Source organism: Paenibacillus pasadenensis DSM 19293 (genome assembly GCF_000422485.1).
Lineage (GTDB): Bacteria > Bacillota > Bacilli > Paenibacillales > Paenibacillaceae > Paenibacillus_O > Paenibacillus_O pasadenensis.
Genome location: NZ_AULW01000015.1, coordinates 227,207 through 283,708 on the forward strand (window position 1 = coordinate 227,207; position 56,502 = coordinate 283,708).

Below are 56,502 nucleotides of genomic sequence, written 5' to 3' on the forward strand. Positions count from 1 at the left end.
TCAGAATCTTTGACGTTTCCTTGAAGTCGACCTTGCCGTCCTCCGACTCCTCCGGCCGCTGGTCGGCATTCATCTCGACGACGTAAGCGATCCTCCCGTCCTTGCCCGTTTTTGGCGGGAGGCCATGGGCGATCGGAGTCTGCTGCAAGGAATAGGAGGCCGGATCGTTCGAGATCGCATGGAGCAGATCGTACTGAATTCCATATGTAATGCCGCTAGCCCTCAGGAATTGCTCGAGCTCGGCGGCCGTGCAGGCAAAATCGTCGTCGCAGCGGATGAACTGCAGCAGCGCCGTCATCTGATCGGGAGCCACGTTTACGCTTAGCCGCTGCTGCAAGCCTAGCTGTTCCTTCATCGTTCCGACCTCCTTCTAGGAGTTCTGCATCAATTGTTCCTTTTGCTTGGACAACGCGCCTCTCAGCCGAAGGATCGCCTTGGAGTGCAGCTGCGAGATTCGGGAGGGCGAGAGCGACATGACCTCGGCGATCTCGCTCAGCGACAATTCTTCGTAATAGAAGAGGGAGACGACGATCCGCTCCTTCTCCGTCAGCTTCTCGATGCCTTTCACCAGCGATTCCTTCAAGTAGAACTCATGGACCTTATGGTCCGGATTTTTGGCCTTTTCGTCGACGAGCAGCGACATGCGAGTCTCGCTCTCTTCCTCTCGGATCGGATCCTCGAGCGAGCAGACGGTCGTGACGGCGATTTCCTGCAGCATGACCGTGAATTCCTTTTCCGACACCTGCAAATAAGAGCTGATCTCGAAGTCGCTCACCGAACGCAGGTATTGCTGCTCCAAGTGCTGGTAGGCTTCCTCGATCCGCTTCGCTTTCTCGCGCACCGATCTCGGCACCCAGTCTCCCTGCCGCAGGCCGTCGATGATCGCTCCGCGAATTCTCCAGGATGCGTAGGTCTCGAACTGCAGGCCGCGCTTGTAATCGAATTTATCGATCGCGTCGATGAGACCCATGACTCCGTTGCTCGCCAAATCATCCTTCGATACGTTTTTGGGAAGGCCGATCGCCATCCGGTTCGTGACATAGTCCACAAGCGGCAAATATTGCTCGATCAGCGCCTTTTTCGCGTCCAGATCCTGCTCCTCTTTCCACTTTTCCCACATTGGCATGTTGGATAAATGAGGCGCCTTGGGCTCAGTCATCGTCCTCAAGCCTCCTTAAGCTTTCGCCATCCAGTTCCTCGTCGGTCCGACCGGACCTTGCCTGGCTTCGTCGGCCCGGGTTGCAGCCGAGCTTCATTTGTCTTCCGAATTCCACTGCCGCACCGCCTGCAGCAGCTCCTGCTCGCTCGGCTCCTCCCGCGTCGCGCGCAGCTGGGGAGGGGACAGCGGCTGGAAGGCCGCCGCGTCCCGGGCTGGGGCGGGCGCTCCGCGATCCTCGCGGGCCCGCTCTCCCTCAGGCGCCCTCCACCCCTCGCGCAGCAGCTCTTCCAAATCCTCGCTGCCCGCAGCCTCGAGGTCCAACGCCGACCCGGCCGCTGGCGTCCCCGCTTCCGCGGCCGCAGCGGACGCCGGGTCCGGCAGCGTGAACGTGAGCAGGAACCGCAGCGCGTAAGCGAGCAGCCAGAATGCCGCCGCCGCGGCGAGAGCGCGCGTCCCGCCAACTTCCCAAGGATTGCGGCCGGCATTGAGCAGAAGCGTCAGCAGCGCGCCTCCTGCGGCGATCCAGCCGTTGATGCGCCATGAACCTACCATCTTCGCTACAGCTCCTTTGTGCCATTCTGGGCGGAACGGATCGTAAGGATGCCCGTTTCCGAATCCAGCTCGATGGTGCGTCCGTAATTTCCGCCGGTATCCTCGGCCACGACCGGAATGCCGATGCGCGAGAGCAGCAGCGCGCAGCTTTCCACGTTTCTCGGGCCGATGCGCAGCGAGTCGCTCTGCGCGAGAGAGGCGAACATCTGGGCTCCGCCCGCCATCTTTGCGTTCATCCGCTCCACTCTCGCCCCCGCCTTTTCCAGCTCCTCGATCAGCAGAGGAACAGCCGTGTCGGCATACTTGGCGCGATTGAACGGAAACTCGCGGGCGATGGAGGAGTCCGGCAGCATGACATGGGCCATGCCACCGATCTTCCGTACGGCATCGTACAGCGTCAGTCCGACGCAGGAGCCGAGACCGGTCGTCCGGATGCATTCCCCGCGCACAGCGACGCCCAGATCGGCCATGGCGACCTTGACGATCGGCTGCTGGATCATGGCACGTCCACTCCGAGCGAACGGAACAGCGTCGGGAACGAATCGGGGTCCGGAATCAGGAAAAACTGGCCCTCGATCTCCTCCCCGTCGCCCTGGAAGCGCGTCTCGACCAGCAGCGCCGCATCGCCCATCTCTCCGTATTGCATGAGCCCGTAAGCGAGCACGGCGCCAGCCATGTCGAGGGCCACGGCTGGCACGCTCGGCGATAAGGCGAGGCGCGTCAGATCGGCGAGAGAGGACAAGTAGGAGCCGGCCAGGATGTTGCCGATCTCGCTCAAGGCGGACAGCTCCATTTCCGAGTACTCCAGATCCTCCTCGACTTCCATCGCCGCCAGCCTTCGCAGCAAGCGCTTGGCGGCGACCGGGTTCATGATGTAGAACAGATTGCCCGGAGCATCGCCGTCCACCCTCAGGAACACGGCCACGACAAGCTGTTCGGCTCCGCCCGCGCGTTCGGCGACTTCCTCGAACGGCACGAGGCTCACCTTGGGCACCGCCATGTCGACCGGACGATTCAGCAGCGTGGACAGCGCGGTCGCCGCATGGCCGGAGCCGATATTGCCGACTTCCTTCAGCACGTCGAGCTCGAATTCGGCAAGCTTGCCGTATGACCTCACGCCGATCAAGCCTCCATCTGTTCCAGCTGCACAAGCTCCGATTTATTGAGCACCTCGGACAGGTTGAGCATGACGAGCAGCCGTCCGCCGTCGGTCTTGGCGACTCCGCGCAAATACTTGGCCTGGATGCCGCCGACGACTTCCGGCGGCAGCTCGATCTGGTCGCTGCTGATATCCGTCACATCGTTCGCTCGGTCGACGATGAAGCCGACCTCCATCTCGCCGGAGCTCACGACGATGATCCGGGTCGCTTCCGTCTGCTCCGTCTCCGCCAGTCCGAATCGGCCGCGCAGGTCGATGACCGGCACGACGACGCCGCGCAGATTGACGACGCCCTTGACGAACGCCGGCGTTTTCGGCACGCGCGTAATCGGCATGAGCCGCTCGACCGTCTTCACCTTGTCGACCTCGATGCCGTACTCCTCTTCTCCGAGCGAAAACACGATCACCTTGATGTCTTCAGCCATAATTCCCATCCTCCTTCGCTTATTTGAAAAGCGCGTTCGGGTCGATGATCAGGGCAACCTGGCCGTCTCCCAATATCGTCGCGCCGGATACCGCAGGCGTCTGTCCAAGGTAAGCTCCCATCGACTTGAGCACAATGTCGCTCTGCCCGATGAAGTCGTCGACGATGACGGCGGCCCACTTGTCGCCCTTGCGGATGACGATGTACTCGCTCTCCTCCTCGTCATCCTCGCGATAGTCGGGAGCGCCCAGCACGCGGCTGAGGGAAACGACCGGAATGACTGCATTGCGGTAGGAGAGCATCCGATTGCCGTGAACGGTCAGGATCGCTTCCCGCTTCACGATGCCGGTCTCGACGATCGACGTGAGCGGCACGGCGTACTTCTCGGAGCCGAGCTTGACGAGCATCGCCGTAATGATCGACAGCGTGAGCGGCAGCTGGATGCTGAATTTGGAGCCGACGCCCGCCTTGCTCTCGACGGAGACGTTGCCTCCGAGCGAAAGGATCTTCGAGCGGACGACGTCGAGCCCGACGCCGCGGCCTGAAATGTCCGAAATCTGGTCGGCCGTGCTGAAGCCCGGCGCGAAGATGAGGTTGTTCATCTCGTCGACGGTCAGCCTGGCGGCCTCCTCGGGCGAGAGCACTCCGTTCTCCACCGCTTTGGCCTTCACCTTGTCCGAGTTGATGCCGCGGCCGTCCTCCTCCACCTCGATGAACACATGGTTGCCGCTATGATAGGCGCGCAGCCAGATCGTGCCCGTCTCCGGCTTGCCGGCCTGCAGGCGGCCTTCCGTCGTCTCGAGGCCGTGATCGAGAGAGTTGCGGAGCAGATGCACGAGCGGGTCGCCGATCTCGTCGATGACGGTGCGGTCGAGCTCGGTGTCCGCTCCGGTCACGATCAGCTCGACCTTCTTGTCGAGCGAGCGGGCGAGGTCGCGGATCATCCGCGGGAAGCGGTTGAACACGGTATCCACCGGCACCATCCTCAGCTTGAGGACGATGTTCTGCAGGTCTCCGCTGATGCGGGACAGATGCTCGACCGTCTCCGTCAGCTCTCCCCGTCCGATCTCCGACGACAGCTGCTCGAGCCGCGAGCGGTCGATGAGCAGCTCGCTGAACAGGTTCATCAGCGCGTCCAGCCGCTCGATGTCGACGCGAATCGTGCGGGAAGCGGCGGGAGCTCCGCCAGCCGGCTTGCGAGCTTCCCCGGCTGCGGACGGCTCGGCCGGCTTGGCGGCAGGCGCGCTCGGCGCCGCTGCGCCGGCAGCCGGCTTGGCGGCAGGCTCCGGGCGCGCCAAGCGCTCGAGCGTGCCGGCATCCAGCTCCTCGGCGCGAGCGGCCGCGACCTCGGAGATGCCGCCGACGGCTTCCTCCAGTCCCTTGGCGTCATGCTCCGTGACGAAGATGACGGTGAACGAACGGTCGAACTGCTCCTGCTCGAGCTCGGTGACGGAAGGAATCGACTTGACGACTTCTCCTTTTTCCTCCAGCAGGTTGAACACCATGTAGGCTCTCGCCGCCTTGAGCACGCAGCTCTCTTCGAGCGAGACGTCGATGCGCAGAGCCTTGAGGCCGCTGTCCATCGACTGCTTCAGCACGGACAGCTGGAATTCGTCGATCGCCGCCGAAGGACCGGCCGGCGCTGCGACCGCGGCCGCCGCCGTCTCGGTCCGGGTCAAGTAGCTGCCGTCGACGATCGACTTCAGCGCGCCGACGATGCTTCCGACGTCCGCCTTGCCCTGGCCTCCGGCCGTAATGTCGGCGACCATGCTCTCCAGCGCGTCCAGTCCCTTGAACAGCACGTCGAAGATGAACGCGTCCATCGCCAGCTTTCCATTGCGGACCAGATCGAGCACGTTTTCCATCTCGTGGGTGAGCGAGGCGAGATCCTCGAATCCCATCGTGGCGGACATCCCCTTGAGCGTATGCGCCGATCGGAAAATGACCTGGACGATGCTCAGATCGTTCGGATCGCCTTCGAGCTTCAGCAAATTCTCGTTGAGGGCTTGCAGATGATCCTGGGATTCATCGATAAACATGGAAAGATAAGCGTTCATATCCATAATCGAGTCCACACCTCCTGTAAGTTGACCGTTCGGTTAGCCGAGGCAGCGGACGGAAAGCTCCTTGGCGATCGACGAGAGCGGAAGCACCGTGACGCAGCTTCCATTCTCGACGCAGCTGCGAGGCATGCCGTAGACGACGCAGCTTTCCTCGGATTCGGCGATCGTGCTGGCGGCCCCGCTTTCCTTCAGCTCCAGCATGCCCTTGGCCCCGTCGCTCCCCATGCCGGTCAGGATGACGCCGTGCCGCTTGAGGCCGCCATGCGGCACGAGCGAGCGGTACAGCACGTCGACCGAGGGGCGATGCCCGCTTACCGGCTCGTCCTGCGACAGCCGGATGAAATACCCTCGCTCATCCCGGTCGAGACGCATATGATTGCCTCCGGGAGCCAGATACACATGGCCCGTCATGACCGGCTGGCCGTCCACGGCTTCATGTACGGTCAGCGGCCCGGCTCCGTCGAGCCGCTTTGCGAGCGAGGCGGTGAAGCGCGGCGGCATATGCTGCACGATCAGCACCGGAGCCGGCAAGTCCTCCGGCAATCCGGCGATCAGCTCCTGCAGCGCGCGCGGTCCGCCTGTCGACGTGCCCACGGCGATCAGATGCTCGAAATTGCGGCTGCCTGCCGCCGCTCCGGCCGTGGCGGCGGGACGGAGCGGCTTGGAAGCGGCGGGGCGTCCAGCCTTCGGCTCGGCCCCCGCTTCCGGCCGCGGCCGAGCCGAAGGTAATCCGGCCGGCTTTTCAGGCTTGGCGGTCGGCAGCTTCGGCGCCGCCGAAGGCGATCCAGCCGTTCGGCCTGCCGGCTTGGCCGCAGCGGCCGGCAGCTCCGTTCCGCCTTTGCCGGCACCGGCCGCCGGAACCGAAGAGCGGCGATCCGGCTGGCGAGGCTTCGCCGTCTTCGCCCGCTCTGCGGCCAGCGCCGCCTCTTCGTGCTGACGCCTGATCCGCTCGCGGATGAGGACGGCCGTGTGGAGCTTTTCCCTCAGCAGCCGGCCGATCGTTGAGATCTCGCCCGGCGGAGAGCTTGCCGCCGGCTTGCGGATGAAGTCAAACGCGCCTTGCTGCAGCGCGGCGATCGTCAGCGAGGTGTGCTCCTCGCTGATTCCGGAGAACATGATGACCGGCAGCGGATTCGAGGCCATGATCGCCTCCAGCGCGTCGATTCCGTTCATCTCCGGCATTTCCAAGTCCAGCGTCATGGCATCCGGGTCGAGGCGGGAAGCCGCCTCGATCGCTTCGACGCCGTTGCGGGCCATGCCCGCCACCTCGAACGCCGGATCCTCCTCGATCAGATCCTTGATGACGGCTCTCATGAAGGCCGAATCGTCTACGACGAGCACTCGATATGGGGACATCCGCCGATCTCTCCTTGTCATGAAGTCAAAGGTTGCGTTTGCGATTGAACCATTGATGAAAGAAGCCTTTGACTGTGCGGGAGGCATCTCCGCGAGGAAGATCCAGGTAGCCTCTGGCCGCCGCCAGCACGTCGCGCGACGCCTTGCAGTCCGGGTACGCGAGCGTGAACGGCGTCTGCCGCCGGACCGCCTTGCCGACATGCGGATCATCCGCGACGCTGCCTAAGAATGGAAGGCGGATGTCCAGGAAGCGCTGCGCCGCGAGATCCATCTTTTCGGCGGTCTGGCGTCCTTCCCGTTCGTCCGCCGCCCGGTTCACGAGCAGCCGGAAGCTTGCGTCCGGCCGGCTGTGCGACACCATCTTGACGAGCGCATAGGCGTCGGTGATCGAGGTCGGCTCCGGCGTCGTGACGACGATGCTCTCGTGGGAGGCGCCGATGAAGCGCTCCGCTTCCTTGCTGAGTCCCGCCCCGGTATCGAACAGGATGAAGTCGTACTCTCCCTGCAGCCGCTCGATCTCCCGATCCGCCTGCTGCAGCTGCTCCTCGCTGAGATGGAGCAGCTCGCGGAATCCGGAGCCGCCGGCGATGAAGTGGATCCCTCCCGGACCGAGCTGGATGATGTCCCGAATCGGCCGCTCGCCCCGGAAGAGATGATAGAGCGAATACGGAGCCGACACCCCCATCAGCACGTCGAGATTGGCCATGCCGATGTCGGCGTCGAACACGAGCACCTTTTGGCCGAGCTTCTGCAGCGACAGCGCGAAGTTCAGGCTGAAGTTCGACTTGCCGACGCCTCCCTTCCCGCTTGCTACCGTCAAGATGCGCGTCGACCTCGGCGGCTCTGCCGCCGAGGAGGCGTGCTGCCGTCGGATCAGATCGCGAAGCGCCTGCGCCTGATCAGACATCCGCCCCGTCTCCGATCAGCAAGGCGGCGTAGCGGCGGCTGCTGAAGCGCTCGAGATCGTCCGGCACCGTCTGGCCCGAGGCGATGTAGAGCGGCTGGAGCCGATGCGACAGCGACAGGTTCAGCAAAGCTCCGTACACTCGCGTCTCGTCAAGCTTCGTGAAGATCGCTTTCGTTACGCCGTGCTCGATGAACGGAAGCGCCACCGATTCCATATCCGCTGTCCTTGCCGTAAGGCTGAGCACGAGGCAAGTCTCGCTCGCCGATCCCGTCCGCAGCATGCTGCTCACCTCGTTGATCTGCAGCTCGCTGCGGTAATTGCGTCCCGCCGTGTCCATCAGCACGATATCCTTGTCCGCCAGCTGCTGGAACGCCCGCGCCGCCTCGGCCGGCGAAAAGACGACCTCGAGCGGAACGCCGAGGATGTCGGCGTACGTGCGCAGCTGGTCGACCGCCGCGATCCGGTACGTGTCGGCCGTGATCAGGCCGACCGACCGCTGGCGCTGCAGCGTCTCGCATGCGGCCAGCTTGGCGATCGTCGTCGTTTTGCCGACGCCGGTCGGTCCGACGAAATGGATCGTCCTCGCCTGGTCGAGGATGTCTCCCCCGACTTCGAACGGCGACAGCCATCGCTCGATTACAGCTCGAGCCGCTTCCCGCAGCGCCTCGGGCTGCAGGGACAACGACTCGAAGTCCGGCTCCGTCCGCAGCTCCTCGAGAAGCCTGTCGCGCCATTCGGCAGCGACCTCCTGCCGCTCCAGCCGCTCCATGAGCTGGCGCAGCGGCTCGCTGCGGCCGTCCGCTTCCTGCTGGAGGCCGAGCTGGCGGATCCACGTCTTGAGGCCGCGAACCTCCTGCAGCAGCTCGTCCTGCAATGCGTCCGCCGACGGACGACCGTCCGTCGGCATCCGATCCCGCCGAGGCGGAGGCGATGGCGCCTCCGGCAGAGGTTCCGGCGGCGGCTCCGGACGACGCCAGCTCTCCGCAGGAGGCTCCGCCGGACGTCCAAGCGTTGTCGCGGGCTCTGCCTGGGCTTCTTCCGCCATCCCCAGCCCGCTCGGCGAAGCCGCAAGGGCTGCAGCCGGCCTCGCCGCCGGCTGGCGCGCCGGAGCAGGCTTCGGAACGGGCTTCGTCTCCGCTGCCGCGATGACTTCCATGCGGCGCTTGCCGAACAGGCCGAGCACGCCTCCGGTCTTGATTTCCTTGGTGCTGAGAATGACCGCATCGCTGCCGAGATCGCCGCGGATGAGCGGCAGCGCCTCCGGCACGGATGCGACGACATATCGCTTTACCTTCACAAGCTCACCGTCCCTACGCTCTGGACTTCAACCGACGGCTCAAGCTCGCTGTAGGACAGCACCGGCACGTCGCCCATCACCCGCTCGATCAATTGCCGCAAATACATGCGGATCGTAGGCGACGCCAGCACGACCGGCTGATGGCCGGACTGGATCTGGCGGGAAACCTGCTCGCTGATGCGGCTGCAGATCTGCTGGGAAGCGACCGGATCCATCGCCAGATAGCTGCCCTGCTCCGTCTGCTGCACCGATTCGGCGATGCGCTTCTCGAGCGCCGGGCTGACCGTGATGACCTTCATCGAACCGCCGCCCGCGCTGAACTGCTGCGTGATCTGGCGCGAAAGCGCCTGTCTCGCGTATTCGGTCAGGATGTCGGGGTCCTTGGTGTACAGGCCGTGATCGGCCAGCGTCTCGAAGATCGTCACCAGATCGCGGATCGAGATCTTTTCCTTCAGCAGCTTGGCCAGCACCTTCTGGACGTCTCCGACCGTCATGATCGACGGGATGAGCTCGTCGACGAGCGCCGGATACGCCTCGCGCACATTGTCGACGAGCGCCTTGGCCTCCTGCCTGCCGAGCAGCTCATGCGCATGCCGCTTGATGATCTCGGTCAGATGCGTGGCGACGACCGACGGCGGATCGACAACCGTATAGCCGGACATCTCCGCCCGCTCCTTCGTCGCTTCGTCGATCCACAGCGCTGGAAGTCCGAACGCCGGCTCCGTCGTCTCGATGCCGATGATCGACTCGTCCTCGAAGCCCGGGCTCATCGCCAGATAGTGGTTCAGCAGCAGATCGCCGCGAGCGACCTGATTGCCCTTGAGCTTGATGACGTATTCGTTCGGGCGCAGCTGGATGTTGTCGCGGATCCGGATGACCGGCACGACGAGCCCGAGCTCAAGCGCGCATTGCCTGCGGATCATGATGATCCGGTCCAGCAGGTCGCCGCCTTGCTGCGTGTCGGCGAGCGGGATGAGCCCGTAGCCGAACTCGAATTCGATCGGATCGACCTGCAGCAGGCTGACGACGCTTTCCGGACTCCGCACCTCCTCGATCTGCTGTTCCTCGACGAGCTGCTCCTGCTCCTGCAGCTGCTTGCTCTGCGCCCCCTGCATCTTCCAGCCGAGGAAGGCGATCAGGATGGCGATCGGGAACGTGCGGACGACGCCGATCGGCGTAAACAGTCCGAGCAGCGCGATCGTGCCGGCGACGACGTACAGCAGATGCGGATAGCGCATCATCTGCAAGCTGAGATCGTGGGCCAGGTTGCCCTCGGATGCCGCTCTCGTCACGATCAGGCCTGCGGCCGTGGAGATGAGCAGCGCCGGGATCTGGCTGACGAGACCGTCGCCGATCGTCAGGATCGAATAGGTCTGCAGCGCTTCGCCGAAGCCCATGCCCTTGACGGTCATGCCGATGATGAAGCCGCCGAGCAGATTGATGATGAGGATGATGATCGAGGCAATCGCATCGCCCTTGACGAACTTGCTCGCGCCGTCCATCGATCCGTAGAAGTCCGCTTCCCGCTCGATCTTGGAGCGCCGCGCGCGCGCTTGCTGCTCGTTGATCAGACCGGCGTTCAGATCGGCGTCGATGCTCATCTGCTTGCCGGGCATCGCGTCGAGAGTGAACCTTGCGGCGACCTCGGCGACGCGTTCGGAGCCTTTCGTGATGACGATGAACTGGACGACGACGAGGATGAGGAAGACGACGAAGCCGATGGCGACCTGACCGCCGGCGACCCAGTTCCCGAAGGTCATGACCACTTCGCCCGCATGGGCATGCACGAGAATGTTGCGCGTGGTCGATACGTTCAGGGCAAGCCTGAACAGCGTCGTAATCAGCAGCAGCGCCGGAAAGATCGAGAAGTCCAGCGCCTCTTTCGTGTTCATCGCTATTAAGAGAATGATGAGCGCGACCGATATGTTGATTACGAGCAGGACGTCCATCAGGAAAGTAGGCACAGGGATGACCATCATCATGACGATGCCGATAACCCCCACCAAAACTGCCAGGTCCCTCAGTTTCATGACGAATGCCTCCGGTTCACTCAAGTTAAGATGATTTGCTGCGGCCCTTCAGCTTGTATACATAGGCCAGAACTTCGGCGACCGCTTGGAACAGGTCCGCGGGGATCGTATCCCCGATCTCGGCCCGGTCGTACAGCGCTCTCGCCAGCGGCCGGTTCTCCATGGTCATGACCCCGTTCTCCTTGGCGATTTCCTTGATCCTCAGAGCGACGTAATCCATTCCCTTCGCGAGAATGACCGGAGCCTCCATCTTCCCGCCCTCGTACTTGATCGCGATCGCGAAGTGCGTCGGGTTGGTGATGACGACATCGGCTTTCGGCACTTCCTGCATCATCCGCTGCAGCGCCATCCGGCGCTGGCGTTCCTTGATCTTGCCTTTGATGAGCGGATTGCCTTCCGTCTTGACATATTCGTCCTTGATGTCCTGCTTGGACATCCGCAAGCTCTTCTCATGCTCGTAGCGCTGATAAAAATAATCGAGCACGCCGATGACGATGAGCAGCGCGCCGAACTGCAGGCCCAGCTTGAGCACGAGCCCCGCGGTGAAACGGAAGATCTGCTCCACCGGCACATGCGCGAGCAGCAGGATCCGGTCCCATTCTCCCCAGATCGCCGAGAAGACGAGGAAGCCGACGACCGTAAGCTTGAGGATGCTCTTGAGAAACTCGACCAGCGATCGGGCTGAGAAGATGTTCTTGAGCCCTTTGATCGGATCGAGCTTCTTGAAGTCCGGCTTGAGCGGCTCGCCCGTGAACAGGAATCCGATCTGCGCGTAGTTGACGATCAGGCCGGCGATGAACACGAGCAGCAGGATCGGCGCGATCAGGATAAGGATCTGGACCATGACGTCATAGAACAGCGACATCGTGTTGCCGTCGGACAGCGTCATCTGCAGCCAGTCGTTGAACAGGCTGCCGAACAGCCGGTAGATCCTTTCTTTATAGAAGCCGCCCAGCATATAGAAGCTTCCGAAAACGAACAGGATGATGAAGGCTCCGCCAAGCTCCTGCGTCTTGGCTACCTGCCCTTTGTTCCGAGCCTCCTGCTTTTTCTTCGGCGTGGCGTCTTCCGTCTTCTCCCCGTTGAACAGCTGGAGATCGACCCGGAAGCGCAGCCTGCGGTCCATAAGCTCCCTCCTTCCGGCGATCATGGCGTTCCGCCCTGGATGTCTCCGAACAGCTCGCCGAGAAAATCGAAGACGATGGAGAAGATGTGGCCGAACAGCACGCCGAGCGAAGGCATGAGCAGCACGAGCAGCAGCACGCCGAGCAGGATCTTGAGCGGCGCTCCGATGACGAACACATTGTACTGAGGAGCCGTCTTCGCCAGAAATCCGAGCCCGACGTCGGTCAGGAACATCGCGACGATGATCGGAGCGGCGATCTGCAGCGCCAGCAGGAACGATTGGGAGAATCCTTTGATCAGAAACTCGCTGATCGTCCCGTCCGCGATGAACGCGTACAGATGCAGGTCGAGCGGCATCCAGCGATAGCTGTTCATCAGCGCCTGCAGCAAATGCAGATGGCCGTTCATCGTCAGGAACAGCAGCAGCAGCACCATGTACTTGAAGTTGCCGGTAATCGGAGCCGAGATGCCCGTCAGCGGATCGACGACGTTCGCCATCGCGAATCCGACCTGCAGGTCGATGAACGCTCCCGCTGTCTGGACGAGCGTGAAGAATAGGTAGACGATGAAGCCGAGCAGAAGTCCGACGAGAATTTCCTGCAGGACGGTCAGCACGTAGACGGCATTCGGCACCGCTTGCTGTCCCGTGCCGTACGTCAGGTAGACCAGGTAGGAGACAAAGCCGCCGAGCCCGATCTTGATTCTCGCCGGCACGGTGCGGGAGGCGAAGACGGGTGCGACGACAAAAAAAGAAGTGATTCGACAAAAAATCAACAGAAAGACGGGAAACCCCTGGATGAATGCGTCCATCTCTCGCCTACCCGATGTAATGGTGCAAGTTGTTCAGCAGATTGTACGTGAAGTCGACCAGCGTGCTGAGAATCCAAGGTCCGAACAGCAGCAGCGCTGCGAACACCGCCACGATCTTCGGCACGAAGGCCAGCGTCTGCTCCTGGATCTGCGTCGTCGCCTGGAAGATGCTGATGACGAGGCCGACGACGAGGCCGAGGATGAGCATCGGCGCGCTGGCTTTCAAGACGACGAGCACGGCTTGTCCGGCCAAGCCGATGATAAAGTCCGAATTCATGCCTGATCCCCTCCCGCTGGACTCATGAAGTCCCGAAACTGAGCAGCAGCGACTTCACGATCAGATACCAGCCGTCGACGAGCACGAACAAGAGGATCTTGAACGGAAGCGAGATCATGACGGGAGGCAGCATCATCATGCCCATCGCCATCAGCGTGCTGGAGACGACCATATCGATGATCAGAAACGGGATGAAGATCATGAAGCCCATCTGGAACGCCGTCTTCAGCTCGCTGATGGCGTAGGCCGGCACAAGCACCGTGATCGGGATGTCCTCGTACGTTTCCGGCTTCTCCGCTTGGGAGTAGTCCAGGAACAGCAGCAGATCCTTTTCTCTCGTATGCTGGAACATGAACTTCTTCATCGGGACCGACGCCTCTTGCAGCGCTTCGGTCTGCGTCAGCTCGCCTTTCAGGTAGGGCTGCAGCGCCGTTTCGTTCACCTGCGACAGCGTCGGCGACATGATGAACAGCGTCAGGAACAACGCCAGTCCGATCAGCACCTGGTTGGGCGGCATCTGCTGCGTTCCGAGCGAGGTACGCACGAACCCGAGCACGATGACGATGCGCGTGAAGCTCGTCATCAGAATCAGGAACGACGGGGCCAGCGTCAGGACCGTGATCATCAGCAGCAGCGAGATCGCGCTCGATCCTCCCGATTCCCCTCCGCCGATGCTGATATCGATGCCCGGCAAAGGCTCCGCATAAGCGGCCGCCGCCGCAGAGGCCGATAGGGCAAGCATGGCGGGCAGCGCCAGCATCCATTTCCTTTTCATTCTTCTCTCAACCGTTCCCTGTCCGTGGTTTCCTGCAGCAGCCGCTCCATTTGCTCCTGCTTCTTGGACTGCTGCTCCAGCTTTTGTTGAAGCATCCGTTCAAACCGTTTTGCCTCGTCGGCCCGATCCGGCATTTGCCCGTCCTTCCGGACGGCCTTGCGCTCCTGCACGGCCTTCAGCCAATCCCCGATCGGACTTTTTCCCATTCCTTGCTCGACGAGCTTCCCTTTCAGCTCCGCCACCTGCTCCGGATCGGCAATGACATCCAGAACCGCTACGTCGTCCCCGACGCCGAGCACGTAGATCTTGCCCCCGGCCTCGACCAGCTGCATCGACTTGTTCGGGGCGAGCGTCAGACCGCCGAGCGACTGCAGCGTGCGAGCGCCGTTCCAGAGCTGATTGCGTCTGGACAGGAAACGGATGAGCAGCATGATCAGGCCGATGACGAGCGCCAGCGCGACGATCATCCAGATCAAACTGCCCGTCATGCTTCCGGCCGTGAACTGAGGCGCGCCGTCGAGCTCGGCGGCGGGAGAAGGGAATAGCAGGCTTCCCGGGTCGGGCGAAGCGCTTGCCGCCCCGGCTGCAGCAGGAGCGGTTTGCAGGAAAGCGATGATTCCGACGCTCACGATCAGCCCAGCGTTTTCTTGATCGCCTCGATGACCCGATCGGCTTGGAAAGGCTTCACGATGAAGTCTTTGGCGCCGGCCTGGATCGCATCGATGACCATCGCCTGCTGTCCCATCGCCGAGCACATGATGACCTTGACGTTGGCATCCATCTTTTTGATTTCCTTAAGCGCGGCAATGCCGTCCATCTCGGGCATCGTGATGTCCATCGTGATGAGATCCGGCTTGAGCTCCTTGTACTTTTCGATCGCCTGCGAGCCGTCCTGCGCCTCTCCTACGACCTCGTAGCCGTTTTTGGTCAGGATATCGCGAATCATCATTCGCATGAAGGCTGCATCATCCACGATAAGAATACGGTTTGCCATTGTCATTTCCTCCCAGGATGTAAGTTACTGTATTTTCGCGATGCGGTCCCACTGGCTGACGATATCCGTCACGCGGACGCCGAAATTCTCGTCGATGACAACGACTTCGCCTTTTGCGATCAGCTTGTTGTTGACCAGGATGTCGACCGGCTCGCCGGCGAGCTTGTCCAGCTCGATGATCGAGCCTTGGGACAGCTCAAGGATGTCCTTGATCTGCTTTTGGGTGCGTCCGAGCTCGACCGTCACCTTGAGCGGGATGTCGAGCAGCAGGCCGAGGTTCGTCTCGTCCGGATTGGCGAAGCCTCCAGGCTGGAAGCCGCCGAACTGGACCGGCTGCACGCTCACGTTCCGTCCGGCTGGCGTGCCGAGCGTCTGCGGTGCTGCCGCTGCGGCCGGCATCATCGGATCGGGGTACGGAGCCGAGTACGCCTGCTGCGGGACCGCCGCCTGTGGCGGCGCGGCTGGCGCAGCCTGCTGCTGCGGCTCCGCGGCCGGCGAAGGCGCTGGCGTCGGGGCCGGCGCAGGAGCCGGCGCTGCGGCTGGCGCCGCTTCCTGAGAGCTGGATCCGCCCATCAGCGAGTCGACCATCTGCTTGGCGAAATTGACCGGCAGCAGCTGCATGATCGTCGAGTCGATGAGATCGCCGATCATGAGGCGGAAGCTGATCTTGATGAACACGTCGTCCGGAGGCAGCTGCTGCATTCCCCCGCCCTGCTCCACGTCCAGGATGTCGATGCCTGGCGGCGAGATGTTCACCATGCGGTTGAAGATCGTCGACATCGAGGTCGCGGACGAGCCCATCATCTGGTTCATCGCTTCCTGCACGGCGCTGATGTGGATGTCGTTCAGCTCCTGCTGCCCGACGATGCCTTCGCCTCCGAGCATCAGATCGGCGATGACGCCGGCGTCCTTCGTCTTGATGACGAGGGAGTTGATGCCCTCGAAGCCTTCCACATAGCTGACCGACACGGCGACATGCGGCTTAGGAAACGCGTCGCCGAGCTCCGAGCGGCGGATCAGCGCGACTTGCGGAGTCGTAATGTCGACCTTGCGGCCGAGCAGCGTAGACAGCGCCGTAGCGGCGCTTCCGAAGGTGATGTTGCCGATCTCGCCGAGCGCGTCCTGCTCGATGCCGCTCAGGTAATCCTCGATCCGGTCGCTGCCGCTGGACGGCGCCGCTTCGGCTTCGCCGGAGCTCTGCCGGAGCAGCGCGTCGATTTCTTCCTGGGACAGGTAATCCTTACTCGTCATAATCTTCTTCCGCTCCTTCACGTACGATCTCCTCGACCTGGACCGCGAGCCGGTCGCGGACCGACCCCGGGCTGCCGATGAACTTCAGCTTCTCTCCAACTTTGATATGCAGCCCTTCGCCGGCCGTTTTGTTGAGGGAGATCACGTCTCCGACAGCCAGGCTCATGAACTCGCTGACCGTGATCGAGGACTCGCCCAGCTCCGCGATGATCGGAAGCTTTGCTTTATGTACCCTCTGCTCCAGCATTTCGACTTCTTCCGGAGCTCTGGATTTCTTCTGCGAGACGAACCAGTGGTGCACGGACAGTCTCGGCATGATCGGCTCGATGACGACATGCGGGATGCACAGGTTGATCATGCCGGTCGTATCGCCGATTTTCGTGCTGAGCGAGATGAGAGCGATCGTCTCGTTGGGCGAGACGATCTGCATGAACTGCGGATTCGTCTCGAGCGAGTCCAGGCGAGGCGAAATATCGATGACCGTTTTCCACGCCTCCTGGAGGCTTTCGAACGCGCGGCTGAAAATTTTCTCCATGATCATCGTCTCGATTTCGGTGAGCGCTCCGATTTTGGACGGAGCGGTCCCGGCCCCGCCCAGCAGCCGGTCCACCATCGCGAACGCGACGTTCGGATGGACCTCGAGCACCATCCGGCCCTCGAGAGGCTCCGCTTCGAATATGTTCAGGATCGTCATTTTCGGGATCGACCGGATGAACTCGTCGTACGGCAGCTGCTCGACCTGCACGACGTTGATCTGCACGAACGTGCGTAGCTGCGCGGAGAAGTACGTCGTCAGGAAACGCGCGAAGTTTTCATGGATTCGCGTCAGGCTGCGGATGTGGTCCTTGGAAAACCGCACCGCGCGCTTGAAGTCGTACGAGCGGATCTTGCGCTGGCTCTCTTCCTTCTTGAGCTCTTCCGCATCCATCTCGCCGGATGAAAGAGCCGCCAGCAGCGCGTCAATTTCATTTTGGGACAGAACATCTACCACTCTCTCACCTCCTTGCCTGATGCTCCGGCCTCAAATATCCGTGAGAAGATAGTCGGTTATCGAAACCTTGACCAGCTTACCCTCCGGCAAAATCTTGTTTACTTCGTTGAGCAGCTTCGCTTCGAGCGCATCTTGTCCGGCGGAGCCTTGCAGGTCGGCTGCCGCCGTGTCCGCGAGGATGCGGTTGATGATCGGCTTGACCGCGATGTCCTTGATCTGGTCGAGCTCCTCTTTCGCCGCTTTTTTGTCCAGCTGGAAAGCGAAGCTGATGATGACGAGCTTGTCCTCGTCCTTCAGGTTCCGCTTGATGTCCTTCAGTTCGAGCGTGACGCCGAGCCGCTCTTCCGCGGACATCGGCTTCGCCGCCGCTGCGACGGCAGGCTTGCCCTCGCCTTCAGCCGTCTTCGGGTCGCCGAGGACCGAATTCCAGAGGAACACGGCCACGACGGCGATCAAAGATATGGCCAGCAAGGTCGTGATCAACCAGGGAAGCATTTTTTTCATCGCGGTTATTCCTCCGTCACTGCGCCCTTCACGGAAGCGGCCAGCAAGCCGATGGACCGTTGATACTCGACGATCCGGCCTGTCAGCACTTCGGCCGATTCCTGAATGACCATTTTTTTGCCGGTGGTCAGCGTAAGGAGCGTATCCGGCGTTTCTTCGATCAGCTCGATCAGCAGCGCGTTGATCATGAGGCGGCTGCCGTTCAGCCTCGTTACTTGGACCATGGGACTCCCTTCTCGACGAGCGGCCCCGCGGCATCGACTGCGGCGCCGGCGGAGAGGCCGGCGCCGCGGGAGCAAGGCCCGGAGCGTCATCGGTTAGCGCTTGAGATTGACCAGCTCCTGCAGAATCTCATCGGAAGTCGTAATGATGCGGGAGTTCGACTGGAAGCCGCGCTGAGCGACGATCATTTCCGTAAACTCGCTCGTCAGGTCCACGTTGGACATCTCCAGCTGCCCGGCCACGATCGTGCCGGTGCCGGTCTCGGCGTCGCCGGGCACGCCGATCGCCAGCTCCTCGACGTTGGAGTTCACGCTGGAGCGGTACAGGTTGGCGCCCATCTTCTCGAGTCCGTTCGGGTTCTGCACCTGCACGACGCCGATCGTCGCGATCTCGTCGCCGGTCGTGCCGTCGGCGTTGATGCCGACGATCGTGCCGTTCTTGCCGATCGAATACGCGTTCACTCCCGCCAGGGAGATCGGCTCGCCGTCGGAGCTGAGCACGAGCCCGCCGTCCGCCGTCACGAGCTGTCCCGCCGCGTCGACGGAGAAGTTGCCCGCGCGCGTCAGATAGAAGCCGTCTTCCATGCCGGCCGGACGAACGGCGAAAAATCCGTCGCCGTCGATGCGCAGGTCGGTCGGAACGTTCGTCGTCATCGCGCTGCCCGCCGTATGGAGCGTGTCGACCGAAGCGACCGTGACGCCGAGACCGATCTGCTGCGCGTTCTTGCCCCCGCGCACGCCGTCTTCCGCTTGGCTGGCCCCGGATACGGTCTGGCTGAGGATGTCCTGGAACATGACGCGCCCGGCTTTGAACCCGACCGTATTGACGTTGGCGATATTGTTGCCGATGACATCAAGCTTCGTCTGGAAGCCGCGCATGCCGGATACGCCGGAGTACATGGATCTAAGCATTTGAATAACCTCCTGAATAGGTGATGTTCTGGACCTCGTTGCATTCGTTCCGCATGTTCCCTTTGGACTGTCCGATCAAGCGTCGGCCGTATCGGCCTCCGGAGCCGTTCCGGATTCGTCCGGCTCGGCCGCCCCGCCGTCGACCTGCTTGACGGCGTCCAGCGGAATGCTCTGGCCGGCGGAGATGACATATTGCATGCCGTCCTTCAAGATGATCGACTCCACGATGCCGCTCTCCGTCGTCAGCCTGCCGGCCGCGTCATAGACATCCCATTGGACCGTTCGTCCGATGAGATCCGACGTCAGGCCGAGGTTCTGTCCCTGCAGGTTGAGCTGGCCGGAGATGTTGGACAGCTGCTCGACCGACGAGAACTGGGCGAGCTGGGCGATGTAGGTCGTATTGTCCGCCGGCTTGAGCGGATCCTGATATTTCAGCTGCGCGACGAGCAGCTGCAGGAAGGCGTCCTTGCCCATCGTCGAGTTGTCCATGCTCGTCGCCGAGGCGGAAGCATTCTTTTGGCTGATATAGGGATAGATCGCGTTTACTTGAGCCATGCCGTCCCTCCTTCGTTCGGCTTAAGCCGTCTCATTGACCGAGCGCCCGAATCCGAGCTCGCGGATCGCCGTCTGCGTGGCCGCGTCGGCTTCGCGCAGCGCCGCCGCTTCCTCCGTCGCGCGCCCGCCGCCGGTGAAGCTCTGTCCCCGTCCGCCGCCGCCTTGCTGCTGGCCGAAGGAGAGGCTCGTCTGCAGCTCGCCGCTTCCGACCTCCATCCGATCGACCTGGATTCCTTGGAGCTGCAGCGACTGGCGGAGCTGGGCGAGCTGGTTCTCGATCGCCTCGCGAGCCGCCGGCGAGTCGGCGAGGAAGAGAGCGGTCAGCTGGCCGTTGTGCAGATGAAGCTTGATGTCGACTTGGCCCAAATGCTCGGGGTTGAGCAAAATCCGCGCTTCGCTCGACTGTCCGCTTGCCGTGATATCGAGCTTTTGCAGCATGATGCCCGCCATCTCCTCGGCGAAGCGCCGCATCGCCACGACCGGCAGCGCGGCCGTCTGCGCAGCTCCCGGCTGCGGAGCCGGAGCGGCCGGTGCCGACAGCTGCGGTGCCGCCTCCGACGAAGCGGAGCCCGGCAGCGCTCCCGGCGCCGCGTCGATTGCCGCGGCCGGTGCCGCTTCCGCCGCTCGAGCCGCGGACGGCTTCGCCTCGAGAGCCGCCCTCACTTGGGCGGACGCGGCGTTCAGCCGCTCCAAGAAGGCGGCGGGAGCCGCTTTGACGGCGATCGCCGCCTGCCCGTCCGCGGCACCGCCTGCGCGGCCTCCGGCGGTGGAGCGCTCCGTGCCGGCGAGCAGCTCGCCGAGCTTGGCGAGCTGCCGGCTCACGAGCGCGGAGGCGTCGGACGCGCCAAGCTTGAGCGGCTTGCCGTCCTGCAGCGCTTGATGCAGGACGAGCAGCGATTCCAGCACGAGCGGCTTGCCTGCCGCCGCTCCTTGCAGCGAGTCCGGCGAAGCGGCCTGATCTGCGCCGACGGCGGCCGGTTGAGCTTGCGGAGCCGGCAGTCCGAGCAGCGCCAGCAGCGCTCCGAGCTCGGAAGCGGCTGCGTCCATCGCCTCGTCGGACAGCGCGGCGTCCGCGTCCTGCAGATCCGTCAGCAGGTCGAGCAGCTCGTCCAGCTGGCCGAGCAGCGTTCCTTCCGCCGATTCGCCGGATGCACCCGCCTTTTCGGCCTCCGCCGCTTCGGCTCCGTCTTCCTTCTCTGCGCCGGAGACCGCATCCGCCGCGCTTGCCGGCGTGCCGGGAGCGAGGCCCGCCAGCTGCGCGATCGCCGCCTGCAGCAGCGTTGCCGCTTCCCCTTGCGGAGAAGCTGCCGCCGAGCCGGCTGCGCCTGCTTGTCCCGCTGCGGAGGTCGATCCTCCAGCGGCGTTCATCGAGCCGATCAGCTGCTGGAACGCCGTTCCGGCGGACGAGCTTGCGCTGATCTTCGCTGCCGCCGTTCCTACCGGCGATGAGCCGGCAGTCGGAACTGTCGATTGCGTTATCGCCATTTCCATCCGTTATCCCTCCTCGATCATTTCCCGGCCATCAGCTTGGAGACCAGCTGGGAGGTCATTTTTTTGTCTGTCTTGGACATCTCCGCCACGAGCGAGGAGCGGGTCGCGTCGCTTACCGAGCTGAGGATGCGCAGCACCTTGCTGGCGCTCATATCGGCCATCTGGAGCAGCAGCGGCGCAGCCTGGGCGGCGTTCATGCTCTCGAACGTCTTGGTGAGCTGCTCCTGGTTCAGGATGGCCGAAGCCGTCTCCGTCGAGGTCGCCTCGAGCCGCAGCCGCGATTGCAGCGCGGCGATCTGCTGATCCTTGACCGGCTCGCTGTCCTTCATGCGGGCCGCCGTCTGAGCCGCCCGCTTCGGATCCATTTTGGCCAGGATCGCTCCCTGAGCCCGGCTGTCCATCGAGCCGAGCACGAGAATCGATTCCTCCAGCGTCATGTTCTCCAGAATCGGAGCCGCCTTGCTCGCCGTCATCGAGGCGAACATGCCGGCGAGCTCGGCAATCTTGCCTTGATACTGCTCGGCGCTCAGCTTTTCCGCATCGCTCGTTTTGATCAAGCCGTCGATCTGCTCCTGCAGCGACTTCACCTGAGCTTCCAGCCCGGATTTTTCGGAATCCGCCGCTTCGAGCTTAGCCTTGGCCGCGGACAGCTCCGCCTGCAGGCTCGCCAGCCTCTTGTCGTCCTGCTCCTTCAGCACGGCAGAGCCTTCCGGCTCGGAGGCGTCGCCGGGCAGCAACGCTCCGACGACCGGCACGCCTCTACCGGCATCGATCAGCCTTTCCCTCAGCGACGGGTTGAAGACGACGAACAGCACCATTACAAGCACTACCGTGAACAGCAGCGGCGTCACGAAAAACAGCATTCGTTCGATTCCGCTGTAGCCTTGCTTTTCCATTTCTTCTTTTGCCACTTGTCATCCCCCCCGGGGGCGCTGCGCTTCCCCGTCTTCCTGCGCCCGAGCGCGCCCTGGCGATTGTCAGGACTGAGCCATGCGGGCATGCCGCTGGACCGCGATCTCGTCCAGCTCGGCCTGCTCTCCGGCCAGCAGGGCGCTTCTGAACTTCTGCCAGGCCTTTTCCTTGGACTTCATCCAGATCTTCTCCTGAACCTTCCGCTCCGACAGGATCGAGCGGGACTGACTCACTTCCTGCTCCGCCTCCTGGACCTTTTTTTCCTTGAGGCAGATCGTCTTGTCCAGATGCCGGATGAAATGCTGGATCTGCTGAATCTCGTCCAGCGTGCTGCCTCGCTCGCCCTGCCGGATCAGCTTCTCTTCCCAGCGCCTGCGCTCGCTTCTCAGCTCCTCCAGCGACATTTCTTCCGCCTTCAGCAGGCCGAGAGCGGCGCTGAGCCCCCATTCGGCTTGAGTCGTCTCGCTTTGCTTGAGGTTGACGATGCTTTGATAGGCATACCGGAATGACGCCATAGGTTCGTTCAGCTCCTACTTATTGAAGTGATCGGTCAGCTGCCGGACGGTTTCGTGGAACTCGTCCTTTTCGCTCGTCCGCTGCCGGGTGAAGCTCTGGATGAAGTCCATCTGCGCGACCGCCTCGTCGATATCGGCGTTGGAGCCGCTTTGATACGCCCCGATATGGATGAGGTCCTCCGAATCCCTATAAACGGCGAGCAAGCGCTTGAGCGCCGTGGCCGCCTGCCGATGGTCCTCATCCGCGATCTCGTTCATGACGCGGCTCACCGAGCTCAGCACGTCGATCGCCGGAAAATGTCCCTTATGGGCAAGGTCCCGGCTCAACACGATATGCCCGTCCAAAATGCCTCGAACCGCATCCGCGACCGGCTCGTTCATGTCGTCCCCGTCGACGAGCACCGTGTAGAAGGCGGTGATCGACCCGCTCGGTCCTGTGCCGGCTCGCTCCAGCAGCTTCGGCAGGCCGGCAAAGACGGAAGGCGTGTAGCCTCGCGTCGCCGGCGGCTCGCCGATAGCCAGGCCGACTTCCCGCTGCGCCATCGCATAGCGCGTCACGGAATCCATCATGAGCATGACGTTCAAGCCCCGGTCCCGGAAATATTCGGCGATCGTCGTTGCGATGACCGCTCCTTTGATCCGGATGAGCGCCGGCTGATCCGACGTCGCGACGATCACGACCGAGCGGGCCAGTCCTTCCGGACCGAGATCCTTCTCGATGAACTCGAGCACCTCGCGTCCGCGCTCGCCGATGAGGGCGATGACATTCACGTCGGCGGCCGTATTGCGGGCGATCATGCCGAGCAGCGTGCTCTTGCCGACACCGGAGCCGGCGAAGATGCCGACCCGCTGGCCTTGTCCGACGGTGAGCAGTCCGTCGATCGCCCGGATGCCGATGCCGAGCGGTTCGGTGACGCGCGGACGGAACAGAGGATTGCTCGGAGGAGCTGTCGTCGGGTAACGCACCATCCGGCTCGGGATGAAGCTGCCGTCCAGCGGCCGCCCCAAGCCGTCGAGCACCTTGCCGAGCAGCTCCGAGCCGACTTGCACGGTGAGCGGCTTGCCCGTCCCGACGACGTCGCAGCCGGGGCCGATCGCGTTCAGCTCGCCGAGCGGCATGAGCACGAGGCGGTTGTCGCGGAAGCCGACGACCTCGGCCAGCAGCGGAGGAGCGCCTTTGCCGGGATAGATCTGGCAGACGTCTCCGATGCTCGCGTCCGGTCCTTCGCTCTCGATCGTCAGCCCGATGACTTGCGTCACCTTTCCGTTTACGCGCACCGGGTCGATTCCGCCCAGATGCTCGATGTAGCGTGCAGCCGAGAGCTCTTTCATGAAGCCGCCTCCTGGCCTTCCCGCTGCTGCGCGAGCTGCACGAGCTCGCGCTTGATCTCGGCGAGCTGCGTATCGATCCGGGCATCGATGCTGCCGAAGGCGGACCGGATGACGCAGCCGTGATCCTTCACGGTGGCGTCCGGCAAAATCTGCAGCTCGGCCTGCGAGTCGATCGACAGCTCAAGCTCGTCCCGCGCCGCCTGGACAGCAGCCAGCTGCGCCGGCGCGACGCAAAGCACGATGACGCCATGCTCCTTTCGCCGGGACAGCGCCTTTTTGACCAGCTCGGCCGCCCAGTCTGGCTCCAGCGTCAGCTGCCTGCCGACGAGCTTTTCTGCGATCGCGCAGCTCAGCTCGATAAGGAACGGCTCCGCTTCCTGGATGATCTGCTCCCGCATCGCGTAGGACGAGGCCAGGATGCCCGACGCTTCCTGGATGCGCTGCTCCCACTCTTCCCGGAGCCGTGCCTCCGCATCGTCGCGGCCGGACTGGAATCCGGCTTCATAGGCCGCAGACCGGACCTCCTCGACGAGGCGGTCGTCATCGGCGCGCCGCGCATGCCACCACTCGTCCATCTCGCGCTGCGCCTGCTCGAGCATCTCGTCCGATCTTCGAGCCGCATCGGCGAGCATGTCGTCCGCGACGCTCCGAGCGTCATCGAGCACTTGCCGCCGCAGCCGGTCCGTCGCTTCGTCGAGAGTCGGCTGCGGCGGCAGCGCCTCGCCGTCACCCGTCGTGATCGGCGCCTGCATGCCGCCTCCGGCCCGGGCATAAAAGCGTTCGAGCGGCTGAGAGCCGCTCTTGGGCCGTACATAGGAAGATTTGATGAGATTAGACAATGATGTCATCTCCTCCGCCGCGGGCGATGATGATGTCTCCCGCTTCCTCGAGCCTGCGGATCGTCGCTACGATGCGGGTCTGAGCTTCCTCCACGTCACGCAGCCGCACCGGCCCCATGAATTCCATCTCTTCCTTGAACGTCTCGGCCATCCGTTTGGACATGTTGCGGAAGATCGCTTCCCTGACCTCCTCGCTCGCGACCTTGAGCGCCAGCTGCAGGTCCGCGTTCTCGATGTCGCGGATGATGCGCTGGATCGAGCGGTTGTCGATGCTGACGATGTCTTCGAAGACGAACATCCGCTTCTTGATCTCTTCGGCAAGCTCCGGATCCTGAATCTCGAGCGAGTCGAGGATCGTCCGCTCGGTGCCGCGGTCGACGCCGTTCAAGATCTGGACGATCGAATCGATGCCGCCTGCATTCGTATAATCCTGGGTGACGGTCGCCGAGAGCTTCTGCTCGAGCACGCGCTCGACCTGCGAGATGACATCCGGGGAGGTGCTGTCCATAAGGGCCACCCTGCGCGCGACATCCGCCTGCTTCTCCTGGGGCAGCGAGGAAAGGATATGGGACGCTTGCTCCGGCTGCAGATAGGACAGCACGAGCGCGATCGTCTGCGGATTCTCGTTTTGGATGAAGTTGAGGATCTGCGTCGGCTCCGCCTTGCGGGCGAAGTCGAACGGCCGCACCTGCAGCGTCGCCGTCAGGCGGCTCAGCACTTCCTGGGCCTTCTGCGCGCCGAGCGCTTTTTCGAGGATGTCCTTCGCGTAGGCGATGCCGCCTTGCGAGATGTATTCCTGCGCCAGGCAGATCTGATAGAACTCGCTCATGATCAGGTCCCGCTCCGAGCTGTCGACCTTGCGGACGTTCGCGATCTCGAGCGTCAGCTGCTCGATCTCTTCCTCCCTCAGGTTTTTGAAGATCTGGGCGGATACTTCCGGGCCGAGCGTAATGAGGAGAATCGCTGCCTTCTGTCGCCCTGTCAGGGCTTGCATCGCTTTGGACATGGCGAGAGCCCTCCTATTCTTCTACAAGCCAGGTGCGGAGCAGATTGACGAACTCATCCGGCTTGCGCTTGGCGAGAGTTTCGAGATTTTTGCGTACCTGGCTGTCGTTGCTGACGCTGTCGAGATTGATGGAAGGATATTCGACCCGCGGAGACAGCTCTTCGATCGTCTCTTCGACCGCATTCTGCCGTCTTCTGCGGATGGCGAAGATGATGCCCGCCACGAGCGCCGCAGCCGCGACTCCGATCGCCGCCCACCAGATGCCGGACAGCCCTGCCGTGCCGGATGCCGAAGCCGCCTGGGCGAAGTTCTGCCCGATGACCGAAACTTTTTTGGCGATCAGCTCGTCATTGGTTACATCCTGGCCGGAATCGATCAGTTGCGACCGGACGAAGGAAGTCAGATATTGGGTGATTTGATCTTGCGTTTCCTGGTTTAATAGATTGATAGGAAGTCCTACGCTGATGCTGAGGTCCTTCACCGCGTACGGCCCCCCGACGACCGTATTTTTGATCCGGTTCACGTCGTAGTTGGTCGTACGGTCGCTTTTTTCGGAAGTGCTGGACCCCGTCGCGGAGGAAGAGTAGTTCGGCACGTCCGTCTCGCCCGTGCCCGCAACGCCGCCCGGATCTCCCGAGGACCCCTCGGTGCTTTCGGTCGACTCCTGCTGGCTGATGATGATGCCGTTGTTTCCATTGTCGTCCAGCGGCCTGACGAGATCCTCGACCCGGTTCGTCTGATCGAAATTCAGGCTGCTGGTGACGCTGACGACGAGATTCTCGCTCCCTAGCATCGGCCCGAGGAACTGCTCGATGTTCCGCTTCAGCTCCGCCTCGTATTTCTTCTTGATCTGGAAGAGCGAATCCGCGCTGCCCGTGCTGCCTGGCGCGCCGCCCGCCTTCTCGGAAGGATTGAGCTCGCCTTGCGGGCTCGTGATGGTGATGTCCTCCACTCTCAGATTCGGCACCGAGGTCTTCACCAGATTGAAGTAGCCGTCGATCTCGTCCTGGCTCGGACGGAAGCCCGGCTTGAACTTCATCACAACGGACGCGCTCGCGCCGGACTCTTCTTGCGTCTGGGCGAATACGCTCTCCTTCGGCAGATTGACGACGACCTTCGTCGAGGATACGCCTTGCATCGCATTGAGCAGCTGCTGGATTTCTCCGTTCAGCGCGTTTTTGTAGCGGACGTTGAATTCATTGTCCGTCATGCCGAACTGCGACGAGCTCGCGCTGAACGCCTCAAAGCCGATCGAGCCGTTCTGCACGAGGCCTTGGGACCCCGCTCCTACGCGGATCCGGTCCGCCTCGCTGCTTGGCACCGCGATCGAGCTGCCGCCGTTTTCGAGCTTGTAGGCGACCTTGCTGCTGTCCAGATAGTTGATGATGGCCTGAGCGTCGGTCGTATCCAGCTCGTTGAATACCGTTTCATACTGCGTCTTGCTCAAGATCGACGTCAGCAGGATGATGGTGAGCAGCAGCACGCCCAGCGTGGCTCCCAGCCAGATTTTCTGCCTTTTCCCCATCGCGCCCCAATAATTTTTCACCGACGCGCTATATCGGGCTATCGTTTCATTCACGTTTTCACCCCGCAGATTGCTGTTCCCTCAGGCAAGATCCTAGATTTGCATGCGCATGATGTCCTGATAAGCCTCGACCGCTTTGTTCCGGACCTGCGTCACGAGCTGCAGGGTCAGCTGCGCTTGCTGCGAGACGATCATGACCTGCGAGATGTCCGCCTGGCCGATCAAATACTCGTTGTTTACTTTATGTACGGCTTGTTCCTGCGCGCTTGCGCTGTCAATCGCGTTTTTCAGCACGTTGGCGAAGCTTTCGCTGAGCTCGCTCGGGCTCCCGGCCGCAGGCGCGGCCTTTTGAGCGATCGAAGCCGGCTGCTGCAGCTGCGAGAGGGCGATCGGCTGAATCATCATTCATCTCCTCCACGTTCCATTGATTTTATCTACGGCTTATTTGCCGATTTCAAGCGCCTTGACGAACATGGCCTTCGTCGCGTTCAGCGCCGTCACGTTCGCTTCATAGGCTCGCGAAGCCGAGATCATGTCGACCATCTCTTTGGCCACATCGACGTTCGGCATCCTTACATAACCGCTAGCGTCCGCATCCGGGTGGTTTGGATTGTAGACGAGCTTTTCCGGAGACTGGTCCTCCACGATCCGGGTCGCCTTCACGCCCTTGCTCGCCTCTCCCATCTCGCTCCGCAGCATCGAGTCGAAGCTTCCCGCCTTCATCGGCTCCAGCACGACCATCTTCCGCTTGTAGGGCTGGAACTGCCCATCGACAAACGAACCGCGCGTCGTCTCCGCGTTGGCGATATTGGACGAGACGACGTCCATCCTCAGCCGTTGGGCCGTCAGCGCCGAAGCGCTGATATCGAAACCGTTGCTCAGCTTCATCCGTTACCCTCTCCCGTCGATCGCAGTCCGCAGCATCGTAATTTCATGGTTGATCTGCTGAACATAGGAATTGTATTTCAGCTGGTTTTTGGCCAGCAGCGCCATTTCCCGCTCCACATCGACATTGCTGCCGTTGTTGTTCATGACGGAAGTCTCGTCCGTCACGAGTTTTGGCGCTGGAACTGAGGCCCCTGGACCTATTGGAAGATGTCTTTCATTGGTTCTTATTAGTTCCAATGTCCCACTACCTGACGTCCCAAGCTGCTCCGCCAGCAACTCTTCGAACACGAGCTCCGAGCGTTTGAAAAACGGAGTTTCCGCATTGGAGATGTTGTCTGAAATAATCTGCTGTCTGGATTCAGCAGCCCTCATCGCGCCGACGAGTCTTCCGAAATCCGCGCCTCCCAAGACATTCAACGCCTCTTCACCACTTTCCCGACGTTATCTATAACATGATATTCCACATTTCTTTCGACAATCCTTCTTTCTTCGACATCGAAAATTAAAAAAATGAGAATTCAATGTCGAGATTTGCCGACACGCTTATCTTCCTAAATTTCCATATTTATTACAATGAGAAATAAGCCCTATCTCTATATGAAGATAGGGCCTTTTCGGGACTTTAGTCTCATATTCAGTTCTTCATTTTGCTCAATTCTTCCAGAAGTTGATGATTCAGGATGCGGATATAGGTCCCTTTCATCCCTAAGGATCGCGTTTCGATAACTCCCGCACTTTCAAGTTTGCGTAGCGCGTTTACGATAACGGACCTAGTAATTCCGACCCGGTCCGCGATCTTCGATGCGACGAGCAGCCCTTCCTTCGCCTCGAGCTCGTCGAAGATATGCTCGACCGCCTCCAGCTCGCTGAACGACAGCGAGCCCATCGCCACGGCGACGACGGCGCGGCTCCTCGCCTCGAGGGCGAGCTCTTCCGCGCGTTCGCGCAAAATCTCCATCCCGACGATCGTCGAGCCGTATTCGGCAAGGATAAGGTCATCGTCATCGAACGCGCCGCTCGGCCGGGACAGGACGACGGTGCCCAGCCGGTCCCCGCCGCCCGTTACCGGAACGACGCTCATGATCTCCTGCGTGCCCATGAACGGAAAGACGGCCGCGATGCCGGGATCAGGCTCGACATTGGTCGCCGGCTCGCTCATGACCAGAAACCGGCTGTTGCTGTCCGCCGGAAAGCGCGGCTCGTCGGCGGCCATGCTGCGGAACTGCTCATGATCGAATCGGTCGACCGCCGCGCAGCCGAGAATCTTGCCTCTGCGGCTGACGACGAATACGTTCGCCTGGATGACCGTGCTGAGCACCTCGGCCATTTCCCTGAAATTCAACGCCTTGCCTGCCGCTCGCTGCAGCAGGCGATTGAGCGTCCTTGTCTTGGTCAATAAAGTCATTGGTATGGTTGCCCCCCGAACCCCTCTGCTTCTCTACAGAATATATTGGCTCAGATCGCGGTTCTGGGCGATCGAGCCGAGCTTCTCCCTAACGTACTCCGGCGTGATGTTCAAGCTCTCGAGCGTCAAATCAGGCGCTTCGAAGCTCAGATCCTCCAGCAGCTTCTCCAGAATCGTATGGAGACGGCGAGCTCCGATGTTCTCCGTGTTGCGGTTCACTTCCGCGGCGATGGACGCCAGCTCCGCGATCGCCTCGTCGGAGAACGTGATCTCGATGCCCTCCGTCGACAGCAGCGCCGCATATTGCTTCGTCAGCGCGTTTTTCGGCTCCTTGAGAATCTGGATGAAGTCCTCGAGGCTGAGCGAGGTCAGCTCCACGCGGATCGGAAAGCGGCCTTGGAGCTCCGGGATGAGATCCGACGGCTTGGACACATGGAACGCTCCGGCCGCGATGAACAGCATATAGTCCGTCTTGACGGCGCCGTACTTGGTCATGATCGTCGAGCCCTCGACGATCGGCAGGATGTCCCGCTGTACGCCTTCTCTCGATACGTCCGGACCGGAACCTTTGGACGGACTGGCGATCTTGTCGATCTCGTCCAGGAACACGATGCCGGACTGCTCCGCGCGGCTCACCGATTCGGCGATCACATCGTCCATGTCGATCAGCTTCGCCGCTTCCTCTTGCGTCAGCACCTTGCGCGCGTCCTTCACGGACAGCTTGCGGCGCTTCGTCCGCTTCGGCATGAACTGCCCCATGATCTCCTGCATGTTCATGCCCATCATCTCGTTGCCTTGGCCGCCCAGCATATCCAGCATGTTCGGCGACGTGTCCTCCACGTCCAGCTCCAGCATTTCCTTCTCGAGCTCGCCGGCCAGCAGCTTGACGCGGACCGCCTGCCGCTTCGCCGCCAGCTCCGGCTCGGACGAGCGGTCCTCCGGCTCAGGCTCGCGAGCGCCGCCGAACAGCATCTCGAGCGGGTTCTTGCCGCCCTTCGGCTTGGAGCGGGACGGCTCGAGCAGCTCCACGAGCCGCTCGTTCGCCAGCTCCTCCGCCTTGTCCTTGACCTTTTCCATCCGCTCCGCCTTCACCATGCGGATGGCGACCTCGACCAGATCGCGGATCATCGCCTCGACGTCGCGGCCGACATAGCCGACTTCCGTAAACTTCGTCGCTTCGACCTTTACGAACGGGGCTCCGACCAGCTTGGCCAGCCGACGCGCGATCTCCGTCTTGCCGACGCCGGTCGGCCCGATCATGAGAATGTTCTTCGGCACGATCTCGTCCCTCAGGCTTTCCTCGAGGCGGCTGCGGCGATAGCGGTTGCGCAGCGCTACGGCGACGGAGCGCTTGGCCTGCTTCTGTCCGACGATATATTTGTCCAGCTCGGCGACGATCTGACGCGGGGTCATGGCTTCCTTCACCCGAAATCACTCCTTTTCGTGTAGGGGACGGCTGCTCCGGCACGACCGATCAACCTTATACTTCCTCGACGATAATGCTATGGTTCGTGAAAACGCAAATTTCCGCGGCGGTCTCGAGCGCCGCTTGCGCCATCTCGCGCGCGCTCAGGTTCGGCGCATGCTTCTTGAGGGCTCTGGCCGCGGCCAAGGCGAAGCTGCCGCCCGAGCCGATCGCCAGGATGCCGTCATCCGGCTCGATGACCTCGCCGTTGCCGGAGATGAGCAGCAGGCCGGTCTCGTCCATGACGAGCAGCATCGCCTCCAGGCGACGCAGCACGCGGTCCGAACGCCATTCCTTGGCCAGCTCGACCGCCGCCCGCTGCAAATTCCCGTGATGCTCCTCCAGCTTGCCTTCGAACTTCTCGAACAGCGTGATCGCGTCCGCGACCGATCCGGCGAAGCCAGCCGCCACCTTGCCCCGGTACAGGCGCCTTACTTTTTTGGCCGAGCCCTTCATGATCATGCTGTTGCCGAAAGTGACCTGTCCGTCGCCCGCGATCGCGCCTTTGCCGTCATGCCGCACCGCGCAGATCGTCGTTGCATGAAATTGCATTTCCACGTCCATTCCTCCTTTGGCCTTGCGGTCTAGCGGCCCCCGCCGAGCCGCTCCAGCTTGAATTGCTCCAGCGAGGACAAAGCCCGGTTCGCGATATGCTCGTTCTTTTCCTTTTTATTGCGGATGCGCTGCTCCGGCGGCGGGAACAGCCCGAAGTTCGCATTCATCGGCTGAAAATGGCGGAAGTCCGCCGTCGTGATGTAATGGGCCATGCTGCCGAGCGCCGTCTCCTTCGGCAGCACGAGCGGCTCGAGGCCGCGCGCGAGGCGGCCGGCGTTGAGGCCGGCCAGCATGCCCGAAGCGGCCGATTCGACGTATCCTTCGACTCCGGTCATCTGGCCGGCGAAGAACAGGTTATCCCGTCCCTTGAACTGATAGGTCGCCTCGAGCAGCTTGGGCGAGTTGATGAACGTATTGCGGTGCATGACGCCATAGCGCACGAACTCGGCGTTTTCCAGGCCCGGGATGAGCGAGAACACCCGCTTCTGCTCGCCCCATTTGAGATGCGTCTGGAAGCCGACCAGATTGTAGAGCGTGCCCGCGGCGTTGTCCTGGCGCAGCTGGATGACCGCATGCGGCTGCTTGCCCGTACGGGGATCGACGAGCCCGACCGGCTTCATCGGACCGAACAGCACGGTCTGCTTGCCGCGCTGGGCCATCACCTCGATCGGCATGCAGCCTTCGAAGTACACTTCCTTCTCGAAGTCCTTGAGCGCGGCCGTCTCCGCCGTGACGAGCGCTTCGTGGAAGCGTTCGAATTCCTCTTCGTTCATCGGGCAGTTCAGGTAGGCCGCTTCGCCCTTGTCGTAGCGGGAAGCGAGGAACACCTTCTCCATATCTATGGAATCCTTCTCGACGATAGGAGCGGCAGCGTCATAAAAATAAAAATATTCTTCGCCCATGAGCTCCTTGATCTCGGCCGAAAGGCTCGGCGCGGTCAGCGGGCCCGTCGCGATGACGGTAATGCCGTCCTGCGGAATCTCGGCGATCTCTTCATTGTGGACCGTGACGAGCGGATGCTCGCGCAGCGTGCCGGTGATGTCGCCGGAAAATCCGTCGCGGTCGACCGCAAGCGCGCCGCCGGCCGGCACGGCATTGCGGTCGGCCGCCGCCAGGACGAGCGAGTCCATGCGGCGCATTTCTTCTTTGAGGACGCCGACGGCGTTGGCCAGGCCGTTCGCCCGCAAGCTGTTGCTGCAGACGAGCTCGGCGAATTTATCGGTATGATGGGCCGGCGTCTGCTTCACCGGCCGCATTTCGTAGAGCTTGACCTCGACGCCTTGGGAAGCGATCTGCCAGGCGGCCTCGCTGCCTGCGAGCCCGGCTCCGATGACGGTTACTGGGGGAATGGATGACAAGTGCGATTCCTCTCTTTCTTTAAGTCCAAAACGGCCCGAACAACCGCAGGGAAGCGGAAGGCGGGTGTCCGCTTTCCGCTTCCCGCTGATGGGTTATCCGAGCTCCTGATCCTCCGGCAGCTCCTCGTTGAAGTCGCAGGAAGGACACTGATACCTGGCTCCGCTCTTATTGCGCTTGATGACGAGCATGCTGCCGCATTCCGGGCACGGCTTGCCGGCCGGACGGTCCCAGGAAACGTAGTCGCAGCCCGGATACTGGTCGCAGCCGTAGAAGATGCGGCCCTTCTTGCTGCGGCGCTCGATGATCTGGCCTTCCGCGCATTTCGGGCAGGCCACGCCGATGTTCTTGACGATCGGCTTCGTATTGCGGCAGTCCGGGAATCCGGAGCAGGCGAGGAATTTGCCGAAGCGGCCCATCTTGTACACCATCGGGCTGCCGCATTTCTCGCATACCTCGTCCGACACCTCGTCTTGAAGCTCGACTTCCTTCATTTCTTCCTCGGCAACCTCAAGCCGCTTTTCGAACGACTCGTAGAATTGGGCAAGCACCCGGACCCAGTCCTCCTTGCCCTCCTCGACATGGTCGAGATCGCCTTCCATATGGGCGGTGAATTCCGCATCGAGAATCTCGGGGAAAAACTCCTCCATCAGCTGGATGACCAGCTCGCCGAGCTCGGTCGGGAAAAACTTCTTCTCCTCGATCGCGACATAGCCGCGTTTCTGGATCGTTTCCAGCGTCGGCGCATACGTGCTCGGACGGCCGATGCCGAGTTCCTCGAGCGTGCGCACGAGCCGCGCTTCGGTGAAGCGGGGCGGCGGCTGGGTGAAGTGCTGCTTCGGCTCGATCGACTCGGCCTTGAGGCTCTCCCCCTCGGCCAATGCGGGCAGGAATTTGTCCTCGTCCGCGGCGGTGCCGTCGTCATTGCCTTCGACATAAACCTTCATGAAGCCGGCAAACTTGACCTTGGAGCCGGACGCGCGGAACACCGCCTCGCCTGCGTTCAGATCGACCGTCATCGTATCGAGCACCGCCGAGCTCATCTGGCTGGCGACGAAGCGCTCCCAGACGAGCTTATACAGCCGGTACTGATCGCGGCTCAGGTATTCCTTGACCGCATCCGGCTCCCATTCCATCGACGTCGGGCGAATCGCCTCATGCGCGTCCTGGGCGTTGGCGTTTTTCTTCAGGTAGACGCGCGGCTGCTCCGGATAGAACTCCGGTCCGTACTTCTCGACGATGTAGCCCTTCGCTTCTTCTTGAGCGACCGGCGAGATCCGCGTCGAATCCGTACGCATGTAGGTGATGAGGCCGGCCGTGCCCTGCTTGCCGAGGTCGACGCCCTCATACAGCTGCTGGGCAACGGACATCGTCTTGGAAGCGCGGAAGCTCAGCTTGCGCGCCGCTTCCTGCTGCAGCGAGCTCGTAATGAACGGCGGAGCGGGATTGCGCAGCCGCTCCTTTTCCTTCACCTCGGCGACCGTGAAGTCGCGGCCCTTGATCGCTGCGAGCACGACGTCGACCTCCGCCTGGCTGCCGAGCTCCGACTTGTCGCCTTGATAGGAATGGAACTTGGCTTCGAACGCCGACTTGCCCTTATGCAGCCCAGCGGTGATGGACCAGTATTCCACCGGCTCGAACGCCTCGATCTCGTTCTCGCGGTCGCTGATCAGCTTGACCGCGACCGACTGGACGCGGCCTGCAGACAGGCCCTTCTTGACCTTCTTCCATAACAGCGGGCTGATCTTGTAGCCGACGAGGCGATCCAGGATGCGCCGCGCCTGCTGCGCGTTGACAAGATCCATGTCGATCTTGCGCGGCGTCTTGAACGCGTCCTTGACGGCCTGCTTCGTAATTTCGTTGAAGACGACGCGGCAATCGTCGGTCTCGTCCAAGTCCAGATAATGCGCCAAATGCCAGGCGATCGCCTCGCCTTCGCGATCCGGGTCAGCCGCGAGATAAACGCGCTTGACCTTTTTGCTGGCGTCCTTCAATTCCTTGAGGACGGAGCCTTTGCCGCGGATCGTAATGTATTTGGGATTGAAATCGTTCTCGACTTCGACGCCGATCTGGCTTTTCGGCAAATCGCGGATATGGCCCATCGAGGCTTTCACGATAAATTTGCTTCCCAGATATTTGCCAATCGTCTTCGCTTTTGCCGGTGATTCGACAATGACAAGTGAATCGGCCATGTTGGCGTCCTCCTTTCGCAAGCTGCTTACAATGCCATATATATGGAACCGTTATGCAGTTCAATCTTACGTTTTAAACATAAATTTATCAGAACTGTTTGCAAAAGTCCAAAAGCGAGCCCCGAAGCCTCAAACAGCTCGTCCGCCGAGCGCGGCTCGTTCTGCAGCAGCCCGTACACAAGCCGCTCATTCTCGTCGAGCCGAGGCTCCTCCAAAAGAGAAGGCGCGCTCGGCTGCGACGGCCGCAAAAAGTGAAAATCGCGGATGATCGTCTCCGAGCCGTCCGCCAGCTTCGCCCTGCCGTCTCGGATCAAAGCGTTGCAGCCGACGCTCTTGGGCGAATGGATCGGCCCCGGCACCGCATACACCTCGCGGTTCATGTCCAGCGCCTGGTCGGCCGTAATGAGCGAGCCGCTCGCCGCGGCAGCCTCGATCACGATCGTACCGTGAGACAAGCCGGCGATGATCCGGTTGCGCTGCGGGAACATGCCCGGCTTGACGGGAGTGCCGATCGGAAACTCGGACAGCACGAGCCCCTCTCGGCACAGCCGTCGGTACAACGCCCGGTTGTCGGGCGGGTAAGCGGTGTCGACCGGAGTGCCGAGCACGGCGATCGTCGCCCCTCCCGCTTCGAGCGCGGCTTCATGAGACAAGCCGTCGATCCCGCGGGCCATGCCGCTGACGATGCCGAAGCCCGCTGCTGCCAGCTCCTTGCTCAGCCTGGATGCCGCCTGCTTGCCATAGGCGGTCGGCCCTCGCGTCCCTACGATCGCCAGGCATGGCCGCTCCAGCAGCTCCAGACGCCCGACCGCGTACAGCAGCCAGGGCGGCTGCGGAATCCGCCGGAGCAGCTCGGGATACCCGTCATCGAAGATCGCCAGCCTGCGCCCGGCCAGCGCCAGAAATGCCCCTTCCCAAGCGGGTTCCTGACGCTCCCTCCAGCGCCGCGCCGCTTCCACGGCCGGCGCCTGCCGGATGCCCAGCCTTTCCAGCCGGGCGGCGTCCAGCTCCGGATCCCGCCACAGCTCCGCCTTCATCGCGCGATACAGCGATTGCCATCCGATTCCCGGCGTTTCATGCATGGCGATTATAAATTCGCGCACGCGTGCACGCTCCGGCGCAGTCCATTGCTGTTCCAACCATTCATCCATCATCGGCTACCGTCCTTTTCTTCTATTATAAAGGACGGCACCTGCGCCAATCCCTATTGTGGGGCACAAGAATCCAGATTGCAAGCGCGCAGGCGCCGCCAATGCCGCAGGAGCTTGACGAGCGGCAATAAAAAAAGGCAGCCTTCTTCCCCGAAACGGGAGAAGAAGGCTGCCTGCCTTCCAAGATCAAGCGATTGAAATCAGTGAGTCTTGCATTTCTCGAGCAGGCCCTGCTCTTCCAGCACGCTCACGAGCGTGGAGCCCATGTCGGATGGAGTCGGAGCGACCTTGATGCCGCAAGCCTCAAGCGTAGAGATTTTTTCCTTCGCCGTGCCTTTGCCTCCGGAAATGATGGCGCCGGCATGGCCCATGCGCTTTCCTGGAGGAGCCGTAGCGCCGCCGATGAAGCCGACAACCGGCTTCTTCATGTTCGCCTTGACCCACTCGGCCGCTTCTTCCTCAGCCGTGCCGCCGATCTCGCCGATCATGATGACCGCGTACGTATCCGGATCCTCGTTGAAGAGATTCAGGATATCGATGAACTCGGAGCCTTTGACCGGGTCGCCGCCGATGCCGACCGCAGTCGATTGGCCGATGCCGCGAGTCGTCAGCTGGTGGACCGCCTCGTACGTGAGCGTTCCCGAGCGGGAAACGACGCCGACATGGCCTTTGCGATGGATGTAGCCCGGCATGATGCCGATCTTGATCTCGTCCGGCGTAATGACGCCCGGGCAGTTCGGTCCGATCAGGCGGGTCTTCTTGCCTTCCATGTAGCGCTTCACGCGCACCATGTCGAGCACCGGAATGCCTTCCGTAATGCAGATGACCAGCTCCAGCTCCGCTTCCACCGCTTCCAGGATGGAGTCGGCCGCGAAGGCCGGCGGAACGTAGATGACGGATACGGTCGCGCCGGTTTCGGCGACCGCTTCGCGCACGGAGTTGAATACCGGCAGCGACTTCGTCTCGCCGTTCTCCAGCTCGATGTCGACCGTCGTGCCGCCTTTGCCCGGCGTCACGCCGCCGACCATCTGGGTTCCGTACTCAAGGGCGCCCTTCGTATGGAAGAGGCCGGTCTGGCCGGTAATGCCCTGGGTGATCACTTTGGTATCTTTGTTGATCAAAATGCTCATCGCACATTCACATCCCCTAACAGAATTCGTCTCTGCAGCCCCAAGGGCGTTATTTTACGAGCGCAACGATTTTTTGAGCGCCGTCGGACATGCTGTCCGCCGCGACCAGGTTCAGGCCCGATTCATTCAGGATCTTCTTGCCAAGCTCGACGTTCGTGCCTTCGAGGCGCACGACGAGCGGACGCTCCAGGCCAAGCTCGCGAGCAGCCGCGACAACGCCTTCCGCGATGACGTCGCAGCGCATGATGCCGCCGAAGATGTTGACGAAGATGCCCTTGACGTTGGCGTCCGACAGCAGGATCTTGAAGGCTTCCGTCACCTTCTCCTTCGTCGCGCCGCCCCCTACGTCGAGGAAGTTGGCCGGGTCGCCGCCGTAATGCTTGATGATGTCCATCGTCGCCATCGCGAGGCCGGCGCCGTTGACCATGCAGCCGATGTTGCCGTCGAGCGCGATGTAGCTGAGGTCATACTTGGAGGCTTCGATTTCCTTGGCGTCCTCTTCCTCGAGGTCGCGCAGCGCCAGGATGTCCTTGTGGCGGAACAGGGCGTTGGAGTCGAAGTTCAGCTTGGCGTCGAGCGCCATGACATTGCCGTCGCCGGTGACGACGAGCGGGTTGATCTCGGCGATCGAGCAGTCCTTGTCCACGAACGCCGCATAAAGGGCCGTCATGAACTGGACCGCCTTGCGGACGAGCTCTTTCGGGATATTGATAGCGTATGCAAGACGCTGGGCTTGGAACGGCAGCAGGCCGACCGCCGGATCGATGACTTCCTTGATGATCTTCTCCGGGGAATGCTCCGCGACTTCTTCAATCTCCGTGCCGCCCTCTTCGGACGCCATCATGACGACGCGGCCGGTCGCGCGGTCGACGACGACGCCGACATAGTATTCCTTCTTGATGTCGCAGCCTTGCTCGATCAGCAGGCGCTTGACTTCCTTGCCCTCCGGACCCGTCTGATGCGTGACGAGCGTCTTGCCCAGAATTTCGGATGCGTACTGGCGCACCTCGTCCAGGCTCTTCGCTACCTTGACGCCGCCGGCCTTGCCGCGGCCGCCCGCATGGATCTGCGCCTTGACCACAACGACGGAAGTTCCCAGTTCCTTGGCTGCCTCAACAGCCTCGTCCACCGTGAAGGCGACCTTGCCTTCCGGGACTGCGACCCCGTATTGTTTCAAGACTTCTTTGCCTTGATACTCATGAATGTTCATTCACGACATCCTCCAATCCTCTGACTCGGGTGGAAACAGCTAGATCAAATCAAACAAACATCTGTCATTATATCACAACCCGCGACTCGCTTCGCGCAAAATCACGCTCCGACCGTAAAAATTTTTTTGCGTTTCGGTAAAAGTGGAACGGAATGGAAGCGCGGTTGACACCGCGGCTGGGCTGGTCTAATCTTAACGTATCCATATACTTTTCAGGGAAGTAAGGAAGCACCTTCGCCCGTTATTCGGGGAGGGTGCTTTTTGTCATGTCCTACAGTTCGTTCTCCAGCGCCAGCGTGCAGGGCGTCGACGGACGGCTCGTCGCCGTCGAGGTCGATCTCGCCAGCGGCTTGCCGCAAATCGCCGTCGTCGGCCTGCCCGATCCGGCCGTGCGCGAGTCGGTCGAGCGCGTCCGCGCCGCCCTGCGCAACTGCGGCTTTCAATTTCCGATGCAGCGCATCACCGTCAATCTCGCGCCTGCCGACATGCGCAAGGAAGGCACCGCCTACGATCTGGCGATCGCGGCCGCGATCCTGTCGGCAAGCGGCCAGCTGGAGGGGCGGATGTTCGAGCATACCCTCGTCATCGGCGAGCTCGCGCTCAGCGGCGAGCTGCGCTCCGTGCCCGGCGTGCTGCCGATGGCGGCGGAGGCGCGGCGGCTCGGCCTGCGGCGCGTGCTCGTCCCCGCCGCCAACGCAGCCGAGGCGGCGCTGGTCGGCGATCTCGACGTCTATTCGGCACGCAGCCTGACCGAGCTTGCCGCCGCCTGCCGCAGCGGAGAGGAGTGGCGCTCGCTGCTGTGGGAGGCAGGCGCGGATGCGGCGGCGCCTTCCTGCGCGGCGGGCGGCCCGAGCGCCGGGCTCGATTACGCGGATGTGATCGGCCAGCACGGCGCCAAGCGCGCGCTGGCGATCGCGGCCGCCGGCAGGCATAATTTGCTGCTGTCGGGACCGCCCGGCACGGGCAAGACGATGCTCATCCGCCGGCTGCCCGGCATCCTGCCGGCGATGAGCCGCGAGGAAGCGCTCGAGGTGACGAAAATATGCAGCGTCGCCGGCAAGCTGCCTCGGCAAGGGTCGCTGATCGAGGAGCGTCCGTTCCGCGCGCCGCATCATACGATTTCGGCCGCCGGCCTGATCGGCGGCGGCTCGATTCCGCGTCCCGGCGAGGCGACGCTCGCGCATCGCGGCGTGCTTTTTCTCGACGAGCTGCCGGAATTCCCGCGCAGCGCGCTGGAGGCGCTGCGCCAGCCGCTCGAGGATCGCGAGGTGACGCTGGCCAGAGCCAGAGCCGTCTTTCGCTTTCCGGCCTCTTTCCAGCTCGCGGCCTCGATGAATCCATGTCCATGCGGCTACCTCGGCGCTACGGCCGCTGCTCCCGGCCAGCCGGAGTGCAGCTGCTCGGAGACGGCGATCGACCGATACCGCTCCCGCATCTCCGGTCCTTTGCTCGATCGTCTTGACCTGCTCGTCGAAGTGCAGCGGCCGCCGGCTTTGGACAGCAGCCAGACCGGCATGGACAGCGCGCAGATGAGAGAGCTCGTCGCACGCGCGGTCGCGGCGCAGGAAGCCCGCTCGTCCTCCGCCGGCACCGCCTGGAACGGCGAGCTGGCCGGATCGGCCTTGCGCCGGGCCGCATCGCTTCGGCCCGAGGCCGCCCGCCTGCTGCAGCAGGCGTTCGACCAGCTCGGCATCAGCGTCCGCGCTCACGACCGGATCCTCAAGCTGGCGCGGACGATCGCCGACATGGAAGGCTTCGAGCGGATCGAGGCCGCTCATGTCGCCGAGGCGATCCAATACCGCCGCCTGCCCGGCTGGAGCTGAAGCGGGCCGGATTTTCGAAAAAACGCCTTTTGGAGAAGCGGCGACCGCTTCTTCAAAAGGCGTTTTTGACATGCAGCACCTCCAGCGCCCGAAGGCCGGACGCATCCAGCGTCACGGCCGCCGCATCGAAGCGGATCGGCCTGCCGTCCCATCCCTTCTGCTGCAGGTAGACGCCGGCGACTTGACGCACCTTGAGCTGCTTGCGTCCATGCAGCGCTTCGGCGGCGGAACCGAACCGGCTTCCGGTCCTGGCGGAGCGGACCTCGATAAATACGAGCGTGCCGCCGTCCTCCGCGATCAAGTCGAGCTCGCCCAGCCGGCAGCGCCAGTTCCGCTCCAACAGCCGCAAGCCGCCTCGTTCCAGCCAAGCGGCGGCCGCGTCCTCGCCGATCCGTCCGGACTCTTTGCGGCGGTCGCTTCGGGGCGACCGCACCGGCTGGCCCGCGCCGGAGCCGGCTGCATGCGCTGCGCCTCGGCTTTCCTTGCCGATCGGCCGCTTTTTCACCCGCGCCCGCCTCCTTCTTGCCCGCCAGGAGCGTCCAGCGCTCCCGAAAGAGCGCCGGCCTTGCGGTCCGTCTGATAGATGAAGCTCAGCAGCTCCGCGACGAGCTCGTACAGCTCGGCCGGAATCTGCTGGTTCAAATCAAGCTTTGAAAGCACCTCGACCAGCGAGCGGTCCTCCTGGACAGGCACTCCGTTCTCTCGTGCCCGCTGGACGATCTCGTCGGCGAGCTGCCCCTTTCCCTTGGCGACGACCGAAGGCGCTCCTTCTGCCGGGTCGTAGCGGAGCGCGACTGCCGCGCGCGGCGCTTCTTCGGCGCTGCGTCGCCCCTTGCCTTCGCCTTCCTGCCGCATGCGCCCCGTCTCGGACGCTGCTTCTGTCCCCGGCTGTGCATTCCCGCTCATACTTTGATATCCACTCCCCGATAGCGCTCCTGCCCGAATTCCGGCTTGGCCGCTGCGGCTCCCGAGTCTGCTCCCCCGCCCTCGGACGACGGACGGCTATCCGCCGCCCGCAGCCCGAGCAGCCGGTAGCCCGCTTGACGAACCTGGTCGGCCAGGCTTTGACGTCCCGCTTCCAGCAGCGCCGGCACGGCGGGATGATCGGCGAATACCGTCAACGAGACGACCTTGTCGACAATCGCCGCGTCAATGAGCGTCGTGCCGAGCTTGTCGAGCTCGAGGTCGAACAACAGGCGGCAGTTCGACGCGTCCACTTCGCCCCGCGCTCCGCGACGCGTCTGCACATGGACGGAGGCGGTCGTCGTGCCGTCCGGCGTGCGCACCGGCAGCTGCAGCGTCAGCTGGGAAAAGAACGCGCCGCTGCGCTCCGGCGTCAGCAGCAGCTGCTGGCCGGTGATCTGCTGCAGCAGCTGGGTCGCCGCGTCGCGCGCGCTCGGCGGCACGTCCGTCGCCGCAAGCAGCTGCAGCAGCGCCGGCTTGAGCGCCGCCGCATCCGCCTGATCCGGCGCCGCGAACGCCGGCAGCGGCAAGCCGGACCGTATCGTCGCGGACGCAGGCGCCTCCGGTCGGAGGCCGCGCGAGGCGGCGCCATCCATTTCCTCCGAGCGAGGCGGCGCCGCCTGGGCCGCCGCTGCCGCTTCCGGACCGCTCCGAGCGGCAGCGGCAGGCGCGTTCATGGCCGCCGAGGCGTCGCCGCGTCCAGCCGCAGCGGTTCGCCCCGCTTCCCCCGATCCCGCCGCCGCTCCCGGCTCGGCCGACGACATGCCGCCCGGGCGAGCGCCTCCGGCCGCCGCATCATGGGGGCCGGCCTCCTGCTGCGGCGCTGCGACGACGGCTGCGGAAGGAACCGTGGAGGCGGCACGGGCCAATTGATGCTCGTGGCCGGCTCCCAGCCATTGCAGCCATGCTTTGACCGCCCCTTGCGGCGGCAGCTTCGCTCCCTCGCCCTCCGCTCCGGCCGCGGAGGCGGCCGCTGCGGCTTCTGCCGCTGCTCGCGCGGCCGGAGGCTCGCCCCCCTGCGGCGCAGGCACGGCCGCGGCCGCAGCTTGCGCCGCAGCGGCGCTGAGCGCCGCGCCGCCCTTCGCTGCGCCGGCTGCATGCCTGCCGTCGGCGCCGGCCAGGACGCCTTTGCCGGAGGCGCCGCCGCCATCCGCCGGAACGCCGCGCCCCGGCAGCGATTCCGCCGCCGCGTCCGCTGCCGGCTCCAGCCATGGCCCGCCCTGCAGCAGCGAAAGCAGCCTCGCCGCAGCATCGGCCGCCTTCAGCGGCGCAGGACCGGCCTTCGCCGCCTCTGCCGCCCCGTCCAGCGGAGCCGCTTCGCCGGCCCCCGCTCCGAGCGAGGCGGTCGGCCCAGCCGGCCGCTGCTTCGCGTCTTGTCCGACCGCCGCGGCCGGAGCGGCCGGAGCCGCCGCTTCGCCGACCCCCGCAGCCCGCTTCGCCAAAGAGCCGTCTCCTTCGGCGGCATCGCTGGGCCGAGCCGAGCCCATCGCCGCCAGCTCCTGCTCGAGCCGCGCCAGCAGCTCATGCACCGGCGGACCGGACAGCGCTTGCCGCAGCCCGAGCAGCGTCTCGCTCGTCAGCGGCATGCCTCGCTGCATGGCGCTCGCCGCCGCTCGCAGCCACTCCCCGGCATCGACGCCGGCCGGCTTCAGCGCCGCAGCCGTCCGCAATCCCTCTGCCGTCTCTGCGGAGAGCGGCAGGCCGGCCGCGCGGATCGCCTTGACGAGCTCGGCCGCGCCTTTGTCGCCTGCGCCGAATCCGAGCTGGCCCGCGAGCTCCTTCCATTTTGGCGCTTCCGCCTCCGCCGCCGGCTTCGCCCCTCTCGCCGCCAGCTGCAGCACGATCACGCCCTCGTCCGTCTCGCCCTTCACTTGAAGCACGGCCGTCTGTCCCGTCTCGAGCGGCGTCTCCAGCTTGGCGAGCAGCTGGCTGTCGCCGATCTGCAGCAGCGCTCCGTCCTTCCCATGCGCTTCCAGCACCGTCGCCCGCACGGTCTGTCCCGGCCGCAGCTCCAGCGCCCGGCTTGCGGCAGGCTGGAGGTCGCCGATCGCTTTCAGAAACGATCCGATATTCATCCGCTGCCTCCTCGCTGCTCTAAGCTTCACTGCCGCCTCGTCCGCTTGCCTGCGCCGATGAGGCGGCTAACTCTATCCCGTTATATCGACCGCGCCGCTCCCGTTTGTGAGCCGCTGCCCTTTTGCCGTCCAAAAAAAGTCCCGCCTGCATGGGATGCGGGCGGGACTTCGAAGCTTTTTTTAGAAAAGCTGCAGCTGCTCTTCCGGCAATATCTTGCCGAGAAAGGAGCGGCGATGCAGCGTTGTCGGTCCGTAACGCGCCAGCGCTTCGCGATGGCGGGCTGTGGCGTAGCCTTTATGTACCGCGATGCCGTACTCGGGGTAGTGCAGGTCCCAGATCTCCTTGCAAAGCCGGTCCCGCGTCACCTTGGCCATGATCGAGGCGGCCCCGATCGACTGGCTGAGCGCATCGCCGTGGATGATCCGCGTCTGCGGCAGATCGATCTCAACCGTCTCCGCATCGACGAGCAGATGGTCCGGCGTGACTCCCAGCGCTTCGACCGCTTTTTTCATCGCGAGGCGCGAGGCCTGGCGAATGTTGATCCGGTCGATCTCCGCCGCGTCGATGCGGGCGACCGCCCAGGCGACGGCCGACTCCGCGATGACGTCGTACAGCTGCTCGCGCTTTTTCTCGCTCAGCTTTTTGGAGTCGTGGACGCCGTCCAGCACAAGGCCGGCCGGCAGCACGACTGCAGCGGCGACCACATCGCCGAACAAGCAGCCGCGGCCGACCTCATCGACGCCGCAGACGAGTCCGGCCCCTTGCCCCCATAGCGCCTTTTCAAAAGCGAGCCGATCGTCCGCCTCCGCGAGCTGCTGCTGCGGCAGCCGATCCGCTTGCCCGTCGAGAACGGCCTCCGGCCTGGCATTCGCCATCGGCTCAAACGGCAGCTGCGCTTCTCGCGCCTCTCCGCCGCGAGGCTTGCGGCGGCTCATGCGCGGCCGGCCGGCGGAGCCGCCTCCAGCGTGAGCCGGCCGAGCTTGCCGGCGCGCAGCTCGCGCAGGATGATGCCCGACGCCTTTTCGAGATCGACGCGCCCGCCGCTGACGAGACAGCCGCGGCTGCGTCCGATCTGCTCCATGACCGCCACGATCTGCATGTTGTCGTCGAGATCGGTCGGCGGCTCATCGAGGCCGAACCGCTCGCGCATCTCCGGCCAATAGCGTTCCGCGAGCACCCGAACGGCGAAGTAAGCGACATCCTCGATGTTGAGCACCTGCTCCTTGATCGCTCCGGTCATCGCCAGCTTGTAGCCGACGAGCTGATCCTCGAACTTGGGCCAAAGGATGCCCGGCGTATCGAGCAACTCCATCTCGCTGCCGACCTTGATCCATTGCTGGCCCTTGGTCACGCCCGGACGGTCGCCCGTCGCGGCGATGTACCGCCCGGCGAGCCGGTTCGTCAGCGTCGACTTGCCGACGTTCGGGATGCCGACGATGAGCGCCCTCATGGCGCGCGGATTCATGCCGCGGTCAAGCATGCGCTGGATCTTTTCGTGCAGGATCTCCCTCACCCGATGAGGGATCTCGTTCACCCTCGAGCCCGTGGACGAATCGACGGCGATGCTGGCAAAACCGCGCGAGGCGAAGTAGGCCATCCAGCGCTCGGTCTCCTTCGGATCCGCCAGATCCGCCTTGTTCAGCAGGATGAGCCGCGGCTTTCCTTTCAGGATGTCGTCGACCATCGGGTTGCGGCTGGACATCGGCACGCGCGCGTCCAGCAGCTCGATCGCGATGTCGATCAGCTTGAGCTTGTCCTCGATCTGCCTGCGCGCTCTTGTCATATGTCCCGGGAACCACTGAATCGTCATACAGACACCTCTTTATAAAATAATGTAGGGCAGGCTTTCGCCTACCCATGCTTGATGATCTGGATATCGGTCAGCGGCCAGAAAATGACGTCGGCCCGTCCGATCAGCTGATCGTACGGAATGTAGCCGATCCGGCGGCTGTCCTCGCTATTGCTGCGGTTGTCGCCCATCGCCAGGAACGAGTCGGCCGGCACCGTGCCTTCCGTGACGAGCTCGTTCGGGAAGTTCGGTCCGGTCTGGTTCCATAGCTCGCCTCTAGCTTGCGCCTCGGCGATCGCTTGCTTCAGATAGGGCTCGTCCTGCTTCTCGTCATTGACGTACACCTCGTCGCCTTCGACCCTGACCGTGTCGCCCGGCAGCGCGATGACACGCTTGATGAAGTCGCGATTCTCCTGCGGGACGTGGAACACGACCACCTCGCCGCGCTTCGGCTCGCGAATTTCGTACAGGATCTTGTTGACGATAAGCCTTTCTCCCGTGTGGAAGTTCGGCTGCATGGACGGACCGTCCACCGCGAACGGCGCGAACAGGAACCAGCGGATGATCCACACGAGCAGGGCCGCGATCGCAAGCGCCTTGACCCACTCAAATATCTCTTTCCGAGCTTTGTTGCCGCCGGATTCCGGCTGCTGCTCCTGGAGCTGCTCGTCCACCATCTGTGCTCCGCCTTCTTTCTCGGACCCGCGAGGGGTGCGTTCTCTATCTGCGCTCTCGGCTCCCGCCGCAAGCAGAGCGGGCTTCATCTGTACACGAAAAGGGGCTTGTTTGCGGCAAGCCCCTCTTTGCATTTCATCATGTGGCGGACTAGCGGCGGATCTCTTTGATCCGTGCTGCCTTGCCGCGCAGTTCACGCAGGTAGTACAGTTTCGCGCGGCGCACTTTACCGCGGCGGGTAACCTCGATGCGATCGATCTTCGGCGAGTTGATCGGGAACGTACGCTCCACGCCAACACCGTAAGAAATCTTGCGGACGGTGAACGTCTCGCTGATTCCGCCGCCGCGACGTTTGATGACAACGCCTTCGAACAGCTGAACCCGCTCGCGGGATCCCTCGATAACCTTTACGTACACTTTAAGCGTGTCGCCTGGACGGAAGCTCGGGATGTCCTTGCGCAGCTGCTCTTGCGTAATCGCTTGTACAATGTTCATGAGTAGTGCCTCCTTCCACCATAGACGTTCATATAAGCTACCCGGGCTCGCCTTATGAGCCGGATCGTCGCCGATAGAGGACCGTCCGAGTCTGCAAACAACATTTCAAATCGTACCATACTCTAGGCCGATTGACAAGCGCCTCGGCGCAGATCGGCTATTTTTTTCCGGCATCCTCGGCGCTTGCCTGCTCCTCAAGCCGCCGCTGCTCCAGCCAGCGGCGCTCCTTGTCGCTCAGCGGCGCCTCCTCCAGCAGATCCGGACGCCGCTGCAGCGTGCGCAGCATCGACTGCTCGCGGCGCCACTGCTCGATCCGGCTGTGATGGCCGGACAGCAGCACCTCCGGCACTTCCCAGCCCCGGAAGCTGGCCGGACGCGTGTAGTGCGGATGCTCCAGCAGCCCGGTGCTGTAGGAGTCCGTCACCGCCGACGACTCGTTGCCGAGCACGCCCGGCAGCAGGCGGACGATGCTGTCGATCATGACCATCGCAGGCAGCTCTCCGCCGGTCAGGACATAATCGCCGATCGACAGCTCGTCCGTGACGAGATGCTCGCGGATGCGCTCGTCATAGCCTTCGTAATGGCCGCAGATGAAGACGAGGCGCTTTTCCTGCGACAGCTCCTCCGCCTTGGCCTGGGTGAAGGGCTGTCCCTGCGGGCACATCAGGATGACGCGGGGGGAACCGGCTTCCTCGCCGCTCCCAAGCAGGTCCTCGACCGCCGCGAACACCGGCTCGGCCTTGAGCACCATGCCGCCCCCGCCGCCGTACGGATAGTCGTCCACCGTATTATGCTTGTTGCCCGAGTAGGCCCGGAAGTTCACCGCCTGCAGCGAGACGATGCCCTTGTCCCTCGCCTTGCCGAGGATGCTCGCGCCGAAGACGCCGTCGAACATCTCGGGAAACAGCGTCAGCACGTCGATCCGCATGGCGCTACAACAGCCCTTCCAGCAGCCGTACCGTAATCTGCTTGGCGCGGACGTTCACCTTGCGCACGACATCGTCGATATACGGCAGCAGCAGCTCCTTGCCGCTCTCGAGCTCGACGACCCAGACGTCGTTCGCTCCGGGACGCAAAATCTCGGTCACGACGCCGAGCCGCTCGCCGTCCTCGGTGACGACCTCGCTGCCGATGATGTCCGAGTAGTAGAACTCGCCCTCGTCCAGCGCGTCGCGCTGCTCCGCCGAGATCTTGAGCAGGCTGCCCTTGAACTTCTCGACGTCATTGATGTTCTCGTAGCCCTTCAGCTTGACGATATACACGTTTTTATGGGATCGCGCATTCTGCACCTCGACCAGCACGGCGCCTTGCTGCCCGTCCTTTTGGATCGAGAGCTTGCTGCCGGGAGCGAACCGGCGCTCCGCGAAGTCCGTATGCGGCACGATCTTCAGCTCGCCGCGAATGCCGTGCGTGTTGGCGATCTCGCCGACCGTGAACCATTGATCCGCCATCCATCTCACCTCGCCTTGGATGCAAAAGGGGCTAGGATATCATCCTAACCCTTTTGCGATGCTTATATTCGGGTCGTCCCGAACGGGAGAACCTTACTTCTGGTGCTTTTGCTCGTGGAACTTCGTGAGCACGCCTGCTTTGGAAAGCAGGTTGCGGACGGTGTCGGAAGCTTGCGCTCCCGTTTGCAGCCACTTGAGGGCTTTTTCTTCGTCGATATTCACTTGAGCCGGTTGAGCAACCGGGTTATAAGTACCGATTTCTTCGATGAAACGGCCATCGCGCGGGGAACGGGAATCCGATACTACGACGCGGTAGAACGGAGCCTTGTGCGCACCGATGCGTTTCAGACGGATACGTACTGCCATTATACTTCACCTCCTTGAAAGAATCAGGGCCGTGCCCGCGGCGCTCAGCCGAACGGGAACTTGCCTTTCTTGCCGCCGCCTCCGCCGAACATGCCCTTCAGGCTGTTCATGTTGAGGCCGCCCTTGGGCATCTTCGGCCCTTTGCCGCCGGGACCGCCCATCATCGAGCTGAACTGCTTCATCATCTTGCGCATGTCGTCGAACTGCTTGACCAGACGGTTGACCTCTGCGACCGACGTGCCGCTGCCGGCCGCGATGCGCCTCCGGCGGCTGTGGTTGAGCAGCTCCGGCTTGCGCTTCTCCTCGGTCGTCATCGACTTCACGATCGCCTCGATCCGGCCGACCTGCTTGTCGTCGACCTTCATGTCCTTCAAGCCCTTCATCTTGTTCATGCCGGGCATCATCTCCAGGATCTGATCGAGCGGCCCCATGTTCCGGACCTGCTCCATCTGCTCCAGGAAATCCTCGAACGTGAACTCAGCGTTGCGCATCTTGCGCTCCATCTCGGCCGCTTTGTCGGCGTCGATGCCGGCCTGCGCCTTTTCGATGAGCGACAGCATGTCGCCCATGCCGAGAATCCGCGATGCCATCCGCTCCGGATGGAACGGCTCGAGCGGCTCGATCTTCTCGCCGGTCGCGGCGAACTTGATCGGACAGCCGGTGACCGCCTTGACGGACAGCGCCGCGCCGCCGCGCGTATCGCCGTCGAGCTTGGTGAGCACGACGCCGGTCAGCGCCAGCTGGTCGTGGAAGCTCTGGGCGACGTTGACCGCTTCCTGGCCGGTCATCGCATCGACGACGAGCAGCACCTCGTCCGGCCGCGTCACTTCATGGATCTGCTTGAGCTCCTCCATGAGCGCCTCGTCGATATGCAGCCGTCCGGCCGTATCGATGATGACGTAGTCGAGGCCGTTGTCCTTGGCATGCTGCACGCCTTGGCGGGCGATCTCGACCGGCGACGTCTGGTCGCCCAGCGTGAATACCGGCACGTCGATGCCGCTGCCGACGACCTGCAGCTGCTTGATCGCGGCAGGACGATAGATGTCGCCCGCGACGAGCAGCGGCTTGTGGCTCGACTTCTTGAGCATGAGGGCGAGCTTGCCCGACGTCGTCGTCTTGCCCGCGCCTTGCAGGCCGGCCATCATGATGACGGTCGGAGGCTTGCCGGCCTTGGCCAGCTTGCTCTGCGTCCCGCCCATCAGCTCCGTCAGCTCTTTGTTGACGATGTCGATGATGACCATGCCCGGCGTGAAGCTCTTCTGCAGCTCCTGGCCGAGCGCCTTTTCCTTGACCTTGGCGATGAACTCCTTGACGACCTTGAAGTTGACGTCCGCTTCGAGCAGGGCCAGCCTGACCTCGCGCATGGCGTCGTTCAGATCGTCCTCGGTCACCTTGCCTTTGCCGCGCAGCTTGCCGAACACGTTCTGCAGCCGGCTCGACAATCCTTCAAATGCCATATGCCGCCACCTCCCGTCCTCATGTCTATCGCTTGTCTATGTCCAGCAGCGTCTCCCGCAGCTCCCGCCCCAGAGAGCGGATGCGCTCCCCGGGTCCGGACGGATCGTCCAGGCCGGACGCTGCGGCGTCCAGCTCATCCAGAAGGCGTCCCGCGGACGCCAGCCGGGCGAGCAGGCCGAGCTTGCTCTCGTAATCCTCCAGCAGCAGGCCGCCGCGCTTCACATGCTCGTACACGGCCTGCCGGCTGACGCCGAGCTCCGCCGCGATCTCTCCGAGCGAAAAGTCCTCCCGAAAGTAAAACGTCAGGATCTCGACCTGCTTGTCCGTGAGCAGCGCTCCGTACAGGTCGAACAGCAGGTTGATCCGCGTCGTCTTCTCCAGCGCGTCGCGGCTTTCCGTCGCCATCCGAGCAGCTCCTTCATCCGAGGCTTTTCTTCGCGAGACCTATCATAACCCAGGGGCGCGGCAGGTGTCAAGGGATGAACCTTGTCACCTGGACGAATCGGATCCGTCCTGCGCATCCTGATCGCGGATCAAGCCGGCGAACAGAGCATGCACGAACTGCTCGCTGTCGAACTGCTGCAGATCTTCCATCTTCTCGCCGAGGCCGACGAACTTGACCGGCAGGCTCAGCTCGTGGCGGATCGCGATGACGATGCCGCCCTTGGCCGTGCTGTCGAGCTTCGTCAGCACGAGCCCGGTCACGCCGCTCTTCTCGCCGAACAGCTTCGCCTGGCTGAGCGCGTTCTGGCCGGTATTGGCGTCGAGCACGAGCAGCACCTCATGCGGCGCGCCCGGAATCTCCCGCTGGATGACGCGGAAGATCTTGTTCAGCTCCTCCATCAGATTGTTCTTGTTCTGCAGCCGGCCCGCCGTATCGCACAGCAGCACGTCGACCTTGCGCTGCTTGGCCGCCTGCACCGCGTCGAACATGACGGCCGCCGGATCGGAGCCGGACTGCTGGCGGATGACGTCGACGCCGACGCGCTGCCCCCATACCTCGAGCTGCTCGATCGCGCCTGCGCGGAACGTATCCCCCGCCGCCATCAGCACCGTCTTGCCCTCGCTCTTGAAGCGGTGGGCCAGCTTGCCGATCGTCGTCGTCTTGCCGACGCCGTTGACGCCGACGAACAGGATGACCGTGATGCCCTCCTCCGCCATGCGCAGTCCGTTGTCCTGATCGCCGCCGAGCAGCCCGACGAGCTTCTCCGACAGCACCGGCTGCAGCTGCCCTGCGTCCTCGATCTTCCGCTTCTTCACCTCGGCGCGCAGGTCGTCGATCAGGTCCATGACCGTATTGACGCCGACATCGGCGCTGATGAGGATCTCCTCGAGCTCCTCATAGAACTCCTCGTCGATCTTCTTGCGCCGCGTGATCAGCTCCTCGACGCGCTCGACGAGCGCGGTGCGCGTCTTGGCGAGTCCTTCCTTGAAGACGTTCGTCACCGATTCCGTCTTGCTCGCGATGCTTTCCTTCAGCTTTTTGAAAAAGCCCATGGCTATCCCTCCGAAGCTAGCTTATCCCTTCATTCCTCTATCAAGCCGACGCCGACTCGCCGCCGAACTCGTCCTCGAGGCGGACGGAGACGAGCTTGGACACGCCGCCTTCCTCCATCGTGACGCCGTACAGCACGTCGGCTTCTTCCATCGTTCCTTTGCGGTGAGTGACGACGATGAACTGCGTCAGCTCCGAAAACTCGCGCAAATACTGTGCGAAGCGGGAGACGTTGGCCTCGTCGAGCGCCGCCTCGACCTCGTCGAGCACGCAGAACGGCACCGGCTTGACCTGCAGGATCGCGAACAGCAGCGCGATCGCCGTCAGCGCCCGCTCGCCGCCCGAGAGCAGCTGCAGGTTCTGCAGCTTCTTGCCCGGCGGCTGGGCGAGGATGTCGATGCCCGTATCGAGGATCCGCTCGGGATCGGCCAGCGTCAGATCGGCGCGGCCGCCGCCGAACAGCTTGGCGAAGACGACGACAAAATGCCTGCGGATCTCCTCGAACGTCTGCCGGAAGCGCTTCGACATCTCGTCCTCCATCTCGCGGATGACCTCGTACAGCGTCGCCTTGGCCTCCATCAGATCCTGGCGCTGGCTGTCGAGGAACTCGAAGCGCTCGCGCACCCGCTGATACTCCTCGATCGCGCCGAGATTGACCTCGCCGAGGCCGGCGACGCGGCGCTTCAGCTCGCGCACCGCGCCTTGCGCCTCGGCGGGATCGCCTTCGAGCGCGTAGCGGGCTTTGGCCAGCTCGTAGCTGAGTCCGTATTCCTCGCTCAGCTTGCGCAGCAGGTTGTCGAGCTCGACGTCGAGCCGGTTTACGGCGATCTCCGTCTGCCGTAGCTGCTCCTCCACCCGCTTCAGGCCGCTGCGCTGCTCGCGCGTCTCGCTTTCCATCTGCTCGAGCTCGCGGCTCTTGTCCGCGCGCGCGGAGCGGGCGAGCTCGGTCTGCTCGGCCGTCTCCTGCTTGCGCAGGCGCAGCCGGTTGAGCTCCTCGATCTGCGCGACCGACGCCGCCTCCAGCTCCTCCTGCTCGGCGCTGCGCTGCCGCTGCTGCGCCTCCAGCGACGCCGCCTCGGTACGGGCGCGGGCGCTCTCCGAGCGGAGTCGCGACAGCGTATCCTGCAGCGCGAGCCGCTCCTGGTCCGCCTTGGCGACGTGGATCTTGAGGTCGGTGAGCTGCACCTGCAGCTCCTCCTTCTCCGACTCGCTCGCCTTGCGCCGCTCCTCGGCGATGCGGATCGCCTCCTGCAGCCCGGCCTCGCGGATGCCGAGCTCGTCCAGGCGCTCGGCCGCATCGGCGGCCGCCTGGACGAGCTGCCGCTCCTCCTCCTCAAAGCCCGAGCGGTCAGCGGAGAATACCGCTCCCTGCTCCTGCAGTCCGGCCAGCTCGCTCTCCGCATGCTGCAGCTCGGCCCGCTGCTGCTGCTCCTGCAGCTTCAGCCGCTCCGACTGCTCGCGCAGCTCGTCGCGGTTCTGCGCGGCGATGGAGCCTTCCTTGCGCAGATCGTCCAGCTCCGCCCGCACGCGGGCGAGCTGCCGCTGCAGCTCGGCGGACTCGTGGTCGAGCTGCTCGATCTGCCGCTGGCGGCCGAGCAGGCTGGCGCCTTTTTTCTGCAGGCTGCCCCCGGTCATCGAGCCGCCGGCGTTGACGACATCGCCTTCCAGCGTCACGACGCGGAAGCGATAGCCGCAGCGGGCGGCGATCCGGTTGGCCGCCTCCAGGTTCTCGGCGAGCAGCACGTTGCCGAGCAGATTGCCGACGATCGCCAGGTAGCGCGGCTCGCTGGTCACGAGCTCCGCGGCGATGCCGACGTAGCCCTCCATCGCGGCGACCTGCCGCTTCTCCTGCTCCGGGACGCTGCGGCTCTTGATGACGTCGAGCGGCAGGAACGTCGCCCGTCCGAGCTGCCGCTGCTTGAGGAAGGAGATCGCCGCGCGCGCGGAGCGCTCGTCCTCCATGACGACATGCTGCATCGCTCCGCCGAGCGCCGTCTCGACGGCGACCTCGATGCGCTGCGGCACCCGCACGAGCTCCGCGACCGCGCCGTGCACGCCGGACAAGCCGCCGGAGCTGCGGCGCGCCGCCTTGAGCACCTCGCGCACGCCGTGCATGAAGCCGTCCAGCGCGTCCTGCATCTCCTTCATCGTATCGCGCCGGGAGACGAGCGCCTCCTTGCGCTGCTCCCAAGTCCGCAGGGCGGCCGAAGCCTCCTCCTGCCGCTTCTGCAGCTGCTGCGTCCTTTGCGACTCTTCTATGTACTTGCTGCGGATCCGCTCCAGCTCCGCCGACGAGGCGGCGAGCGCCTCGATCAGCTCCGAGCGGCGACTCTGCAGGCGGCCGGACTGCTCCTGCCACTTGCCCTCCTCGCCGCCGAGCCGCTCCTTGCGCCGCTGCAGCGCCTCGCGCTGCTGCTCCGCGTAGCGGATCTCGTTGCGCAGCTGCGCCATCGTGCCGAGCACCTCGAGCAGCTCGCCTTTGAGCGATTCGCCGGCCTCCATGGACGTGCCGCCGGCGACGCCGCGCAGCCGGTTCTCCTCGCTGCCCATGCGGCTGCGCAGGTCGATCAGCTCCGCCTCGAGCGCGCCGGCCTTCGCCCGCGCCTGCTCCTCCTCCGCGGCGAGCTCCGCCTGGCGCGCGGCAGCCGTCTCCAGCGCCTGCGCCAGCTGCTCGCGGCTGTCTGCAAGGTAGCGGCGGCGCTCCTTGAGCACCTCGCCCTGGCCTTCGCATTTTTCGAACTCCTCGCTGTAGGCGAGCATCTGCCCGTGCAGCTCCTCGAGCCGCTCCTCAAGCCGGCGCAGCTGCAGCCGGTCCTGCTCGAGCGACGCGTCGTGGCGGCTGACGACCGCCGACAGCTCCAGCTCCTCCTTCTTCAGCCCTTCCATGCGCGCATTGTTCTCGTTCCAGCTTTTGTGCACGCCCTCGATCTGATGCACGTAGAGCGCGATCTCGCGGTGCTTGAGCTCCTCCTTGAGCGACTTGTACAGCAAGGCGCGCTCGGACTGCTCGCGCAGCGGCTCGACCTGGTCCTCGAGCTCGGAGACGAGGTCATGGATGCGGAGCAGATTGCCCTCGGCGTCGTCGAGCTTGCGCTGCGCCTCGCGCTTGCGCGACTTGTACTTGACGATGCCGGACGCTTCCTCGAAAATGCCGCGGCGGTCCTCCGAGCGCGTGCTCAGAATCTCCTCGATCCGACCTTGGCCGATGATGGAGTACGCCTCCTTGCCGATGCCGGTATCCATGAACAGCTCGGTGATGTCCTTGAGCCGGCACGGCTGGCGGTTGATCATGTATTCGCTGTCGCCGCTGCGATGGACCCGCCGCGTCACCGTCACCTCGTGATGCTCGACGGACAGCGCGCCGTCGGAGTTGTCCAGCGTAAGCGAGACTTCCCCGAAGTTGACGGCCTTGCGCGCGTCGCTGCCGGCGAAGATGATGTCCTCCATCTTGCCGCCGCGCAGGCTTTTGGCGCTCTGCTCGCCGAGCACCCAGCGGATGCCGTCGGATATGTTGCTTTTGCCGCTGCCGTTCGGGCCGACGACGGCGGTGATGCCCCTTACGAACTCCATCTCGGTCTTGTCGGCGAACGACTTGAAGCCGGACAGCTCAATGCGTTTCAACAACATCGGTCGATGTCACCTCTTGCGGCTATTGTACCATACGGACAAAAGCCCCGGCACCTGAAGCGGTTCAGGCTGCCGGGGCTTTCGGCCATGCGGTCCGGGCGACAGGCGCCCGTCCTTCCTACACTTCCTCGCGCGTCTTTTCCCAAGCTTCCTCGGCGGCGCGCTGCTCGGCTTCTTTTTTGGTGCGGCCGGAGCCTACGCCGAGCACTTGCTCCCCGACGAGCACCTCCACGACGAACTCGCGGTCATGAGCCGGCCCGCGCTCTTCAGCGACGCGGTATTCCACCGTGCCGAGCGCCAGGTTCTGCGCCCGTTCCTGGAGCTTGGACTTGTAGTCCTTGCCGGACAAGCCCGGCGTGTCCTCCAGCCTGGGGAACATCTCCTGCCGCAGGAAGGCGCGGACCGAATCGACGCCCGCATCGAGATAAAGGGCTCCGATGAACGCCTCGAACAGATCGGCGAGCAACGCCGGGCGCTGGCGCCCGCCGAGCTGCTCCTCTCCTTTGCCCAAGCGGACGTAGGAGCCGAAGTCGAGCAGCTCCGCGAAGCGGGCGAGCGAGGGCTCGCAGACGATGGCGGCCCGCATGCGGGTCAGCTCGCCTTCCGGCCGATCGGGATGCGTGGCGAACAGATGCTCCGAGACGAGCAGCTGGAGCACCGCGTCGCCGAGGAATTCGAGCCGCTCGTTGTCCTCCGAGACGCTGCTGCGATGCTCGTTGACGTACGAGGTGTGCGTGAAGGCGAGCCTCAGCAGCTGCGGCTTGCGGAACGTGAGGCCAAGCTGCCGCTGAAGCTCCTGAATCCGATCACGCTTCATGCTTCTTCATGATGATTGTGGCGTTATGGCCGCCGAAGCCGAACGAGTTCGACAGCGCCACCCGCACGTCCGCCTTGCGGGGCTCGTTCGGCACGTAATCGAGATCCAGCTCCGGATCCTGGTTGTCGAGATTGATCGTCGGCGCGATGACGCCGTTTTCGAGCGTCATCGCCAGGATGACGGCTTCGACTCCGCCGGCCGCGCCGAGCAGATGGCCCGTCATCGACTTGGTCGAGCTGACGGCCAGCTTGTACGCATGGTCGCCGAACGTGTTCTTGATCGCCGTCGTCTCCGACTTGTCGCCGACCGGAGTCGACGTGCCGTGCGCGTTGATATAGTCCACCGCCTCCGGCTCGATGCCGGCGTCGCGGATCGCCATGCGCATGCAGCGCGTCGCTCCGTCCGGGTCCGGCTCCGTCATGTGGTGGGCGTCGCCGCTCATGCCGTAGCCGATCACCTCGGCATAGATATGGGCGCCGCGCGCCTGCGCATGCTCGAGCGACTCGAGAATGAGCACGCCGGCTCCCTCGCCCATGACGAAGCCGTCGCGGTCGACGTCGAACGGACGGCTCGCCTTATGCGGCTCGTCGTTGCGCACGCTCATCGCGCGCATGCTGCAGAAGCCGGCCATCGCCATCGGGCGGATCGTCGACTCGGCGCCGCCGCAGATCATGACGTCGGCGTCGCCGCGCTGGATCATCTTGAACGAGTCGCCGATCGTATGCGTGCCGGTCGCGCAGGCCGTCACGACGGTCGTGTTCGGGCCTTTCGCGCCGGTCGCCATCGACACCTGGCCGGAGGCCATGTTGGCGATCATCATCGGGATGAAGAACGGGCTGACGCGCTTCGGCCCCTTTTCGAGCAGGACGCTGTGCTGGTCCTCCCAGGTGCCGAGGCCGCCGATGCCGGAGCCGACCATAACGCCGGTGCGCTCCGCGTCGGAGTTCTCGCCGATGCGCAGGCCCGCGTCCTCGACCGCCTTCAGGCTGGCGACGACGGCCAGCTGCACGAAGCGGTCCATGCGGCGGGCTTCCTTTTTGTCCAGGCCGTAGGCCTCGGGCTCGAAGCCCTTGATCTCGGCCGCGATGCGGGTCGTATACTCGCTCGCGTCGAACGACTCGATGGTCGAGACG

General features: G+C 63.4%; 58 protein-coding genes (2 of these 58 only partly in view). 1 reads left to right on the forward strand and 57 read right to left on the reverse strand.

What is annotated here, in order from left to right:
- The 41 genes from H582_RS0103530 to sucC all read right to left on the reverse strand — a co-directional run.
- On the reverse strand, positions 1 to 355 hold the 5' end (the start) of the coding sequence (locus H582_RS0103530; protein ID WP_028597409.1) for a DUF342 domain-containing protein. It extends 1,049 nt beyond the left edge of the window; the window shows 355 of its 1,404 coding nt (coding positions 1–355); its start codon is at positions 353 to 355; its stop codon lies off the left edge, out of view.
- A 15-nt stretch (positions 356 to 370) separates the two neighbouring features.
- Complete coding sequence (locus H582_RS0103535; RefSeq protein WP_028597410.1) at positions 371 to 1,159, reverse strand: FliA/WhiG family RNA polymerase sigma factor; 789 nt, start codon at positions 1,157 to 1,159, stop codon at positions 371 to 373.
- Between the two features lie 93 nt (positions 1,160 to 1,252).
- Complete coding sequence (locus tag H582_RS0103540) at positions 1,253 to 1,711, reverse strand: hypothetical protein (protein ID WP_028597411.1); 459 nt, start codon at positions 1,709 to 1,711, stop codon at positions 1,253 to 1,255.
- 5 nt (positions 1,712 to 1,716) lie between these two features.
- A complete protein-coding gene (locus H582_RS0103545; protein ID WP_028597412.1) occupies positions 1,717 to 2,211 on the reverse strand; it encodes a chemotaxis protein CheD in 495 nt (164 codons plus the stop codon).
- Positions 2,208 to 2,828, reverse strand: a complete 621-nt coding sequence (locus H582_RS0103550) for a chemotaxis protein CheC (protein ID WP_028597413.1) — start codon at positions 2,826 to 2,828, stop codon at positions 2,208 to 2,210. Before H582_RS0103550 ends, H582_RS0103545 begins: the two co-directional genes overlap by 4 nt.
- A gap of 5 nt (positions 2,829 to 2,833) precedes the next feature.
- A complete protein-coding gene (locus H582_RS0103555; RefSeq protein ID WP_028597414.1) occupies positions 2,834 to 3,295 on the reverse strand; it encodes a chemotaxis protein CheW in 462 nt (153 codons plus the stop codon).
- Between the two features lie 19 nt (positions 3,296 to 3,314).
- Positions 3,315 to 5,357 (reverse strand): chemotaxis protein CheA, encoded by a 2,043-nt coding sequence (locus H582_RS0103560; RefSeq protein WP_028597415.1) that lies wholly within the window; start codon positions 5,355 to 5,357, stop codon positions 3,315 to 3,317.
- A 36-nt stretch (positions 5,358 to 5,393) separates the two neighbouring features.
- The gene (locus tag H582_RS0103565) at positions 5,394 to 6,713 is read right to left on the reverse strand and encodes a protein-glutamate methylesterase/protein-glutamine glutaminase (protein ID WP_028597416.1); all 1,320 of its coding nucleotides are present in this window, start codon (positions 6,711 to 6,713) and stop codon (positions 5,394 to 5,396) included.
- A gap of 25 nt (positions 6,714 to 6,738) precedes the next feature.
- Positions 6,739 to 7,620 (reverse strand): MinD/ParA family protein, encoded by an 882-nt coding sequence (locus H582_RS0103570; protein ID WP_028597417.1) that lies wholly within the window; start codon positions 7,618 to 7,620, stop codon positions 6,739 to 6,741.
- Positions 7,613 to 8,917, reverse strand: coding sequence for a flagellar biosynthesis GTPase FlhF (flhF, locus tag H582_RS0103575; RefSeq protein WP_028597418.1), 1,305 nt, complete (start codon positions 8,915 to 8,917; stop codon positions 7,613 to 7,615). The genes H582_RS0103570 and flhF overlap by 8 nt, the downstream gene beginning before the upstream one ends.
- A complete protein-coding gene (gene flhA, locus H582_RS0103580; RefSeq protein WP_028597419.1) occupies positions 8,914 to 10,947 on the reverse strand; it encodes a flagellar biosynthesis protein FlhA in 2,034 nt (677 codons plus the stop codon). Before flhA ends, flhF begins: the two co-directional genes overlap by 4 nt.
- A gap of 25 nt (positions 10,948 to 10,972) precedes the next feature.
- On the reverse strand, positions 10,973 to 12,073 hold the full coding sequence (gene flhB, locus H582_RS0103585) for a flagellar biosynthesis protein FlhB (protein ID WP_028597420.1): 1,101 nt from the start codon (positions 12,071 to 12,073) through the stop codon (positions 10,973 to 10,975).
- A gap of 20 nt (positions 12,074 to 12,093) precedes the next feature.
- Positions 12,094 to 12,882, reverse strand: coding sequence for a flagellar biosynthetic protein FliR (gene fliR / locus H582_RS0103590; RefSeq protein WP_028597421.1), 789 nt, complete (start codon positions 12,880 to 12,882; stop codon positions 12,094 to 12,096).
- Between the two features lie 7 nt (positions 12,883 to 12,889).
- Positions 12,890 to 13,159 carry a flagellar biosynthesis protein FliQ gene (gene fliQ / locus H582_RS0103595; RefSeq protein WP_028597422.1) on the reverse strand — a complete coding sequence of 90 codons (270 nt, stop codon included), beginning with the start codon at positions 13,157 to 13,159 and terminating at the stop codon, positions 12,890 to 12,892.
- A 22-nt stretch (positions 13,160 to 13,181) separates the two neighbouring features.
- Positions 13,182 to 13,934: a flagellar type III secretion system pore protein FliP gene (gene fliP, locus H582_RS0103600; RefSeq protein WP_028597423.1), complete on the reverse strand. Its 753-nt coding sequence runs from the start codon at positions 13,932 to 13,934 to the stop codon at positions 13,182 to 13,184.
- The gene (locus tag H582_RS0103605) at positions 13,931 to 14,563 is read right to left on the reverse strand and encodes a flagellar biosynthetic protein FliO (RefSeq protein ID WP_052332923.1); all 633 of its coding nucleotides are present in this window, start codon (positions 14,561 to 14,563) and stop codon (positions 13,931 to 13,933) included. The genes fliP and H582_RS0103605 overlap by 4 nt, the downstream gene beginning before the upstream one ends.
- Before the next feature lie 2 nt (positions 14,564 to 14,565).
- Positions 14,566 to 14,928 carry a response regulator gene (locus tag H582_RS0103610; RefSeq protein WP_028597425.1) on the reverse strand — a complete coding sequence of 121 codons (363 nt, stop codon included), beginning with the start codon at positions 14,926 to 14,928 and terminating at the stop codon, positions 14,566 to 14,568.
- A 24-nt stretch (positions 14,929 to 14,952) separates the two neighbouring features.
- On the reverse strand, positions 14,953 to 16,179 hold the full coding sequence (gene fliY / locus H582_RS0103615) for a flagellar motor switch phosphatase FliY (protein ID WP_028597426.1): 1,227 nt from the start codon (positions 16,177 to 16,179) through the stop codon (positions 14,953 to 14,955).
- Complete coding sequence (gene fliM, locus H582_RS0103620) at positions 16,169 to 17,170, reverse strand: flagellar motor switch protein FliM (RefSeq protein WP_028597427.1); 1,002 nt, start codon at positions 17,168 to 17,170, stop codon at positions 16,169 to 16,171. Before fliM ends, fliY begins: the two co-directional genes overlap by 11 nt.
- 30 nt (positions 17,171 to 17,200) lie before the next feature.
- Positions 17,201 to 17,674, reverse strand: coding sequence for a flagellar basal body-associated FliL family protein (locus tag H582_RS0103625; RefSeq protein ID WP_028597428.1), 474 nt, complete (start codon positions 17,672 to 17,674; stop codon positions 17,201 to 17,203).
- A 5-nt stretch (positions 17,675 to 17,679) separates the two neighbouring features.
- Positions 17,680 to 17,898: a flagellar FlbD family protein gene (locus tag H582_RS0103630; protein WP_028597429.1), complete on the reverse strand. Its 219-nt coding sequence runs from the start codon at positions 17,896 to 17,898 to the stop codon at positions 17,680 to 17,682.
- Between the two features lie 93 nt (positions 17,899 to 17,991).
- Entirely contained in the window at positions 17,992 to 18,807 is an 816-nt protein-coding gene (locus H582_RS0103635) for a flagellar hook-basal body complex protein (RefSeq protein ID WP_028597430.1), read from the reverse strand.
- A 75-nt stretch (positions 18,808 to 18,882) separates the two neighbouring features.
- A complete protein-coding gene (locus H582_RS25820; RefSeq protein WP_052332924.1) occupies positions 18,883 to 19,362 on the reverse strand; it encodes a flagellar hook capping FlgD N-terminal domain-containing protein in 480 nt (159 codons plus the stop codon).
- 21 nt (positions 19,363 to 19,383) lie between these two features.
- Positions 19,384 to 20,853, reverse strand: coding sequence for a flagellar hook-length control protein FliK (locus tag H582_RS0103645; protein ID WP_028597431.1), 1,470 nt, complete (start codon positions 20,851 to 20,853; stop codon positions 19,384 to 19,386).
- A 17-nt stretch (positions 20,854 to 20,870) separates the two neighbouring features.
- Positions 20,871 to 21,764 carry a MotE family protein gene (locus H582_RS0103650; protein WP_028597432.1) on the reverse strand — a complete coding sequence of 298 codons (894 nt, stop codon included), beginning with the start codon at positions 21,762 to 21,764 and terminating at the stop codon, positions 20,871 to 20,873.
- A 66-nt stretch (positions 21,765 to 21,830) separates the two neighbouring features.
- Entirely contained in the window at positions 21,831 to 22,280 is a 450-nt protein-coding gene (fliJ, locus tag H582_RS0103655) for a flagellar export protein FliJ (RefSeq protein WP_028597433.1), read from the reverse strand.
- Between the two features lie 15 nt (positions 22,281 to 22,295).
- Positions 22,296 to 23,612 carry a flagellar protein export ATPase FliI gene (gene fliI / locus H582_RS0103660; protein WP_028597434.1) on the reverse strand — a complete coding sequence of 439 codons (1,317 nt, stop codon included), beginning with the start codon at positions 23,610 to 23,612 and terminating at the stop codon, positions 22,296 to 22,298.
- Positions 23,609 to 24,451: a FliH/SctL family protein gene (locus tag H582_RS0103665; protein ID WP_028597435.1), complete on the reverse strand. Its 843-nt coding sequence runs from the start codon at positions 24,449 to 24,451 to the stop codon at positions 23,609 to 23,611. Before H582_RS0103665 ends, fliI begins: the two co-directional genes overlap by 4 nt.
- A complete protein-coding gene (gene fliG, locus H582_RS0103670) occupies positions 24,444 to 25,457 on the reverse strand; it encodes a flagellar motor switch protein FliG (RefSeq protein WP_028597436.1) in 1,014 nt (337 codons plus the stop codon). Before fliG ends, H582_RS0103665 begins: the two co-directional genes overlap by 8 nt.
- Before the next feature lie 13 nt (positions 25,458 to 25,470).
- Entirely contained in the window at positions 25,471 to 27,036 is a 1,566-nt protein-coding gene (gene fliF, locus H582_RS0103675; protein ID WP_028597437.1) for a flagellar basal-body MS-ring/collar protein FliF, read from the reverse strand.
- Positions 27,037 to 27,075: 39 nt separating this feature from the next.
- Positions 27,076 to 27,387 (reverse strand): flagellar hook-basal body complex protein FliE, encoded by a 312-nt coding sequence (gene fliE / locus H582_RS0103680; protein WP_228551531.1) that lies wholly within the window; start codon positions 27,385 to 27,387, stop codon positions 27,076 to 27,078.
- Between the two features lie 36 nt (positions 27,388 to 27,423).
- Positions 27,424 to 27,870 (reverse strand): flagellar basal body rod protein FlgC, encoded by a 447-nt coding sequence (gene flgC / locus H582_RS0103685; protein WP_028597439.1) that lies wholly within the window; start codon positions 27,868 to 27,870, stop codon positions 27,424 to 27,426.
- Between the two features lie 3 nt (positions 27,871 to 27,873).
- Positions 27,874 to 28,242, reverse strand: coding sequence for a flagellar basal body rod protein FlgB (gene flgB, locus H582_RS25825; RefSeq protein WP_307719973.1), 369 nt, complete (start codon positions 28,240 to 28,242; stop codon positions 27,874 to 27,876).
- A gap of 262 nt (positions 28,243 to 28,504) precedes the next feature.
- Complete coding sequence (codY, locus tag H582_RS0103695) at positions 28,505 to 29,275, reverse strand: GTP-sensing pleiotropic transcriptional regulator CodY (RefSeq protein ID WP_028597440.1); 771 nt, start codon at positions 29,273 to 29,275, stop codon at positions 28,505 to 28,507.
- Positions 29,276 to 29,308: 33 nt separating this feature from the next.
- A complete protein-coding gene (hslU, locus tag H582_RS0103700) occupies positions 29,309 to 30,688 on the reverse strand; it encodes an ATP-dependent protease ATPase subunit HslU (protein ID WP_028597441.1) in 1,380 nt (459 codons plus the stop codon).
- Between the two features lie 67 nt (positions 30,689 to 30,755).
- Positions 30,756 to 31,298 (reverse strand): ATP-dependent protease subunit HslV, encoded by a 543-nt coding sequence (gene hslV / locus H582_RS0103705; RefSeq protein ID WP_028597442.1) that lies wholly within the window; start codon positions 31,296 to 31,298, stop codon positions 30,756 to 30,758.
- A gap of 26 nt (positions 31,299 to 31,324) precedes the next feature.
- Complete coding sequence (gene trmFO / locus H582_RS0103710; protein WP_028597443.1) at positions 31,325 to 32,653, reverse strand: FADH(2)-oxidizing methylenetetrahydrofolate--tRNA-(uracil(54)-C(5))-methyltransferase TrmFO; 1,329 nt, start codon at positions 32,651 to 32,653, stop codon at positions 31,325 to 31,327.
- Between the two features lie 93 nt (positions 32,654 to 32,746).
- On the reverse strand, positions 32,747 to 34,843 hold the full coding sequence (topA, locus tag H582_RS0103715; RefSeq protein ID WP_028597444.1) for a type I DNA topoisomerase: 2,097 nt from the start codon (positions 34,841 to 34,843) through the stop codon (positions 32,747 to 32,749).
- A gap of 26 nt (positions 34,844 to 34,869) precedes the next feature.
- Positions 34,870 to 35,946 (reverse strand): DNA-processing protein DprA, encoded by a 1,077-nt coding sequence (dprA, locus tag H582_RS0103720; protein WP_028597445.1) that lies wholly within the window; start codon positions 35,944 to 35,946, stop codon positions 34,870 to 34,872.
- 248 nt (positions 35,947 to 36,194) lie between these two features.
- Entirely contained in the window at positions 36,195 to 37,124 is a 930-nt protein-coding gene (sucD, locus tag H582_RS0103725) for a succinate--CoA ligase subunit alpha (protein ID WP_028597446.1), read from the reverse strand.
- Positions 37,125 to 37,173: 49 nt separating this feature from the next.
- Entirely contained in the window at positions 37,174 to 38,334 is a 1,161-nt protein-coding gene (sucC, locus tag H582_RS0103730; protein WP_028597447.1) for an ADP-forming succinate--CoA ligase subunit beta, read from the reverse strand.
- 266 nt (positions 38,335 to 38,600) lie between these two features.
- Between sucC and H582_RS0103735 the strand changes: the two genes are divergently transcribed.
- Positions 38,601 to 40,157: a YifB family Mg chelatase-like AAA ATPase gene (locus H582_RS0103735; protein WP_043110887.1), complete on the forward strand. Its 1,557-nt coding sequence runs from the start codon at positions 38,601 to 38,603 to the stop codon at positions 40,155 to 40,157.
- A 52-nt stretch (positions 40,158 to 40,209) separates the two neighbouring features.
- Here the strand turns inward: H582_RS0103735 and H582_RS0103740 are convergent, their stop codons facing one another.
- The 16 genes from H582_RS0103740 to fabF form a co-directional block, all read right to left on the reverse strand.
- The gene (locus tag H582_RS0103740) at positions 40,210 to 40,662 is read right to left on the reverse strand and encodes a YraN family protein (protein WP_240478921.1); all 453 of its coding nucleotides are present in this window, start codon (positions 40,660 to 40,662) and stop codon (positions 40,210 to 40,212) included.
- The gene (locus H582_RS25830) at positions 40,659 to 41,012 is read right to left on the reverse strand and encodes an EscU/YscU/HrcU family type III secretion system export apparatus switch protein (protein ID WP_052332926.1); all 354 of its coding nucleotides are present in this window, start codon (positions 41,010 to 41,012) and stop codon (positions 40,659 to 40,661) included. The genes H582_RS0103740 and H582_RS25830 overlap by 4 nt, the downstream gene beginning before the upstream one ends.
- A 47-nt stretch (positions 41,013 to 41,059) precedes the next feature.
- Positions 41,060 to 43,195 carry a flagellar hook-length control protein FliK gene (locus H582_RS0103750; protein ID WP_028597450.1) on the reverse strand — a complete coding sequence of 712 codons (2,136 nt, stop codon included), beginning with the start codon at positions 43,193 to 43,195 and terminating at the stop codon, positions 41,060 to 41,062.
- Between the two features lie 180 nt (positions 43,196 to 43,375).
- Positions 43,376 to 44,131 (reverse strand): ribonuclease HII, encoded by a 756-nt coding sequence (locus H582_RS0103755; protein ID WP_240478922.1) that lies wholly within the window; start codon positions 44,129 to 44,131, stop codon positions 43,376 to 43,378.
- Positions 44,128 to 45,006 (reverse strand): ribosome biogenesis GTPase YlqF, encoded by an 879-nt coding sequence (ylqF, locus tag H582_RS0103760; RefSeq protein ID WP_028597452.1) that lies wholly within the window; start codon positions 45,004 to 45,006, stop codon positions 44,128 to 44,130. The genes H582_RS0103755 and ylqF overlap by 4 nt, the downstream gene beginning before the upstream one ends.
- 41 nt (positions 45,007 to 45,047) lie before the next feature.
- Positions 45,048 to 45,662: a signal peptidase I gene (gene lepB / locus H582_RS25835; RefSeq protein ID WP_043110854.1), complete on the reverse strand. Its 615-nt coding sequence runs from the start codon at positions 45,660 to 45,662 to the stop codon at positions 45,048 to 45,050.
- Positions 45,663 to 45,810: 148 nt separating this feature from the next.
- Entirely contained in the window at positions 45,811 to 46,155 is a 345-nt protein-coding gene (gene rplS / locus H582_RS0103770; protein WP_028597453.1) for a 50S ribosomal protein L19, read from the reverse strand.
- Between the two features lie 157 nt (positions 46,156 to 46,312).
- On the reverse strand, positions 46,313 to 47,083 hold the full coding sequence (trmD, locus tag H582_RS0103775) for a tRNA (guanosine(37)-N1)-methyltransferase TrmD (RefSeq protein WP_028597454.1): 771 nt from the start codon (positions 47,081 to 47,083) through the stop codon (positions 46,313 to 46,315).
- A 4-nt stretch (positions 47,084 to 47,087) separates the two neighbouring features.
- A complete protein-coding gene (gene rimM / locus H582_RS0103780; protein ID WP_028597455.1) occupies positions 47,088 to 47,606 on the reverse strand; it encodes a ribosome maturation factor RimM in 519 nt (172 codons plus the stop codon).
- 93 nt (positions 47,607 to 47,699) lie between these two features.
- Positions 47,700 to 47,972: a 30S ribosomal protein S16 gene (gene rpsP / locus H582_RS0103785; RefSeq protein ID WP_028597456.1), complete on the reverse strand. Its 273-nt coding sequence runs from the start codon at positions 47,970 to 47,972 to the stop codon at positions 47,700 to 47,702.
- A 44-nt stretch (positions 47,973 to 48,016) separates the two neighbouring features.
- Positions 48,017 to 49,429: a signal recognition particle protein gene (gene ffh, locus H582_RS0103790; protein WP_028597457.1), complete on the reverse strand. Its 1,413-nt coding sequence runs from the start codon at positions 49,427 to 49,429 to the stop codon at positions 48,017 to 48,019.
- A gap of 25 nt (positions 49,430 to 49,454) precedes the next feature.
- Complete coding sequence (gene ylxM, locus H582_RS0103795; protein WP_028597458.1) at positions 49,455 to 49,835, reverse strand: YlxM family DNA-binding protein; 381 nt, start codon at positions 49,833 to 49,835, stop codon at positions 49,455 to 49,457.
- A gap of 84 nt (positions 49,836 to 49,919) precedes the next feature.
- Positions 49,920 to 50,927, reverse strand: a complete 1,008-nt coding sequence (ftsY, locus tag H582_RS0103800; protein WP_028597459.1) for a signal recognition particle-docking protein FtsY — start codon at positions 50,925 to 50,927, stop codon at positions 49,920 to 49,922.
- 40 nt (positions 50,928 to 50,967) lie between these two features.
- The gene (smc, locus tag H582_RS0103805) at positions 50,968 to 54,552 is read right to left on the reverse strand and encodes a chromosome segregation protein SMC (RefSeq protein ID WP_028597460.1); all 3,585 of its coding nucleotides are present in this window, start codon (positions 54,550 to 54,552) and stop codon (positions 50,968 to 50,970) included.
- Positions 54,553 to 54,670: 118 nt separating this feature from the next.
- Positions 54,671 to 55,369 (reverse strand): ribonuclease III, encoded by a 699-nt coding sequence (gene rnc / locus H582_RS0103810; RefSeq protein ID WP_028597461.1) that lies wholly within the window; start codon positions 55,367 to 55,369, stop codon positions 54,671 to 54,673.
- Positions 55,359 to 56,502, reverse strand: the 3' portion of a protein-coding gene (gene fabF, locus H582_RS0103815; RefSeq protein WP_028597462.1) for a beta-ketoacyl-ACP synthase II. 98 nt of this gene lie beyond the right edge of the window; only the last 1,144 of its 1,242 coding nucleotides appear in the window; its start codon lies beyond the right edge, outside the window — the gene reads right to left on this strand; its stop codon occupies positions 55,359 to 55,361. Before fabF ends, rnc begins: the two co-directional genes overlap by 11 nt.

Coding starts and splice junctions, on each gene's coding strand:
- H582_RS0103535 (WP_028597410.1), bottom strand. CDS start 1,159: ATGACTGAGCCCAAGGCGCCTCATTTATCCAACATGCCAATGTGGGAA.
- H582_RS0103540 (WP_028597411.1), bottom strand. CDS start 1,711: ATGGTAGGTTCATGGCGCATCAACGGCTGGATCGCCGCAGGAGGCGCG.
- H582_RS0103545 (WP_028597412.1), bottom strand. CDS start 2,211: ATGATCCAGCAGCCGATCGTCAAGGTCGCCATGGCCGATCTGGGCGTC.
- H582_RS0103555 (WP_028597414.1), bottom strand. CDS start 3,295: ATGGCTGAAGACATCAAGGTGATCGTGTTTTCGCTCGGAGAAGAGGAG.
- H582_RS0103560 (WP_028597415.1), bottom strand. CDS start 5,357: ATGGATATGAACGCTTATCTTTCCATGTTTATCGATGAATCCCAGGAT.
- H582_RS0103565 (WP_028597416.1), bottom strand. CDS start 6,713: ATGTCCCCATATCGAGTGCTCGTCGTAGACGATTCGGCCTTCATGAGA.
- H582_RS0103570 (WP_028597417.1), bottom strand. CDS start 7,620: ATGTCTGATCAGGCGCAGGCGCTTCGCGATCTGATCCGACGGCAGCAC.
- flhA (WP_028597419.1), bottom strand. CDS start 10,947: ATGAAACTGAGGGACCTGGCAGTTTTGGTGGGGGTTATCGGCATCGTC.
- flhB (WP_028597420.1), bottom strand. CDS start 12,073: ATGGACCGCAGGCTGCGCTTCCGGGTCGATCTCCAGCTGTTCAACGGG.
- fliR (WP_028597421.1), bottom strand. CDS start 12,882: ATGGACGCATTCATCCAGGGGTTTCCCGTCTTTCTGTTGATTTTTTGT.
- fliQ (WP_028597422.1), bottom strand. CDS start 13,159: ATGAATTCGGACTTTATCATCGGCTTGGCCGGACAAGCCGTGCTCGTC.
- fliP (WP_028597423.1), bottom strand. CDS start 13,934: ATGAAAAGGAAATGGATGCTGGCGCTGCCCGCCATGCTTGCCCTATCG.
- H582_RS0103610 (WP_028597425.1), bottom strand. CDS start 14,928: ATGGCAAACCGTATTCTTATCGTGGATGATGCAGCCTTCATGCGAATG.
- fliY (WP_028597426.1), bottom strand. CDS start 16,179: ATGACGAGTAAGGATTACCTGTCCCAGGAAGAAATCGACGCGCTGCTC.
- H582_RS0103625 (WP_028597428.1), bottom strand. CDS start 17,674: ATGAAAAAAATGCTTCCCTGGTTGATCACGACCTTGCTGGCCATATCT.
- H582_RS0103630 (WP_028597429.1), bottom strand. CDS start 17,898: ATGGTCCAAGTAACGAGGCTGAACGGCAGCCGCCTCATGATCAACGCG.
- H582_RS0103635 (WP_028597430.1), bottom strand. CDS start 18,807: ATGCTTAGATCCATGTACTCCGGCGTATCCGGCATGCGCGGCTTCCAG.
- H582_RS25820 (WP_052332924.1), bottom strand. CDS start 19,362: ATGGCTCAAGTAAACGCGATCTATCCCTATATCAGCCAAAAGAATGCT.
- H582_RS0103645 (WP_028597431.1), bottom strand. CDS start 20,853: ATGGAAATGGCGATAACGCAATCGACAGTTCCGACTGCCGGCTCATCG.
- fliJ (WP_028597433.1), bottom strand. CDS start 22,280: ATGGCGTCATTCCGGTATGCCTATCAAAGCATCGTCAACCTCAAGCAA.
- fliI (WP_028597434.1), bottom strand. CDS start 23,612: ATGAAAGAGCTCTCGGCTGCACGCTACATCGAGCATCTGGGCGGAATC.
- fliG (WP_028597436.1), bottom strand. CDS start 25,457: ATGTCCAAAGCGATGCAAGCCCTGACAGGGCGACAGAAGGCAGCGATT.
- fliE (WP_228551531.1), bottom strand. CDS start 27,387: ATGATGATTCAGCCGATCGCCCTCTCGCAGCTGCAGCAGCCGGCTTCG.
- flgC (WP_028597439.1), bottom strand. CDS start 27,870: ATGAAGCTGAGCAACGGTTTCGATATCAGCGCTTCGGCGCTGACGGCC.
- flgB (WP_307719973.1), bottom strand. CDS start 28,242: ATGAGGGCTGCTGAATCCAGACAGCAGATTATTTCAGACAACATCTCC.
- codY (WP_028597440.1), bottom strand. CDS start 29,275: ATGACTTTATTGACCAAGACAAGGACGCTCAATCGCCTGCTGCAGCGA.
- hslU (WP_028597441.1), bottom strand. CDS start 30,688: ATGACCCCGCGTCAGATCGTCGCCGAGCTGGACAAATATATCGTCGGA.
- topA (WP_028597444.1), bottom strand. CDS start 34,843: ATGGCCGATTCACTTGTCATTGTCGAATCACCGGCAAAAGCGAAGACG.
- sucD (WP_028597446.1), bottom strand. CDS start 37,124: ATGAGCATTTTGATCAACAAAGATACCAAAGTGATCACCCAGGGCATT.
- sucC (WP_028597447.1), bottom strand. CDS start 38,334: ATGAACATTCATGAGTATCAAGGCAAAGAAGTCTTGAAACAATACGGG.
- H582_RS0103735 (WP_043110887.1), top strand. CDS start 38,601: ATGTCCTACAGTTCGTTCTCCAGCGCCAGCGTGCAGGGCGTCGACGGA.
- H582_RS25830 (WP_052332926.1), bottom strand. CDS start 41,012: ATGCGGCAGGAAGGCGAAGGCAAGGGGCGACGCAGCGCCGAAGAAGCG.
- H582_RS0103750 (WP_028597450.1), bottom strand. CDS start 43,195: ATGAATATCGGATCGTTTCTGAAAGCGATCGGCGACCTCCAGCCTGCC.
- H582_RS0103755 (WP_240478922.1), bottom strand. CDS start 44,131: ATGAGCCGCCGCAAGCCTCGCGGCGGAGAGGCGCGAGAAGCGCAGCTG.
- ylqF (WP_028597452.1), bottom strand. CDS start 45,006: ATGACGATTCAGTGGTTCCCGGGACATATGACAAGAGCGCGCAGGCAG.
- lepB (WP_043110854.1), bottom strand. CDS start 45,662: ATGGTGGACGAGCAGCTCCAGGAGCAGCAGCCGGAATCCGGCGGCAAC.
- rplS (WP_028597453.1), bottom strand. CDS start 46,155: ATGAACATTGTACAAGCGATTACGCAAGAGCAGCTGCGCAAGGACATC.
- trmD (WP_028597454.1), bottom strand. CDS start 47,083: ATGCGGATCGACGTGCTGACGCTGTTTCCCGAGATGTTCGACGGCGTC.
- rimM (WP_028597455.1), bottom strand. CDS start 47,606: ATGGCGGATCAATGGTTCACGGTCGGCGAGATCGCCAACACGCACGGC.
- rpsP (WP_028597456.1), bottom strand. CDS start 47,972: ATGGCAGTACGTATCCGTCTGAAACGCATCGGTGCGCACAAGGCTCCG.
- ffh (WP_028597457.1), bottom strand. CDS start 49,429: ATGGCATTTGAAGGATTGTCGAGCCGGCTGCAGAACGTGTTCGGCAAG.
- ylxM (WP_028597458.1), bottom strand. CDS start 49,835: ATGGCGACGGAAAGCCGCGACGCGCTGGAGAAGACGACGCGGATCAAC.
- ftsY (WP_028597459.1), bottom strand. CDS start 50,927: ATGGGCTTTTTCAAAAAGCTGAAGGAAAGCATCGCGAGCAAGACGGAA.
- smc (WP_028597460.1), bottom strand. CDS start 54,552: ATGTTGTTGAAACGCATTGAGCTGTCCGGCTTCAAGTCGTTCGCCGAC.
- rnc (WP_028597461.1), bottom strand. CDS start 55,369: ATGAAGCGTGATCGGATTCAGGAGCTTCAGCGGCAGCTTGGCCTCACG.